Consider the following 45,799-nt stretch of genomic DNA (forward strand, 5'->3'; position numbering starts at 1 on the left):
GGTGTGCGGGGCGCGCGCCAAGATGCGCCGGTACCGTGCGCGGGACGTGAAAGAGACGTGAGCCACAGCGCGGCAACGCACAGGCAGTTCATACGCCACGTACCGGCTCGGTGCGGCAGAATGCACGCAGACGCCGGTTCGGCCGACTGAGCCTCGGCCGAACCGGCGTCACTCTCTTCGCTATGCGGTCGGCCGGCCCATGCCCCGGTACGTCCACCCGGCCTTGCGCCACACCGCCGGGTCGAGCGCGTTGCGCCCGTCGAGGATCAGCCGGACCGCCGCGACCTCCCCGAGCGCCGCCGGGTCCAGCTCACGGAACTCCCGCCACTCGGTGAGGTGCAGCACGACATCGGCGCCCCGTACGGCCGCCAGGGCCGAGTCGGCGTACCCGAGCGTCGGGAACAGCCGGCGGGCGTTCTCCATGCCCTTGGGGTCGTAGACCGTCACCTGGCCGCCCTGGAGATGGATCTGCCCGGCGACGTTCAGCGCGGGCGAGTCCCGTACGTCGTCCGAGTCGGGCTTGAAGGTCGCGCCGAGGACGGCCACCCGCTTGCCCAGGAACGGCCCGCCGCCGAGCTCCTGCCGCGCCAGCTCCACCATCCGCCCGCGCTGGCGCATGTTGATGGAGTCGATCTCGCGCAGGAAGGTCAGCGCCTGGTCGGCGCCGAGCTCACCGGCCCGCGCCATGAAGGCACGGATGTCCTTCGGCAGACACCCGCCCCCGAAGCCGATCCCGGCCCGCAGGAACTTCTTCCCGATCCGGTCGTCGTACCCGATGGCCTCCGCCAGCTTGGCGACATCGCCGCCCGCGGCCTCGCACACCTCCGCCATCGCGTTGATGAAGGAGATCTTCGTGGCGAGGAAGGAGTTCGCGGAGGTCTTCACCAGTTCGGCGGTCGGGAAATCGGTGACGACGAACGGCGAGCCCTCCTTCACCGGGGTGGCGTACACCTTCCGCAGCAGCTTCTCGGCCCGCCCGCTGCGCACGCCCACGACGATCCGGTCGGGATGCAGGGTGTCCTCGACGGCGAACCCCTCCCGCAGGAACTCCGGGTTCCAGGCCAGCTCGGCGTCCGCGCCGACGGGCGCGAGTTCGGCGATCATCGCGGCGAGCCGGTCGGCGGAGCCCACCGGAACCGTGGACTTGCCGACGACCAGGGCGGGCCGCGCCAGATACGGGGCGAGCGATCCGACGGCGGACTCCACGTACGACATGTCGCAGGCGTACTCGCCGTGCTTCTGCGGGGTGTTCACGCACACGAAGTGCACATCGCCGAAGGCGCCCACCTCGGCCCAGTCCTGGGTGAACCTGAGCCGCCCCGTCGACCCCTCGATGCCCGCGACATGACGCCGCAGCAGCTCCTCGAGCCCCGGCTCGTACATCGGCGTCTCGCCGCGCTCCAGCTTCTCGATCTTCTCCTTGACGACGTCGAGCGCGAGCACCTCGAAACCGAGTTCGGCCATGGCCGCGGCGTGCGTGGCGCCGAGGTAGCCGGTGCCGATCACGGTGATTTTGAGGCTCATGAATGCTCCAGAAAGGCGAACGGGGATGCGCTGCCCGAGCATAGTCGGGGCGTGCGTGGCCCCTCACCGGGCAGTTTCTCCCATGCTTCCCCGGTTGTTGCCCAGCTCACGTACCGGTCCCCCGGGCGGGCCTCTAAAATTTGAGTTACTTAACGGTAATTAGCGCGGGTAATCGCAGCGTCTTTGGAGCGTGAGTCACTTGGCCGGATCGGCTGTTTTCGACCTCTACCGCCCGTCCGATGAGCACGACATGCTCCGCGACGCCATCCGCTCACTGGCCGAGGCGAAGATCGCGCCGTACGCCGCCGCCGTGGACGAGGAGGCCAGATTCCCCCAGGAGGCACTGGACGCCCTGGTCGCGAGCGACCTGCACGCGGTGCACGTACCCGAGTCGTACGGCGGCGCGGGCGCCGACGCCCTCGCCACGGTGATCGTCATCGAGGAGGTGGCCCGCGCCTGCGTCTCCTCCTCCCTCATCCCCGCGGTGAACAAACTGGGCTCGCTCCCGGTGATCCTCTCCGGCTCCGAGGACCTGAAGAAGAAGTACCTGACCCCGCTGGCCAAGGGCGACGCGATGTTCTCCTACTGCCTCTCCGAGCCGGACGCGGGCTCGGACGCGGCCGGCATGAAGACCAAGGCCGTCCGCGACGGCGACCACTGGATCCTCAACGGCGTGAAGCGCTGGATCACCAACGCGGGCGTGAGCGAGTACTACACCGTCATGGCGGTCACCGACCCCACCAAGCGCTCCAAGGGAATCTCCGCCTTCGTCGTCGAGAAGTCCGACCCGGGCGTGTCCTTCGGCGCCCCGGAGAAGAAGCTCGGCATCAAGGGCTCCCCGACCCGCGAGGTCTACCTCGACAACGTCCGCATCCCCGCCGACCGCATGATCGGCGAGGAGGGCACCGGCTTCGCCACCGCGATGGCGACCCTGGACCACACCCGCATCACCATCGCCGCCCAGGCCCTCGGCGTCGCCCAGGGCGCCTTCGACTACGCCAAGGGCTACGTCCAGGAGCGCAAGCAGTTCGGCAAGCCGATTGCCGACTTCCAGGGCATCCAGTTCATGCTCGCCGACATGGCCATGAAGATCGAGGCGGCCCGCGCCCTGACGTACCAGGCGGCAGCCGCCTCGGAGCGCGGCGACAAGGACCTCACCTTCCAGGGCGCCGCCGCCAAGTGCTTCGCCTCGGACGTCGCGATGGAGGTCACCACCGACGCGGTCCAGCTCCTCGGCGGCTATGGCTACACCCGCGACTACCCGGTCGAGCGGATGATGCGTGACGCGAAGATCACCCAGATTTATGAAGGCACGAACCAGGTCCAGCGGATCGTCATGGCTCGCAACCTGCCGTAGGACCCGCTCGGCGTCGCCCTCGCCCTCGCCCTCCGCCCGTTCTCCCGGCCGGAGGGCGAGGCGCGTGTGGTGGCAGGCGGGGTCCTGGGCCACGATGGGAGAGTGGGCCAGGACCGGGAGGTTCGTCATGACGCGTGACGGCGGGCTGCTGCTGCGTCTGCGGTGCGTCCTGGACGCACCGGCGCCGGTCGTGTTCCGGGCTCTGACCGAACCGCGGGAGCTCGCCCGATGGTGGGGCCCCGACGGGTTCGGCATCCCGAGCGTGGAGAGCGACCCGAGGCCGGGAGGGACGTACCGCATCGCGATGCAGCCCCCCGAAGGCTCCCTGTTCCACCTGGCGGGGGAGTTCCTCGACGTCGACCCTCCGGAGCTGCTGCGCTACACCTTCCGCTGGGAGGAACCCGACCCCGAGGACCGGGAGACGGTGGTCACGCTGTCGCTGCGCGACCTCGGCGGAGCGTCGACGGAAGTGGTCCTCACCCAGAGGGACTTCCTCACCGAGCGGCGGCGCGCCCTGCACGAGGAGGGCTGGACCCAGGGATTCGGCAAGCTGGAGCAGCTGCTCTCGCCTGCCTGACCGCGGCCGAGGGCCTCAGTCCTCGTACCCCTCCGCGGTCCGTCGCTCCCGGAGTTCCCTGATCTCCCGGCGGCGGGCCAGGCGGTGGGTGCGGCGGATCTGGGCCTCCTGGTGGCGGCGGCGGTCGCGGTCGGTCTCCGGGACGACCGGGGGGACCGCGCGGGGCTTGCCGTCGGCGTCGACGGCGGCGAAGACCAGGTAGGCCGAGCCGACCTGGGTGGCCGGCGCGGACTCGTTCCAGCGTTCGGCGAGGACCCGGACGCCGACCTCCATCGAGGTCCGGCCCGTCCAGTTCACCTGAGCTTTGACATGGACCAGGTCGCCGACCCGGACCGGCTCCAGGAACGCCATCTCGTCCATGGAGGCGGTGACGGCCGGCCCGCCGGAGTGCCGCCCGGCCACGGCGCCCGCCGCGTCGTCGACGAGCTTCATGATCACACCGCCGTGCACCGTGCCCAGAAGGTTGGTGTCGTTGTGGGTCATGATGTGGCTGAGGGTGGTGCGGGACGCGGACGTCGGCTTGCCCGGAATGTCCGGAGTGCTGCCCGAGTCCGCTGCGGTGGCCTGATCTGTCATGTCCTCCACCTTATGCCGAGGGGACAAGCCGGAATTTTGTGTCAGCTTGGCAACAGCGGAGCGCTGATTTTCCGACACCCCTTGTATAGGACACAGCCCGGCCCTGCACACTAAGGCCCATGAACGATTGGCCCGAGGGATGGTCCGGCGCCGACCGCGGCAGCCGGTACGGAAACGGCGGCGCCGGCGACCGGCCGGAGAGCGCGCGCGTCATGCGTCAGGTCCGCCGCGGCCCGGCCGCCCCGCCGAACCAGCCGGGGGTCCCGCCGCAGCCGTCGTATGTGAACGGTCAGGGCTACGGCGACGGCCAGGGCGACTACACCAACGCCCGGCAGGGCGGCTACGACAGCGGCTACAGCTCGGGCCAGGTCTACGGCGGCGGCCCGGCCGACCCCGGCGGCCCCGGCGACGGGTACTCCCGGGGCGGCGCCCGGCCCGCGCCGAACTGGCGCCGCCGCATCAAGTGGACCTCGATCATCGTCGTCACCGTGGTCGTCGTCACCTCCGTCAGCACCTACTTCTGGGCCGACTCCAAGCTGCGCCGCGAGGTCGACCTGTCGAAGGTCATCGACCGGCCCGAGCAGGGCGACGGCACCAACTACCTCATCGTCGGCTCCGACAGCCGCGAGGGCATGTCCGCCGCGGAGAAGAAGGAACTGCACACCGGCTCCGCCGAGGGCAAGCGCACCGACTCGATGATGATCCTGCACGTCGGGTCGAACGGCGACACGCTGATCTCGCTGCCCCGTGACTCGGACGTCGAGATCCCGACGTACGTGGGCTCGGAGTCCGGCAAGACGTACAAGGGCACCGGCCGGCACGTGAAGCTGAACGCCGCGTACGCCGAGGACGGCCCCGAACTGCTCGTACGCACCGTCGAGTACAACACCGGCCTGCACATCGACCACTACGTCGAAATCGGCTTCGCCGGCTTCGCGAGCATCGTGGACGCGGTCGGCGGCGTCGAGATCACCATCGACAAGGCCTTCAAGGACAAGTACTCGGGCGCCGACTTCAAGGCGGGCAAGCAGACGCTGAACGGCGAGGAGGCCCTCGCGTTCGTCCGCACCCGGCACGCGTTCGCCGCCTCCGACCTCCAGCGCACCAAGAACCAGCAGAAGTTCCTGGCCGCCCTGGCCCACCAGGTGGCCACCCCGTCGACGGTCCTCAACCCCTTCAAGTTCTACCCGGTGATGGGCGCGGGCCTGGACTCCCTGATCGTCGACAAGGACATGGGCCTGTACGACCTGGGGTCGATGTTCTTCGCGATGAAGGGCGTCAACGGCGGCGACGGCACCTCGATGAACATGCCCATCTCCGGCTCCAGCGGCGGCAACCTCGTCTGGGACAAGACGAAGGTGAAGCAGCTGGTGAAGGAGCTGAACAACGACGAGAAGGTCACGGTGACGAGTGACTGACCAGCCCGGTCACAGACGCGGACCCGACCGACCCTTCGACGCGGTGCTCTGCGACATCGACAACGTGGTACGCCACTTCGACTCCGCCCACCTGGAGGCGCTGGAGCGCGCCGCCGGGCTGGCGGAGGGCACCACCAAGAAGGTGGCGTTCTCCCCGGAGGTCGACGGCCCCCTGCTGCTCGGGCAGATCACCGAGCAGGAGTGGGTCGCCGCCATCGCCCGGGGGCTCGCCGGGCTGGTGGAGGACGAGGAGACCGCCTGGTCGCTCGGCACCGCGCTGCTGGAGTCGCCCTTCCGCGCCGACGACGAGGTGGTCGCGCTGCTGCGCCGGGCCCGCACCCGGGTGCCGCTGGTCCTCGTCAGCAACGCGACGACCGGCCTGGAGGCCGACCTCGCGGCGATGGGTCTGACCGACCTCGCAGACGAGGTCGTCAGCAGCGCCCGCGTCGGCCTCGCCAAGCCCGACCCGCGGATCCTGGAACTGGCGGCGGCCCGGGCGGGCGTACGGCCCGGGCGGTGCCTGTTCGTGGACGACACCGAGGAGAACGTCGAGGCCGCGGCCGCGCTGGGCATGCTGACCGTCCACTACAGCGAACCGGCCGACCTGGAGCGGGAGTTGGCACCGCTGTTCGGCTAGGGCGAGCAGCGGACCACGAGTGGGGCACCCCGGTCGGGGGTGCCCCTGAGCGGTGTTCAGGCGGGGATCACATCCGCGCGCCCGCCATCGTCCGGCACATCTCGGCGCAGCGGCGACACGCCTCCGCACAGCGCCTCATCTGCGGGTCGTCCGGCATGGACATACACGCCTCCGCGCACATGTCGCAGGCCTTGGCGCACATCGCGCACATCTCGGCCGACATGGGCGAGCGCCGCATCATCATGTCGGCGCACATGCGGGTCATCTCGGAGCAGTCCATGAGCGCGCGCATGATCTGCATCTGGGCCTGGCCGCCCATCTGCATGCAGGAGCTCATGGTCTCCTCGCAGACGGTGTGGCAGGACATGCACGCCTCGACGCAGTCCTGCATCTCCTTGCTCATGGCCGTCATGGTTCCGGGCTGGTTCATGGTCATGGCTCCTCCTGGACGGGGGACGAGGGGCCCGGGGCGGGCCCCGTGCCCTTCCGTCCTACGCCCGCGACGCGCCGCGCGCCAGCCGACGGAAGCAACCGTTCCACCCCGTTCGTCCCTACGCGCACCCCACCTCGTCGCCCCGTACGACCTCTGCCTCCTTGGTGACCGGCTCCTCGCCGCGCACTTTGCGCACCTCGCGGAAGTCGGTGCCGGCGATCACCTTCAGGACCGGGCCGAGGCCCGGGGCGGCGCGCAGTTCGCTGCCGGGCAGGGCCGCCGCCAGGGACCTTGCCGAGCGGTCCCAGCGGGGGTCGTGGACGATGACCGTGCGGAGCACGGAGTGGTCGGGGGAGTCGACCGGGTGGCGCGTCGTCAGGAAGCCCGTGGCCGCCAGGGCGGTGTCCACCCTTCGGCCCAGGCCGATGGTCCGCGTGCCGTTCTCGACCTGGACCCGGATCTGCTGCGGGGGCACCTCCACCCGTACCGCCGTCACCCGGGGGCGCGGGCGGGGAGGGGAGACCGAGGCGAGGGGCTTGTCGTCGCGCAGCGTGCGGAAGACGGCCTCCGACTTCACCGGGTCCCACTTCAGCGTCGAGCCGATGCCCGGGACGACGAAGCCCATGCGGCCGATCGGGACCGTGGTGAACTCGGAGGAGGACGGCGAGAAGGTGCGCATCGCCCGTCCGAGGGCGAGGAGTTCGTCGGTGCCGAAGCCGCGGTCCGCGCGGACCGAGCCCAGCACCGCCCGCGTCACGTCCCGGAACCTCAGCGGGTTCAGCAGGATCCCCGAGGACGTCGCCTGGTCCACCATCGAGGCCAGGAACCGCTGCTGGCGTTTCATCCGGCCCAGGTCGGAGGAGGCGTCGGCGTGCCGGGAGCGGACGTACTGCAGGGCCTTGCCGCCGCGCAGGGTGTGGGTGCCGGCCGGCAGGTTCAGGCCGGTGTAGGTGTCCCTGAGGGGCGTCGTGGTGCAGATCTTGACCCCGCCCAGCACGTCCACCGTCTTCATGAAGCTGGTGAAGTCGACCTCCAGATAGTGGTCGATCTTGACGTGCGTCATGTTCTCGACGGTGCGCACGGTCAGTTGCGGACCGCCCTCCGCGTACGCCGCGTTGAGCTTGAGGGGGTGGCCGCGATGGGCCTTTCCGGTGACCTGGTCGGTGTGCGGGGGAGTGTCGGCGTAGGAGTCGCGCGGCAGGCTGACCACGCTGGCCCGTTCCCGGTCCCCCGAGATGTGCACGATCATGATGGTGTCGGTGCAGTGGCACGGGGCGCCGCCGAGCCGGAACCGGCGCCGTTCGAGCTCCGTGACCTTGTCCCGGCCGTCGGTGCCGACCAGCAGCACGTTCATGCCGTGGCCGGCCCGCGGCCGGTTCTTCATGTCCTTGAAGGGATCGACCCGCGCGATGTCGGCGTCGAGACTGCTGACCACGGAGTGCCCGATCCCGGCGGAGGCCAGGACGACCACCGACAGCGTGGTCGCCGCCCGCATGGCCCAGCGGGGACGTTTCCTCCGTACGGGGCGTACCGGCGGGCGGCGCCGGGTCCGGGGCGGTGTGGTGGGCATACGGGACACCTCCGGGCGACGGCCTGGGGACGGGGGGAGCCGTGAGTACCGTAGGCCCGTACGATCTGTCGCCCGGTGCAGCGGACCCGGCGGGGCGCACCGGTGTCCCCCGTTCGCGGTAACGTGAGCCCCCTATGAACGCGAAGCCCGACGTGCAGCTCCCCGCCGTGTCCGTGATCATGCCCGTCCTCGACGAGGAGCGGCACCTGCGCGGAGCCGTCCAAGCGATCCTCGCGCAGGAATACGCCGGCGAGATGGAGGTCGTGATCGCCCTCGGTCCGTCCACGGACCGTACGGACGAGATCGCGGCCGAACTCGTGGCGGACGATCCGCGTGTGCGCACCGTGCCGAACCCCGCCGGCCGCACGCCGGCCGCCCTCAACGCCGCGATCGGGGCCTCCCGGTACCCGATCGTCGTCCGCGTCGACGGGCACGGCATGCTCTCGCCGAACTACATCGCCACCGCCGTGCGCCTCCTGGAGGAGACCGGTGCGCAGAACGTCGGCGGCATCATGCACGCCGAGGGCGAGAACGCCTGGGAGGACGCCGTCGCCGCGGCCATGACCTCGAAGATCGGGGTCGGCAACGCCGCCTTCCACACGGGCGGCCAGGCCGGGCCCGCCGAGACCGTCTACCTCGGTGTCTTCCGGCGTGAGGCGCTGGAGCGGCAGGGCGGCTACAACGAGGAGTTCATCCGCGCCCAGGACTGGGAGCTCAACTTCCGCATCCGCGAGGCGGGCGGGCTGATCTGGTTCTCGCCGGAGCTGAAGGTGTCGTACCGGCCGCGGCCCACCGTGAAGGCGCTCGCCAAGCAGTACAAGGACTACGGCCGTTGGCGGCACGTGGTCGCCCGCTACCACGAGGGCTCCATCAACCTGCGCTATCTCGCCCCGCCCACCGCGGTGTGCGCGATAGCCGTGGGCCTGGTCGTCGGGGCGGCGCTCACCCCGCTCGGATTCGTGATCCCCGGCGGCTATCTCGCGGCGATCCTCGCCGGGTCGCTGCCGGCCGGCAAGGGGCTGGGGTTGAAGGCGCGGCTGTGGATCCCCGTGGCCCTCGCCACCATGCACATGTCCTGGGGCCTCGGCTTCCTGACCAGCCCGAAGTCGCTGGCGAGGCGGGTCATCGCCTCGCGCCGCCCCGCGGTCCTCAGCTCCCCCGAGAACAGCTCCCGCTGAGGCCCCAGGCGCACCGGACCCGGCTACCAGGTGTAGTTCGGGTCCACGTGCATGCACTGTGTCTCGTCGGCGCCGTTCATCGCCTGTGCCGAGGCGGGTGTCGTGTCGTCGTCCTTCTCCTTGGCCGGCGCCTCGTACTTGGTTCCCGACCGCCAGTCCGCGCCCACCACCAGCGTGACGCCGGAGACGTCGGTGGACTTCTTCACCTGGCTGGTGGGGATGCCGAGCACCTTCGCCACCCGTAGTGCGTCGCCCTTGAGGTCGGCGCTCGGATAGCGGATCACGGTGGTGCTCTCGGCCGTCGCCGCGGAGGTGTCCGCGACGGCCTCGTCGAAGCCCTTGTCCTTCAGCAGCTCGGTGACGGCGGTGGCACGCCCGCGGGCGGCCGCCAGCGCGCTCGTCGAGGTGCCGTTGTGGACCTGTACGGCGATCTTGTCGTCCGCGGCGGCCGGGTCCGTGACCGTCGGCGAGGGGCTCGCGGTGGTGGTGGTCTTCTTCTTGTCCTTGCCGTCCAGGGCGATGTCATCGCGTACCAGCCGGAACAGTTTCGTGGCGTCCTTGGTCGGCACCACCCGGCCGGTCTGGATGGTGTCGTAGGCGTTCGGCATCGTCGTCATGGTGATGCGCGCGGTGGGCACCTTCTGCAGCTCGGTGGCGAGGTCGTACATCTTGGTGATGGTGTCCAGGCCGTCGTCGACGGTGATCGCCTTCGTCGCCGCCTCGGCGAGCTTGCGCAGCTTGTTGGGGTTGGTCAGCTTGGCGTTGGCGCGCAGCTCGCGGACCATCGAGTTCATGTACATGTGCTGCGCCTTGGCGCGGGCGAGGTCGGTGTCGTCCTCGAAGCCGTAGCGGGTGCGCAGCCACTGCAGGGCCTGCTTGCCCTTGATGGAGTGGGTGCCCTCCTCCAGCTTCAGACCGGAGCCCTTGCCGCTGCTGGTGTGCGAGTAGACGTTGGCGTCCACGCAGACCGGTACGCCGCCGATCGCGTCCGCCATCGACACCACACCCGAGAAGTCGATCATCATGAAGTGGTCGATGTGGATGTCGGTGAGCTTCTCCCAGGTGGCCACCGTGCAGCCGGGGCCGCCGCGGCCGAGCGACTCGTTGGTCATCGTCCGGGTGGTCGCCGCGTACGTCTTCTTGGTGTCGGGGTCGGTGCACTTGGGGATGTCGACGAGCGTGTCGCGGGGCATGCTGACGACCGACATGTTCTTTCGGTCCGCGGAGATGTGCAGCAGCATCTGCACGTCCGCGAGCGGGGTGCCGTTGAAGGTGTCCTTGGCGCCGCCGAGCTTCTGGTTCTCCGCGCTGTCCCGGGCGTCCGAGCCGATCAGGAGGATGTTCAGGGCGGTCTGGCCGGCCGCGTTGGCCTGTGTCCTGGCGGCGCGGTCCTTGGCGTCGCCGAGGTTGAGGTCGTCGCTCTTGATGTTGGAGTTGAGGTGTTCGTAGTAGAGGTATCCGGCCCCCGCGCCGCCGAGTATGACCATCGCCAGCACCGTCGCCGACCAGCGCAGCACCCGCCGTCTGCGGCGTTTGCGGTCGGTTCTCCCGCCGGCTCTCGGCCCGTCGCCCTCCTCGGACGCGTCCTGGTCCACCGGGGTCAGTGACATCGTGTCCTCGACCGCCGGCCCCTCACCCCGCACACCGCTTTTCGCCGCCATTCCCCTGCCCCTCCACCGTGCGCCGCCTGACACGGGCCCGTCCCGCGTCAAGTCAGACGCACGACGGGCCCGTAGGGTTACCTACTTGGCGCACTCGACCTTGTCCGCGGTGGACTTCTGGACCGAGTCCGGCACCTTCGTCGCTGCCGTGAGTGAGACGCCCGCGCCCTTGAAGTCCTTGCCCAGCGTCAGCGTCATCGTCGGCAGACCCTGGGCGTTGGTGACGCTCTTCCCCGGCTTCAGTGCGGTGCCGGGCAGCCCCATGATGTCGGCGAGCCTGCGTGCCTGGTCGGCCTGGTCGGGGTCGTACTCGAGAGTCGTCTTGCTCAGTTCAGCCGGCGCGTTGCCCGCGTTCTCGGACTTCGTCACGCCCTCATCATTCTGCAGCCAGTTAAGAGTCTCCTGTGCGCTGCCGGCCGGGGCTCCGCCGTTCATGACCTGTACCCGGACCTCGGAGGCCGTGGACTTGGTGCCCTTCAGCCTGGCGGCGGCCGCGGCAGCGGCCGCGTCCTTGGAGGCCTTCGCCTTCTCCTTCACCTCGGTGAAGGAGACGTCGTCCTTGATGAGCTGGAAGACGGTGGATGCCGTGTTCGGGTTGACGACGACCGTCGCCGCGACCTTCTCCGCCGGGTTGTCGATCACCGGCACGGTGGTGAAGGTCAGGTTCTTCACGTTGAGCTTGCCCAGCTCCAGGCCCAGGTCCTTGAGCTTGCTGATGCTGTCGAGCTTGGAGTCGACGGTCAGCGCCTTGGTGCCCGCCTCGGCCAGCTTGATCATCTTGGTGGGGCTGGAGAGGGTGTCGTTCGACTTCAGCTTGCGCATCAGCGAACTGAGGAACTGCTGCTGCAGCTCGATCCGGCTCAGGTCGCCGCCGAAGCCCACCGAGTGCCGGGTGCGCAGGAACGCCAGTGCCTGCTCGCCCTCGATGGTGTGGGTGCCCTTGGACAGCTTCAGATGCGAGTCCGCGTCGTCGATGTCCTTGGCCAGGCACACCTCGACGCCGCCGACCGCCGTGGTCAGCGTCTTGACCGCGTTGAAGTCGGCCACCATGAAGTTGTCGGCCTGAATGCCGGTCAGCTCGGTGACCGTGCGCACGGTACAGCTCGCCGTACGCTCCTCCTGGCCCAGGCTGGTGTTGAAGCGGACGTTGTCCTCGCCCTTGATGACCTTGGTGGTGCCGTCCTCCTGCGTGGTCGGACAGTCCGGGACGTCCACGATCAGGTCGCGCGGGATGCTCAGCGCGGTCGCGTTCGTCCGGTCCTTGGACACGTGCAGCAGGATCGTGGTGTCCGCGTGGCCGACGCTGTTGGCGTCGCCGTACTTCGTGTTGCCCTCGCCGGTGCGCTTGTCGGTGCCGATCAACAGGATGTTGATCGCCTTGTCCTTGTTGAAGCCACCGGTGCTCGCGCCGTCGTCGGAGACGGAGGTGATGTTGGAGTTGAGGTGCTCGAGGTAGAGGTAGGCCGCGCCGGCCGCCCCCACCAGGACGAAGGCCATCGTCCCGCCGGTCCACAGCAGGATCTTCTTCGCCTTCGACTTCTTCTTCACCGGCCGCCGGCCGCGCCGGGCGGGCGGTTCCTCCGGCACACCCTTGCGGCGGCGGGGTCCCGGTACGCGCTCCGGCGTCTCCTCGGGCGGCCGGCGGTCCGGCGGAGCCGCCGTACGGCCGTGCGCCGCACCCGGGGCTGCGGGAGCCGCCGTACGGGAGGCGGCTCTGCGCGGCCCGGGCACCGCCGACTGCGGAGCGGAAGGAGTCAGTCGCAGTTCGTATTCGCCGGTGTTCGGATTGAGCACCCACTGGTCTGCGGGATCGATGTTGTCCGCCCGCCCACGGCCTTGCGCGTCCACGGTTGTCCGAATCCTCCGTCGGGGCCACGCGGCGCCTTTCCCCCTCAAAAGGCGCTCGGGTCGTCTTCGGTCACTCAGTCTCACTCGGTCACTCAGTGCTCGACCCCAGGACAGACCTCGTGGCCGGGTGCACCGGATCGCTCACACTATCCGCCCAGTTCAACGTGGAGCGACGTCCGTGACAAATTCCACGTCCCTACAACCGGGCAATCCGCCCCATTTCCTGGGACTCGTGTTCACCGCGAGACCGTGACTTGGCAAGCGCTTTACCTGCAGTCGTCCTCGGCGGCGGTGTTCCCGCGGAACGTGGGCGCTGGTGGCGTGGGGGAGGCGGCCCGCACCCCGTACGGTCCGTGATCGCCCGACTCCGCCGGGCTGGAATTCATGGGAAGTTCCTTAGAAACCGTCACAGGATCATCGGTCCGCAGTCGTTCGAAGAGTTCTTCCGCCGCGGGCTCCACCAGTTGGTCGCGATTGGCGTCATAGACATACGACTCCCGTGGAACGGTCAGGAATTGCACACGTTCGGTGGGAATGTCGCGCAGGCCGCGCACGAGTTCGTAGAGTCCGCGCAGACTCGCCAGATCCGGATCGGTGGTGAGGGAGGACGTGGCCGCGTCCAGCACCGGATACAGCTTCACCGGATTCAGCAGGACGTCATTGCTCTGCACCTTGTTGACGAGCGCACCGAGGAACCGCTGCTGCCGCTCCATCCGCTCGGTGTCGCTGCCGTTCCCCAGGGATTTGCGGGCGCGGACGTACCCGAGCGCCTGTTCCCCGTTCAGGGTCACCTTTCCTGCGGGCAGCCGCAGTTTGGCCGCCTTGTCGTCGACGGGCTCCTTCAGGCACACCCGCACCCCGTCCACGGCGTCCACCATGTCCTTGAACCCCGCGAAGTCGACCACGACATGGTGGTCGATCCGCACCCCGGTCAGTTTCTCCACCGTCCGGATCGTGCAGGCCGAACCGCCCGTCTGGAAGGCGTGGTTGAACATCGTGAACATCGGCTCGGTACGCGTCCCGTCCGGCCGCCGGCACCCCGGCACGTGCACCATCAGGTCGCGCGGCAGGGACACGGCGGTGGCGCTGTGCCGTCCCCCCGACAGATGCAGCAGGATCGTCGTGTCCGACCGCTCGGTCCCCGAGTCCGTCCCGTAGGCGGCGTTCTCGTCCCCCGCCCGCGAGTCCGACCCGATCACCAGCACGTTCTGCGCGTCCTTCACCAGCGCGGTGGGCCGCTCCTTCGCGTACCGGGCGAGCTCGGCCGCGGCCGCCTCGTCGGCCGTGATGTTCCCGTCGAGCTTCAGGTACACGACCAATCCGGCCACCCCCGCTCCGACGACCACCAGCGCGACCGCCGCCGCCCCGCCGCGGACCCACCTTCGCCGGCGTCTGCGGACCAGCCCCCGCCCCTCGGCAGAGGCACCCGCCCCCGGTCCGAACACCCGTCCACTGCCCGCGGAGCCCGTCACGTCCGGATCACCTCCCACGCATCCGACGGAGTGCTTCTACGACGATGCCGTGGGGTGGGGCCGGGCGCGGGCGGAACTGGTCCGAACGGGTGAGGGGCCCAAGGTGCCGGGGCGGGGCCGCGGAGGTGCCTCGGGGGCTATCGCCGGTCGAGGTGCTGACCGGCGAGGTGTCGACCGAGGGCGGCCAGGATGTCGTCCACGGCGCCGAAGGTGATCATCGCGGTCGTTCCGCCCGCGATCTCGCCGCGCAGGGGGGAAAGGGCGTCGTACGCCCGGGCGGCGAGTGAGGTGTCCCGGACCAGGAGCGCCGTATGCGCGTTGACGGCCCAGAGCGAGTCGTACAGGTGGTCGGCGGGGGGAGTGGGCACAGCGGCGGCGGCGTGACGGGCCGCCGCCAGGTCGCCTCGGGCGAGGGCGAGGAGCGGCTGCGCCCAGGGACGGTAGGGGCCCCAGTCGAGGCCGGGGTCGGTGGGCGCCGGACGGCCGTGGCGCACCCGGAGCGAGAGGAGCGCGAGCGGGAGGACGCCGGTCTCCATCCCGGGCATGCCGGCGCCGGCGAGGTCGGTGGCCAGGGCGCGGTAGGCGTGAGCGGCCTCGGCGGGGTCGTCCGACCGTTCCGCCAGCCGCATGGTCCGGAAGGCGGCGGTCAGCACATGGACGAGCGGGCTCTCGTGGACGCCGGCGAGCCGCTCGGCCTCCACGACATGGCGGTGCGCGGCCTCGGTGTCGCCCCGGGCCGCGTGGACCTGGATCCCGATCAGGTGGCCGAGGATCTCGAACAGCGGGAGGTCGTGCCGGGTGGACAGCTCGATGAGCTCGACGGCGAGGGCGTCGCGTTCGCCGGTGCGGCCGGGTCGCTGGAAGGACTGTACGAAGCGGGCGTTGAGCGCGAGGACCAGCACGCCCGGGTCGTGCAGGTCCCGGGCGAGCCGTTCGGCCTCGGCCGCCGCCTCGGCGGCCCAGCGGTCCCGGGTTCCGCGGTGCTCGAGACCGATGGTGGCGAGAAGGCGCGCCCGGAGCGCGGGCGGGGCCTGCGGCCCGAGCCGGTGCAGAGTGCGCCGGGTGGTCGCGACCAGGCTCTCGGACCGGGCGGGGTCGTCGGCCCGGGTCCAGATGGTGGGGACGTCGTAAGCCGCGATCACGCGCGCGGTGAGGACGGGGTCCGCGGTCCGTTCCGCTTCCGCGACCGCCGCGGCGCGCTGCTCCTGGGCGAGGACCAGGTTGGTGCCGCCGGTGACCGCGGCGGCCCCGGCGACCGTGCTCATCGAACGCAGCCGGGTGTAGGTGCCCGTCGCCTCCGTGCGGGTCAGCAGGCGCAGCCGGTCCTCGTCCGGGGGCGCGGGCGTGAGGTGCGGAGCGTGCCGGAGGATGTCACGTTCGAGATGGTCGAGGGTGTCCACCGACTCCAGTCCGAACCGGTCCAGCAGCCTGGCCCGCGCACCGCGCAGCGAGGCCAGCGCGTCGACCTGACGGCCGGCCTGGTAGAGGGCGTGGGCCAGCAGAGCCCAGGCATGTTCACGCCACGGGTGCGCGGTCGCGAACGTCTCCAGCTCCGGGACGAGGGGTGCGCCCCGGCCGAGGTCCAGCATCGCCCGGGCGCGGAGTTCGACGGCCTGGCGGTGCAGTTCGGTCAGCCGGGCACGCTCCGCGGTCAGCCAGGCCGAGCCTGCGAGGTCCGCGTACGGCTCGCCCCGCCACCACGAGAGCGCCTCGCCCAGCACACCGGCGACCCGGCCACCGGGTCGGTCGCGCGCGGCCCGGAGGGTGTCCTCGAACCGGTGGGCGTCGACGTGCGTCCGTGGAACCCGCAGGGCGTATCCGGTCCCGACGGTGTCGATGGTGTGCGAGCGGGTGCGCGGGCGACGATCCGGTTCCAGGGCGCGGCGCAGCTCGGCGACGAAGGTCCGGACCGTCCCGGCCGCGGTCGGCGGGGGATCCTCCCAGAGATCACCGACCAGCACCGGCAGCGGGACGGCCCGGCCGCCGGCCGCGACCAGCCTTCCCAGAAGCTCACGGCGGCGCCGGCTGCCCACGGCCACCGGACGGCCCTCGGTGTCCGTGACCCCGACCGGCCCGAGCACCTCGACCATGATCTCCATGCCCTCATTGTCCCCGGCTCAGGGCCGCCGCCGCTGATCCACCGCTGACCGGGCTCCCGCATCCTCCTCTCGTTCACACAGCCACGCGTGAGCCACGGCGGAGCACGCGTACCGAGAGACGGAGACGACACGATGGGCATCACCATTCCCGGCTTCGGGACCAGTTCGATCGAAGTGGCCGACGGCGTCGAACTGCACGCGGCGGTCGGCGGAGCGGGCCCGGCGATCGTGCTGCTCCACGGCTTCCCCCAGACCCACCTGATGTGGCGGCACGTCGCGCCCGTCCTGGCCGAGCACCACACGGTGGTGTGCCCCGATCTCCGCGGCTACGGCGCGAGCGGCAAGCCGGAGGCGGCCGGCGAGGACACCTACTCGAAGCGGACCATGGCCGCGGACGTCGTCGCTCTGGCCGACGCGCTCGGGTTCGGCCGGTTCGCACTGGCCGGGCACGACCGCGGCGCGCACGTCGCCTTCCGGGCCGGCCTGGACCACCCGGACCGGATCAGCCACCTGGGCATCCTGGACATCGTCCCCACCCTGGACACCTGGAACGTCCTGCACGGGGTCGGCGCGGCGGTGGCCTTCCACCTCTATCTGATGGCCCAGCCGCCCGGACTGCCCGAGCGGATGATCGCGGGCAGCGCCGACGCGTTCTTCGGCCACTTCCTCGACGTCTGGTCCACGAGCCCGGACGCGATCCCGGCGGAGGTGCGCGCCGAGTACCTGCGGGCATGCCGGGACGCCGTGCCGTCGATCGTCGCCGACTACCGCGCCACGGCGACCGTCGACATCGGACACGACCAGGCCGACCTTGACGCCGGCAACCGGCTCACCATGCCGGTGACGGTCGTCCAGCAGGACTGGGGCCGGCAGCTGGGGTTCGACGCCGCCGCGATCTGGCGCCCCTGGGCGACCGACCTCGAGCACTTCACCACCCGGGCGGGCCACTTCATGGCCGAGGAAGCTCCGGAGGACATCGCCACCCTGATCCTGGACCTGGTGAAACGGTGACCGCCCCGCGCTACCTGGCCGTGGCCGTCACCCGCTCGCTCTCGATCCGCTTCGCCACGGCCTCCCCGTCCGCCTGCTCCAGATTCCGGCACAACACCACCGAACCCCCACTGGCCAGCGGCGCGTACAACCCCGCGCTCAACCCCTCCCACGTGTCGTACGGCAGCCCCGACAACAACCGCGACCCGGGCCCCGTCAGCCCCAGCCCCGCCGCCTCGGCCCGGGCCATCTCCACCACCTCGGCCCCGGTGTACTCCGCCCCGGCCACGATGAGCGCGGCCGCCTCCGGATCGACCGGCGCGTACGGCACGAAGCGGTCCCCGAAGGAAGGGACTTCCACCGCGTAGTCGGAGTACCCCTCCGGCGGGCCCGGCACGAACCGCCGTCCGAGCGGCGCGAGCGACAGCGCGTACCGCTCGCCGCGGCACGCGAGCCCCGCCTCGAACCCTCCCGGCCCGGCCACCACGAAGTCCGCCCGCCCCGGATCCCCGCCCATGTCCGCGACCACCCCCACCGACGCGCAGGCCAGCAGCCACACCGCCGTCTGCCAGTGCGCGGGCAGCAGCAGCGCGACGCGGTCGCCGGGCTCGGCGGACAGCCCGTCCTGGAGCAGGTTCGAGGTCTTGGCCACCCAGTTGGCGAAGGTGGCCACGGACAATTCGACCCGCTCGCCCGTGGCGTCGTCGTAGAAGGTCACCAGGGGGCGCGCGGGATCCGCGGCGAGCGCGGAACGCAGCAGGTCGGCAGGGGTGCGATCAGTGGCGTTCACCCGCGCAAGCGTACGCGCCGGGGGGCCGCCGCATGTATCACCGCGCCACCGGTTCGGCCGAACCGGGGCCACCGGTTCGGCCGAACACGCCCGACGGCCCGTCAACTCCCCGATGGACAGATATGTATGGCTATGTCCAGGATCGTTCGCATGCGTGGATTGCTTGCTACTTCGATCGGTGTCACCTGTGCGGCCGCCCTGGCCCTTCCACTGACGTCGCCCGCCACGGCGGCGCCGGTGCGACCGGCGCCGTCCGCACAGGCCGGCAACGCCGACACCGGCGGCACCATCGACACCAGAGCCCCTGCCCTTCCCGGCAGCACCCAGTCGCTGCCCCTGACCCCGCTCACCCGTGACCGGTCCCTCGGCTCCGCCGGCCGGGGCCTGTTCCGCCAGGACGTGCACCCCTTCTCCCTCCTCGGAGTCGTCTGGGACGACCCGGACGCGGAGCTGGGCGGCCGTGTCCAGGTCCGCACCCGCCCGTCCGGCGGCGACGCCTGGTCCGGCTGGCAGGACCTGGAGACCCACAACGCCGACCACGGAGCCGACCCCGGCACCGCCGAACGCGACTCGGGCCGGGTCCGCGGCGCCACCGCCCCCCTGTGGGTCGGCGACTCCGACGGCGTCGAGGTCCGTGTCCGCCCCGGCACCCGCAGCCGTCCGGAGGAGACGGGCCGGGGCCTCCGTACCCGCACCGCCGCCCGGCTCCCGGCGGGCCTGCGTCTGGACCTGGTCGACCCCGGCACCCCCGCCCCCGCCCATGTCCCGGCGGGCCCGACGCGCGGCAGGGCGCTGCCGCCGGCGCTCGGCGGCGGACTCCCGTCCGTCACCAAAGCCGTGTCCGCCGCCGCCCCGGCCCCGGCAGCCGTCTCCGCCGCGGCCGCGAACGCGGACCTCGCCCCCCTCGGTGCGCGGGAGATCCCCGCCCTGGACCGGGCGCGCACGGAGCGGGAGCTGTTGTCCCTGCGCCGCGGCGAGTTGACGAGCAGACAGCGCGCGAAGCCGTACATCGGCCCGCGACCGGCCATCGTCACGCGCAAGGGCTGGGGCGCGGACGAGAGCATCCGGGAGGCGGGGTTCCGCTACACGACCACGGTCAAGGCGGCCTTCGTCCATCACACGGCGACGGGCAACAACTACACCTGCGCGCAGGCCCCGTCCGTCATCCGCAGTATCTACCGCTACCACGTCAAGAGCCTGGGCTGGCGGGACATCGGCTACAACTTCCTCGTGGACAAGTGCGGGAACATCTACGAGGGTCGCGCGGGGGGAGTGGCGAACGCGGTGCTGGGCGCTCACACCCTCGGGTTCAACACGAACAGCACGGGGATCGCCGTCCTCGGTACCTTCACCACCGCCAAGCCGAACTCGGCCACGGTGTCGGCCGTCTCACGACTGACCGCGTGGAAGCTTGGTCTGTTCGGGGCGAATCCGAAAGGCAAGACATACCTGAAGTCCGGAGGCGGCAATCTCTACGCAAAGGGGGAGAATGTACGACTGAATGTGATCTCCGGCCATCGGGACGGGTTCGCCACGGAATGCCCGGGAAAGCAGCTCTATGGCAAGCTCGGCTCGGCCCGCTCGGCCGCGGCGCAGTTGCAAGGGCGCTGAGACGGGGCGGAGTTCGGGAGTTCCCGGGGGTCCGTGGAGGCCTCCGGAACGGCCGCGGGCCGACCACCCGCAGCGGTACCGCGCCCGGCACCCGTACGGGTCCGCGTGCGTACCGGCCCGCACCGTCCTGGTCTGCACCCGAACGGCCGGAGACGCATCCAGGTGGGGGCACATTTCATCAGCCGTCGGGGGGACAGTCGCCTCGGGACTGGGACGGAACACCGCACGGCCTGGAAAGCGCCACACGACGGTCTGCATACACTGGCCGGTCGAATGACAGTTCGGCCGGTCCCGGCAGGAAGCAGAGACGAAGGTGACTGAAGCGATCCTCCTGGTCGGCGGCAAGGGAACCCGGTTGCGCCCGCTCACGGTGCACACCCCCAAGCCGATGGTCAGGGCGGCGGGGGTGCCGTTCCTCACGCACCAGCTGGCGCGGGCGAAAGCGGCGGGGGTGGACCACATCGTCCTCGCGACGAGCTATCTGGCGGAGGTGTTCGAACCGCACTTCGGCGACGGCTCGTCGCTGGGCCTGCACATCGAGTACGTGACGGAGGAGGAACCCCTCGGCACGGGCGGCGCGATCCGCAACGTCGCGTCCCGGCTGCACTCGGCGCCCGACGACCCGGTCCTCGTCTTCAACGGCGACATCCTCACCGGCCTGGACATCGGACGACTGGTGGCCACGCACGAGGCGACGGGGGCGGACGTCTCCCTCCACCTCACCAAGGTCACGGACCCCCGCGCGTACGGGCTGGTCCCGACCGACGAGACGGGCAGGGTCCTGGCGTTCCTGGAGAAGCCCCAGACACCCGAGGAGATCGTCACCGACCAGATCAACGCGGGCGCGTACGTCTTCCGCCGCTCGGTCATCGACACGATCCCCGCTGGCCGGCCGGTCTCGGTGGAACGGGAGACGTTCCCCGACCTGCTCTCCGCCGGAGCCCACCTCCAGGGCATGGTGGACTCCACCTACTGGCTGGACCTCGGCACCCCCGCGGCCTTCGTACGAGGCTCTGCGGACCTGGTCCTCGGCCGCGCCCCCTCACCCGCGGTCCCCGGCCGATGCGGCGACCGTCTGATCCTGCCGACGGCGCAGGTCGCGGGGGACGCGAAGCTGACGGGCGGCACGGTGGTGGGCGAGGGCGCGTTCGTCGCCGAGGGCGCGCGGGTCTTCGGCTCCACCATCCTTCCCGGCGCCGTCATCGAACCCGGCGCGGTCATCACCGACTCCCTCATCGGCACCCGAGCCCGCGTCGGCGAACGCTCCGTCCTCACCGGCACCGTCATCGGCGACGGAGCCGTCATCGGCGCCGACAACGAACTGCGCGACGGCATGCGGGTGTGGTGCGACGCGCGCATTCCGGCGGGGGCGGTGCGGTTCTCCTCGGACCAGTAAGCCTGCGTCTGCCGGCGCCGGTCACCGCACTCCAGCCCGTCCGGCCTTCGAGGACGAGGCCTGTTCAGGGGCCGATCGGGAGCCAGAGGGGTGGAGCCCCCTGGCGGGGCCGCAGGGGCAGCGCCCCTGGGGGACGGGCCGGGACGGGTGGGGGCGGCGGGGGCGAAACAACCTCCGCCGTCCCCTCACAACGCCGCGATGTCGCCCCGTCGCATCCGCGGAGCCCGCCGCGGCGGCACCCGCCCGCTCAGCAGGATCAACCGGGCCGCCCGGTGCCGCTGCCCCGCATACGGCTCCAGCAGCTCCAGCATCACGGAGTCGTCCGCGTGGCGATCCCCGGCGAGCGCCCATCCCACGATCCCCGGCAGATGCAGATCCCCCACCGTCACCGCGTCAGCCGCCCCATGGCTGCGCTGCACGACCTCCGCCGACGTCCACGGCCCGATCCCCGGTACGACCTCCAGCCGTGCCCGGGCGGCCTCCGGTGACATCCCCACCGACTGCTCCAGCCGCGCGGCGACCCGCACGGCCCGCAGAATCGTCGAAGCCCGCTTGTTGTCGACCCCGGCCCGATGCCACTCCCACGACGGAACCAGCGCCCACGTACGGGGCCCCGGCATCACCCACAACCGCCCGCCCGCCGCGGGCCCCGGCGCCGGCTCCCCGAACTTCCGTACCAGCAACCGCCAGGCCCGGTAGGCCTCGTCGGTCGTCACCTTCTGCTCCAGCACCGACGGGATCAACGACTCCAGCACCAGCCCGGTCCGCGTCAGCCGGAGCCCCGGCCGCCGATGCCGAGCCATCGCGACCACCCGGTGCCGGGGGGCGAACGCCTCAGGATCGTCCGAAGCGCCGAGCAGTTCGGGCAGCCGCTCGAGCAGCCACTCGGCCCCCGGCCCCCACGCCTCCCCCCGCACAGCACCCTTGCCGGGCACCACCGAGACCCGCAGCGTCCCCGGTCCGGCGGGCGTCAGACTGGCCCGCCACACCGACCCGTCGGGCATCGCCCGGAACGTGGGATCCCCGGGCCCCCGGCGCAACGGCCCGAGCACCAGTCCGAGATCGAGCGGCCCCTCCGTCACCCAGTCCCGCACCAGCCCGGGCTTCGCAGCGGGCCGCGCCGGCCCCGCGGGCACGGGGACATGCCCCCCGCGCACCGTCGTACGCGTGGGCCGGGGAGCGAATCGTCCTGCCACGGGAAGGTCCTGGGAAACGAGCCTGGAGGTCCTACGAGAGTACGAGGGACCCTACACGAACAGATGTACGAGATCCGGTGTCGCTCACCGCACCTCGATGAACCCCTCAACCTCCCGCTCCGCCCGGGCCCGCGGCTCCTCGGCCGCATGCCCCACCGCCACCGCCCCCATCGGATCCCACCCCTCCGGCAGTCCCAGCACCTCCCGCACCACGTCCCGGCAGAACATCGTCGACGACACCCACGCGGACCCCAGCCGCTCCCCGGCCAGCGCGACCAGGAAGTTCTGCACCCCGGCCCCGGCCGCGACGACGAACATCTCCCGCTCGGCCCCGTCCCGCCGCGCGTCCCCGTACGTGTGCGACCCGTCCATCACCAGACACGGCACGACGAGGTACGGCGCCTGCCGCAGCACGTCCCCCCGCCGTATCCGCTTGGCGATCGACTCCTCGGACTTCCCGTCCCGCCGCAGATCCGCGACCCACGCGTCCCGCATCGCGTCCAGCAGTCCGGTCCGCGCGCGGGCCGACTCCAGCAGCACGAACCGCCACGGTGTCGTGTGGTGCGGCGCCGGCGCCGTCACCGCCGCGGCGACCGCCCGCCGTACCGCCCCGGGATCCACCGGCTCGTCGGTGAAGGACCGCATGGTCCGCCGCTGGGTGACCGCCAGCCGCACCGCCTCCGACGTCCCGAGCCGGAACATGTCGTCCCGCGCGCCCCGCACGAGGGCCCGGGCCCCCTCCCCGTCGCCTTCCGCCACCACATGCGGCAGTCCCCGGACGACGGCCACCGGCAGCCCGGCCGCCTTGCCCTTCACCAGGTCACCGGCCGCCGCCAGTTCGTCCGCCGTCGCGACGACCGTCGCGCTCAGCGGATTGCCGTGCGCGTCCGTCCCCCCGCGCAGGTCGTCCAGCACCCGCACGCCCGCGGCGCCGATCGCCACGTCGGTGAGCCCCGCGCGCCAGGGCCGGCCGGAGGTGTCCGTGACGACGACCCCGACGTCGACGCCGAGCGCCTCGCGCAGCCCGTCCCGGATCGCCCGCGCGGAGGCGTCCGGGTCCTCGGGCAGCAGCAGCACCGTCCCCGAAGGGGTGTTGGAGGCGTCGACGCCCGCGGCCGCCATCACCAGCCCCTGCCGGTTCTCGACGATCCGCAGCGCCCCGCGCCGCGCCACGACCCGTACGGTCTCGGCGTCGATCGCGGCCTCCCGGTCGTCCGCCCGGACGCTCCGCCCCTCCGCCTTGGACACGATCTTCGAGGTCACCAGCAGCACGTCCCCGCCGGCGAGCCCCGGCTCGGCGGCGGCGATCAGCTTGGCGAGATCGTCCCCGGCCTGCACCTCGGGCAGCCCGGGGACCGCCCACACGCGGTAACCGGTCCCGATGCTCACGCTCCCCGCACCTCCTCCGCCAGCCTCAGCGCCTCCCGGGCCATCTCCGTGGTCGCTCCGAGATCGCTCATCATCAGCGGTACCGCCCGGCAGCGGATCCCGGCCGCCTCGACCCGCTCCACCGACGCGGCGTCCACGGTGTCCACGAGCCAGCCGTCGAGCAGCCCCGAGCCGTAGTGTTCGGCGACCGCCGCGGCCGTCGACTCCACGCCGACCGCCGCGAGCACCTTGTCCGCCATGCCGCGCACCGGCGCGTCCCCGACGATGGGGGACAGGCCCACGACCGGCACCCCGGCCTCGGCGATCGCCTCGCGGATGCCGGGCACGGCGAGGATCGTGCCCACGGACACCACCGGGTTCGACGGCGGGAAGATCACCACGTCCGCCGCGGCGATCGCCTCGAGCACCCCCGGCGCCGGCTTGGCCTGCTCGGCGCCGACCGGCACGACCGCCTCCGCCGGCACCGAGGCCCGCAGCCGCACCCAGTACTCCTGGAAGTGGACCGCCTTGCGTTCGCCGGAGCCGCTGTCGGGCAGCGTCACCGCGACGTGCGTCTCGACCCGGTCGTCCGTCATGGGGATCAGCCGCACCCCCGGCTGCCAGCGGTCGCAGAGCGCCTCGGTGACCGCGCTGAGCGGGAATCCGGCGCCGATCATCTGCGTCCGCACGATGTGCGTGGCGAAGTCCCGGTCGCCGAGCCCGAACCACTCGGGCCCGACCCCGTACGCCGCCAGCTCCTCCTTCAGATGGAACGTCTCGTCGGCCCGCCCCCAGCCCTGCTCCTCGTTGATGCCGCCGCCGAGCGTGTACATCACGGTGTCGAGGTCCGGGCAGACCTTCAGCCCGAAGAGATGGATGTCGTCGCCGGTGTTGCCGATGACGGTGATGTCCGCGTCCGGCACGGCCCGCTTCAGACCGCGCAGGAAACGGGCACCGCCGATGCCGCCTGCCAGAACCACGATGCGCATGGGAGCCAGTCTCGCAGGCGGCTGTGACACCGCGCCGGGCGGTTGTGGACAACCCCCCGCCTGTGGACGACCCGGCCACCCGTACGAGTGGCACCCCCGCCGCCGGCCCTACGCGCTGACGGTGTCCACCTCGTCGTACGCCGCCGGCGCCGAGCACCGCGGAGCGTGCATCGGCATCTCGGTCAGTCCCGGGAAGTACACGTGCAGGCTCACTGCCGGCTCCAGCGTGTCGTTGACCACCTCGTGCGTGTACCCCGGCGCGAACACCCTCTGCGTGCCCGCCCCCAGCACCCGCTTCCCCCGCTCCGTGCGCTCGGTCAGCTCGCCGTCCAGGACGGTCAGCACACCCGAGGAGCGGCCGTGGTCGTGCAGCCCGCTGCCCTGGCCGGGCACCCAGGACAGCAGCCACACCTCGTAGCCGGGGCCGGTGTGCAGCCGGTGGTACCAGCGGCTCGTCGCGTCGTACTCCACCAGGTGCTCCCACCGGGCGCGGTCGGCCGCGACGGAGCGGGCCAGGCCGACGAACTCGGCCACGGTGGCCGGGTGCTCGCGCGGAGCCTGGAGGAGGTGCGGGACTTCGAGGATGTCGCCGGCGATCTGGAGGTCGCTGTCGCTGTTCATAGGGGTGGGTGTTCCTCGGCGGGAGAGTGGGGGGCGGCTGGGTGTCACATGCCGTCCGCCCGGGTCACGAGCGGAACAGGGGAGCCCTGGTGCGGGCCTGGGGAACAAGCAGCCGAGTCGGCGGTGGACTCAGGTGGAGCAGCCGGAGCGCGCTTGGCTCAACAGCTGGAACAGCAACAACAGCTACAGCGAGCGCGGGCAGCACCGTGGGACCCGGTGGAGCGGGTCGAGGTGAGTGCCGAGTTCGCGAGCATGCCCACTAGGACAGCGGCTCACACCTGCCCGTGTCAACTCGGCGCCCGGTATGCGGGACGCGGTTCACCACATCCGGTGCATCTGCGAGGTGAAAGGTTTGTGCAGGCGATGACCGGGACACATGGCGCACAAGCCGGGTGCGTGAGCCGTTGTGAGCCCGTGATCCGAATGTGATCCGGTTCGCTTCCGCCCTCGGGTCGCAACGGGATCGAACTTCTGGACGTCCTTCCCCGTACAAGCACTGTGCGGGGACGAGCGCCCTCCAGGGCCTCATCTGCCTTGTCAAGGTTTATGGCGATTTGAACACTTACCGCATGGCCTTGGTTCCGCAGAGTGAATAAGGGGCCCAATAGCAGATCTCGGCTTGACTCGCCCGGAGCAGCACACTTGTAATTTCACTCGTGTCGTTCGGCCGACATCGGTAATGGCCATGTCGCCGACATCGGAAAACGGCCACGTACACGGGGACGCGAAAGACAGAGCGAGGGGCGCACATGACCGAGCTGGTGCAGCAACTGCTGGTCGACGACGCGGGTGAGGAACTCGGCTGGCAGGAGCGCGCACTGTGCGCCCAGACCGATCCCGAGTCCTTCTTCCCCGAGAAGGGCGGCTCCACCCGCGAGGCCAAGAAGGTCTGTCTCGCCTGCGAGGTCCGCTCCGAGTGCCTCGAGTACGCCCTCGCCAACGACGAGCGCTTCGGCATCTGGGGCGGCCTCTCCGAGCGGGAGCGCCGCAGGCTGAAGAAGGCGGCCGTCTGAGCGGGACGGACAAGACGCACGAGGTCGTGAACGGCCCGTCGCAGGTGGGTTGTCCACAGGCGGCGGGCCGTCGTCCTGCCCAGCCGATAGTGTGGTCGCTCGTCCGAGACACCCCGCCGTCCCCATACGGCGCAGGCGTCCACCGCAGTCCATCGAACCGGGGCCCGTACCTCGATGTCCGTGCACAGTCACATGGCAGCCCACCAAGGCGGCGCCGCCTCCCCTGAGTTCCCGCGTCACGTCGTCACCGCGGTCCTCGTCTCCCACGACGGTGCCCGCTGGCTGCCCGACGCGCTCGCCGGGCTGCTCGGCCAGGAGCGCCCCGTCCAGTCCGTCATGGCCGCCGACACCGGCAGCTCGGACGACTCCGCGCAGCTGGTCACCGAGACCCTCGGCGACGACCGCGTGCTGCACCTCGCCCGGCGTACCGGTTTCGGCCAGGCCGTCGAGGAGGCGAACCGCACCGCCCCGGTCCTCACCCCCGAGGAACTGCCCTACCTCAAGCGCCCCAGCGGCTGGGACCCCGTCACGCGCACGTGGCGCGACGACGCCTACGACCTGCCGGAGCTCCCGCACGGAGAGCCGATCCAGTGGCTGTGGCTGCTGCACGACGACTGCGCCCCCGAACCCGACGCCCTCGCCGAACTGCTGCGCGTCGTGGACAACGAACTCGAACTGGGCCGTGACGACGTGGCCGTCGTCGGCCCCAAGCTGCGCGGCTGGTACGACCGCCGCCAACTCCTCGAGGTCGGCGTCACCATCGCCTCCTCCGGCCGCCGCTGGACCGGCCTGGACCGCCGCGAACAGGACCAGGGCCAGCACGACCACGTGCGGACCGTGCTGTCCGTGTCCACCGCCGGCATGCTGATCCGCCGCGACGTCTTCGAGGAACTCGGCGGCTTCGACCGCAGACTGCCCCTCATGCGTGACGACGTCGATCTGTGCTGGCGCGCCACCGCCGCCGGCCACCGCGTCCTCATCGCCCCCGAGGCCGTCGTACGACACGCCGAGGCCGCCTCCCGCGAGCGCCGCACCGTCGACTGCGCGGGCCGCACCTCCGCCTCCCCGCACAAGGTCGACAAGGCCGGCGCCGCCTACACCCTCCTCGTCAACAGCCGTACGGCCCTGCTGCCCTGGATCCTGCTGCGCCTGGTCGTCGGCACCCTGCTGCGCACGGTCGCCAACCTCGTCGGCAAGGTCCCCGGCCAGGCCGTCGACGAGATCCGCGGCCTGCTGGGCACCCTGCTGCGGCCCGAGCGGATCGTCGCCGCCCGACGCAGGCGTGGCAAGCCGCAGATCGACAAGGGCGAGCTGCGGCCGCTGTTCCCGCCGCCCGGCGCGACCGTGCGGGCCACCGTCGAACAGGTCGCCGGCAACCTCTTCGGCGCCGACGACCCCGAGACCGCCGGCGGCGCGGGACGCCACGGCGGCGGCATCGAGTCCGGGCCGGGCGGCGACGACGCCGACTTCCTGGAGATCGAGCAGTTCGCCCGCCTCAAGCGCATCGCCCGCAAGCCCGGCCCGGTCCTCTTCATCGCCCTGCTGCTGGTGTCCCTCGTCGCCTGCCGCAACCTCCTGGGCGCCGGCGCGCTCGCCGGCGGCGCCCTGCTGCCCGCTCCCGCCGACGCCGCCGAACTGTGGTCGCGCTACCTCGACGCCTGGCACCCGGTCGGCGCGGGCGGCACCCCCGCCGCCCCGCCCTACCTCGCGATCATCGCGACCTTCGCCACCCTGCTGCTCGGCTCGACCGGCCTCGCCCTCACCGTGCTGCTCGTCTGCTCGGTGCCGCTCGCCGGATTCACCGCCTACTTCGCGTCCCGCCCGCTCGTCGAGTCCCGCCTCCTGCGCGCGTGGGCCGCCGTCGTCTACGCCTTCCTCCCGGCCACCACCGGCGCCCTCGCCGGCGGCCGCGTCGGCACCGCAGTGCTGGCCGTCCTGCTGCCGCTCATCGCGCGCGCGGCAGCCGCCGCCGGCGGCCTGACCAGCGCCTCCGGCGCCCGCGGCAGCTGGCGCGCCACCTGGGCGTACGCCCTGCTGCTGACGATCACCACCGCGTTCACCCCCATCGTCTGGCCCCTCGCGCTCGTCCTCGGCCTCGCCGTCCTCGCCGTGCGCCGCACCGACATCACCGCCTACGGTCTGCGCTTCCTGGCCCAGCTCGGCACCCCCCTGCTGATCCTCGCCCCCTGGTCGCTGACGCTCCTGCCGACCGGTTTCTTCACCCAGGCCGGCCTGGACCACGCCCCGTCCACCGCCTCCGCGGTCGACCTGCTCGCCGCCAGCCCCGGCGGACCCGGCACGGTCGACGGGCTGATGCTCATCGGCATCGTCCTCGCCGCCCTCGCGGCCCTGCTGCGCACCGAGCGTCAGTCCGGAATCTGGACGGCCTGGGCGGTCGCCCTGGTCGCCCTCGTCTTCGCCGTCCTGTCCAACGCCTCCACCTGGGCCGGCCCCGCCACCCTCGTCTACGGCATCGCCCTCCTGGCCGCCGCGGTCATCGGCGCCGACGGCGCACGCGCGCGGGTCGCCGAGCAGAGCTTCGGCTGGCGCCAGCCGGTGGCCGCCCTCATCGCCTTCGCCTCCGCCGCGGGCCCCCTGCTCCTCGCCGCGGGCTGGATGATCGGCGGCGCCGACGGCCCGCTGGAGCGCCGCGACCCCGTGCAGGTTCCCGCGTTCGTCGCCGAGGAGGCCGGCACCCGCGACCAGGCCCGCACCCTCGTCCTCGACAGCGACTCCGCCGCGCGCGTCGACTACATGCTGGTCCGCGGCTCCGGCGCCCGCCTCGGCGACGCCGAACTCGCCGCCGCCGACGGCGAGAACGCCGCGCTCGACAAGGTCGTCGCCAACCTCGTCGCCGGCTCCGGTGCCGACCAGACCGACCAGCTCGGCAAGTTCGCCGTGCGCTACGTCCTCGTCCACAAGGGCGCGCCCCGCGAGATCACCCGTGTCCTGGACGCGACCCCCGGCCTGAGCCGGCTCAGCCAGCAGGACGGCAGCGCCCTGTGGCGGATCGACCAGGAGGTCTCCCGCGCGGCGATCGTCGCCGCCTCCGGCAAGGGCACGGCGACCCCGGTCGCCGCCGGCCCGGTCGACATCCACACCACCATCCCGGCCGGCGCGGACGGCCGGATCCTGCGCCTTGCCGACGCGACCGCCGAGGGCTGGAGCGCCACCCTGGACGGCAGGCCGCTCGCCCGCACCACCGTCGACGGCTGGGCCCAGGGCTTCGAACTCCCCGCTTCCGGCGGGAAGCTGGACGTCACCTACGACGACCCGTTCACCCACACCGCCTGGCTGTGGGCGCAGGGCTTCCTCGCCCTCGTCCTGGTCGTGCTCGCCCTGCCCGGCCGCCGCCGCGACGTCGACGACGACCTCCCCGAGGAGCAGCCGGTCCCCGCCCAGGCCACCGAGGGCGAGGGCCGCCGCGCCCGCCGCCTGCGCGCCCAGGCCGAGGAGTCCGAGGAAGCCGCCGCCCAGGACGACGACTTCCCGCCCCCGCAGCAGCAGGAGCCGGAGCCGGCGCAGGAGACCCCGGCCGCGATCCCGCAGCAGCAGTCCTACGCCGACTGGGACCAGCCGAGCTACGCGGGCGCCGAGTACGGCGGTTACCCGGGGGAGCAGTACCAGGGCGCCCAGCAGTACCAGGCGGGCACCTACGACCAGCAGAACTACGACCAGCAGACCTACGACCCCTACCAGGCCGGCCAGTACGACCCGTACGCCTACGACGGCCAGGGCCGGCAGGCGCCCTACGAGCAGACCTACGGCTACGACCAGGCCTACGGCGACCAGAGCTACGGCGACCAGGGCTACGACCCGGCCAACGACCCGGCGAACGACCCGGCGCAGCACCCCCACGGCACCGGCAGCGAGCGTCCCGACGGGAGCCAGCAGTGAACCGCACCACCCTGTCCCTGATCGCCGGCACGGCCGCGCTGGCCGCCGTCACCGGGTTCGCCACGCTCAACGAGCCCGCCGCCCCCGGCGGCGACGGCACGGCCAAGGCGGCCGCCGTGCTGCCCGTGGAGCGCACGAGCCTGCTCTGCCCGGCGCCCAGCACCTCCGACATCGCCGAGACGACGTACACGTCCTTCACGCCCGTCACGAAGGGCACCGGCAGCGACGGCACCGCCGAACTCACCGCCGCCACCGAGGACACGGGCGAAGACGACGCGAGCAACGGGGACGGGGACAAGAACAAGGACGAGAACAAGAACAAGGACGAGAAGAAGACGGACAAGACGGAGAAGGCCGAAAAGCCCGTCGTGACCCCCAAGGCGCCCGGCACCCCGGCCACCGGGGACACCTCCGGCGGCGACTCGCCCGCCCTCGTGGGCACCGCCGAGGGCAGGTCCGCGCCCGGCTGGACGGTCCAGGAGACCACCGAGGTCGCCGCCGGAACCGGCCGCGGACTGCAGGGCGTCACCTGCACCCCGGCCGACACCGAGTTCTGGTTCCCGGGCGTCAGCACGGCCGCCGACCGCACCGACTACGTCCACCTCACCAACCCGGACGACTCCGCCGCCGTCGCCGACATCGAGCTCTACGGCAAGGACGGCGCCGTAAAGACCACGGTGGGGGAGGGCATCACGGTCCCGCCGAACTCCAGCGAGCCGATCCTGCTGTCCACGCTCACGGACGAGAAGCAGGAGGACCTCACCGTCCACGTCAACGTGCGCAGCGGCCGCGTCGGCGCCTCGGTCCAGGCCCTGGACGACAAACTCGGCGGCGACTGGCTGGCCTCCGCCACCGACCCGTCGAGCAGCCTGGTCATCCCCGGCATCCCCGCGGACGCCACCGCCGTCCGGCTGGTCGCCTTCGCGCCGGGCGACACCGACGCCGACCTGAAGGTCCAACTCGCCTCGCCCACCGGCCCGATCACCCCGGCCGGACACGAGACGCTGCACGTCAAGGCGGGCATGACGGCCGCCGTCGACCTGGGCGACGTCACGCGCGGGGAGGCCGGTTCGCTGGTCCTGACCCCGACCGGGACGTCGACGCCGGTCGTCGCGGCCGTCCGGGTCCTGCGCGGCAAGGGCTCCGGCCAGGAGTCGGCGTTCATCCCGGCGACCGGGCCGGTCGCCGCGCGCGCGTCCGCCGCCGACAACACCGCCAAGGGCTCCACGCTCTCCCTGACCGCGCCGAAGGGCACCGCCAAGGTGAAGGTCACGGCCTCCGCGGGCAGTGAGGGCGGAACGGCCGTGTCCAAGACGTACACGATCAGGTCCGGCACCACTGAGAACGTCGAACTCCCCGTCCCGGAAGGCCTGAAGGGCACGTTCGCCCTGACCGTGGAACCTCTCGGCGCCACCCCGGTCTACGCCGCGCGCACCCTGGCGGCGGACAAGGAGGGCGTCCGGGGCTTCACGATCCAGACCCTCCCGGACGACCGCGGCACGGTCGAGGTCCCGGCCGCGGACGAGGACGTCGCGGTACTGCAGAAGTAGCCCCGCCGGCTCCCGGGGGCGGCGGTCAGTCCTCGCCGTAGCGCGGATCCACCGTCTCCGGGGTCAGCCCCAGCAGTTCCGCCACCTGCTCCACGACGATCTCGTGGACCAGCGCGGCCCGTTCGTCGCGTCCCTTGGTGCGGATCTCCACCGGCCGCCGGTAGACGACCACCCGGGCCCGCCGTCCCTCACGCGAGGGGACCGTCCCGCCGAGCGGCACCGCCTCGTCGTTCCACGGCTCCCCGGCCGCGGCCGGCCGCGGCACCTCGAGGACCACGAAGTCGATGTCGGCCAGCTGCGGCCAGCGCCGCTCCAGCCGCTCCACGGAGTCCTGCACCAGATCGGCGAACGCCTCGGCGCGGCTGGCGGCCAACGGCACCTGAGGGGGCGCGATCGGGCCCCGCATGCCCCGGCCGTGACGATCGCGGCGGCGGGGCCCGGGGCCGGTGGCACGGGGTGGTACGGGGTTGTCCATCACTACTGAAGCGTAGACCCCGCCGCGACCGGGTGCCCGGCCCCGCGCGGCATCCCGGGGCGTCCCGGCCGTCGCGTACCCCATGTCGCGGGATGACCATTCCAGCCAAGGTTGGGCTCGATTCCGTATCTCTCCGAGACCGGGAAACTCATGACAATTGATGCCCTTTGTCCGGGTGGACGGTCGCGGCCTTGATTCCTCCTGCCGTCAAGGACTGGTGTCAGTGCAGGTCAGCGGGGTATGACTGGTGAGGCCCGTGGGGCGTTGCACAACACGACACGGTGGAGTGACCTGGTGGAGAGTCGTCGCGGCCCGCTCAAGAGTGCGGTACCGTCCAACGTCGTGAGCCCTGTACGTCGCTGTTCGCGAACCGCCTGCGGCCGACCCGCCGTCGCGACGCTGACGTACGTCTACGCCGACTCGACCGCGGTCCTCGGCCCGCTCGCCACCTACGCCGAACCCCACTGCTACGACCTGTGCGCCGAGCACTCCGAGCGCCTCACCGCCCCCCGCGGCTGGGAGGTCGTCCGACTGCTCGACGGCTCGGCTCCCGCGCGCCCCAGCGGCGACGATCTGGAAGCGCTTGCCAACGCCGTTCGCGAGGCGGCCCGCCCGCAGGAGCGCGCGGCGCAGGCCGGCGGCGGACGCAGGGCGGACCCGATGGAGGTCGCCCGCCGCGGCCATCTGCGGGTGCTGCGCTCGCCGGACAACTGACACCCGCACGCCTGTCGCAGACGCGCTCATTAGCGCGCACGGCTGCTTCTGCGGGTCCGCCGGGGGGACTCACGGCGGAGGGCGAACCGATCCGGGTAGTTTGTGGCCACTGCACAGGACTTCCAGGAAGGTTTGCCGTGGCTGCTGATCTGTCGCAGATCGTGAAGGCGTACGACGTACGCGGAGTGGTCCCGGACCAGTGGGACGAGTCCCTCGCGGAACTCTTCGGAGCGGCCTTCGCCCAGGTGACCGCCGCCCGGGCGATCGTCGTCGGCCATGACATGCGTCCTTCCTCGCCCGGCCTGAGCGGCGCCTTCGCCCGCGGCGCCGCCGCACTCGGCGTAGACGTCACGGAGATCGGCCTGTGCTCCACGGACCAGCTCTACTACGCCTCGGGCGCCCTGAACCTGCCCGGCGCGATGTTCACCGCCTCCCACAACCCGGCCCGGTACAACGGCATCAAACTGTGCCGCGCCGGCGCCGCCCCCGTCGGCCAGGACACGGGCCTGGCGGAGATCCGCGCCCTGGTGGAGCGCTGGACCGGGACCGGCGCTCCCGAGCCCTCCTCCGTGCCGGGAACCGTCACCCGGACCGACACGTTGAAGGACTACGCGGCGTACCTGCGCTCACTCGTCGACCTGACCTCCATCCGCCCCCTGAAGGTCGTCGTCGACGCGGGCAACGGCATGGGCGGCCACACCGTCCCCACCGTCTTCGACGGCCTCCCCCTGACCGTCGTCCCGATGTACTTCGAACTCGACGGCACCTTCCCCAACCACGAGGCCAACCCCCTCGACCCGGCCAACCTCGTGGACCTGCAGAAACGCGTCCGTGAGGAGTCGGCCGACCTGGGCCTCGCCTTCGACGGCGACGCCGACCGCTGCTTCGTGATCGACGAACGGGGCGAGCCGGTCTCCCCGTCCGCGATCACCGCCCTGGTCGCCGTCCGCGAACTGGCCAGGCACGGCGGCAAGGGCACGATCATCCACAACCTGATCACGTCCTGGACCGTCCCCGAGGTGGTGCGGGAGAACGGCGGCACCGCGGTCCGCACCCGGGTCGGCCACTCCTTCATCAAGGCGGAGATGGCCCGCTCCGGCGCCGTCTTCGGCGGCGAACACTCCGCCCACTACTACTTCAAGGACTTCTGGAACGCCGACACGGGCATGCTGGCGGCCCTCCACGTCCTCGCCGCCCTCGGCGGCCAGGAGAACCCCCTCTCCTCCCTGGTCTCCGCCTACGACCGGTACACGGGGTCCGGCGAGATCAACTCCACGGTCACCGACCAGGCGGCCCGCATCGCGGCGATCAAGGCGGCCTACGGCGACCGACCGGACATCGCCTTCGACGAACTCGACGGCCTCACCGTCACCTCCACCGACTGGTGGTTCAACGTCCGCCCCTCCAACACGGAACCCCTCCTCCGCCTCAACGCGGAAGCCCGGGACGAACCCACCATGGCCAAGATCAGGGACGAGGCACTGTCGATCATCCGGGGCTGAGCCCCCGGGGCGGGGCCGAACTCTCGGGCGGGGTGGGGAACATCGGGGAGCGAACCGGCGGCACCCCACCACCACACCCGCACCAGCGGTACCCTGACCAGGCACATCCGCACACCCCGGCCCAGCCCGTCCGACCCCCGAAAGGACCCCCCATGCCGCTCGAAGCCGGCCTCCTGGAGATCCTCGCCTGCCCGGCCTGCCACGCCCCTCTCAAGGAGCAGGATTCCGAGCTGATCTGCACCGGCCAGGACTGCGGTCTCGCGTACCCCGTCCGCGACGGCATCCCCGTCCTCCTCGTCGACGAGGCCCGCCGCCCCGCCTGACCCGCCCCGCGGAGTCCGGCTCGCGCCCCCCGCGCAGTCCCCGGCCATCCGCCCCGGCCCAGGCCCGCCCCCAGCCCGAACCCGCCCCGCCCCGCCCGGCGATCGGAGACTCCCGCCATGCTCGACGACTCGCTGCTCGACACGCCGGAGGCCCTCGCCGAGGCCGACCACCGTGCCCTCCTGCGCGGCGCGGCCGAAGCCGGCGCCCGCGTCCGCACCGCCGCCCGCCACGCCGCCGAGGCCGGAGTGCACGCCCTCAAACCGGACGGCCGCCCCCGGGCGATCCTCATCGCGGGCCCCGGCGCCGCCGCCACCTGCGTGGCCGACCTCCTCGGCACCCTCGCCGGCGCCGCCTGCCCCGTCACCCGCCTCGCCCCCACCGGCGTCGCCCCCGCCGCGGGCGCCCTGCGCTGGGACCTCCCCGGCTGGGCCGGCTCCGTCGACCTCCTCCTCATCGCCACCCCGGACGGCACCGAGCCCGGCCTCTCCCTCCTCTCCGAGCAGGCCTACCGACGAGGCTGCACCGTCGTCGCCGTGGCCCCCGCCCGTACCCCCCTCAGCGAGGCGGCCGGCGCCACGCACGGCCTGTTCGTACCGCTCGCGACCGCCCCGTACGAACAGGACGAGCAGCCCCCCGTCGCCGCCTCCGCCCCCGGCGTCCTGTGGGCCCTCCTCACCCCGCTCCTCGCGCTCCTCGACCGCATCGCCCTGCTCTCCGCCCCCGCCGAGGCGCTCGAGAAGGTCGCCGACCGTCTCGACCAGGTCGCCGAACGCTGCGGCCCCGCCATCGCGACGTACAGCAACCCGGCGAAGACCCTCGCCGCCGAACTCGCCGACGCCCTCCCGGTGATCTGGACCGAGGGCACCTCGGCGGGCCCCGCGGGCCGCCGCTTCGCCGCCGCCCTCGCCGAACTCGCCGGCCGCCCCGCCCTCGTCGCCGAACTCCCCGAGGCCCTCGCCGAACACAGCGCCCTGCTCGCCGGCCCCCTCGCCGCCAGCGCCGACCCCGACGACTTCTTCCGCGACCGCGTCGAGGAACCCCCCGCCCTGCACGCGCGCGTGGTGCTGCTCCGCGACCGGCCGATCGGCGGCCTCACCGCCGCCCCCAGCGCCCGCGACCTGGCCCTCAGCCACGACACACCGATCAGCGAACTCGAACCGGAGGACGGCGACGAACTCGTCACCCTCGCCGAACTGATCGCCACCACGGATTTCGCCGCCGTTTACCTGGCGCTCGCTTCACAGGCTTGATCCGAGGACCCGGAACCGACGACACAACCAGCCGGTACCACCAGCCGGCCGGACAGACAGGCAGAGAACCGCATGGACCGCCTCGACAACACCATCCGCCCCTACGCCTGGGGTTCCCCCACCGCGATCCCCAACCTGCTCGGCACCGAGCCGACCGGCGAACCACAGGCGGAGATGTGGATGGGTGCCCACGCCGGCGCCCCCTCCCGCACGGAGCGCGGCACACTCGTCGAGGTCATCGGCACCGACCCGCGGAAGGAACTCGGCGCGCCGGCCGTCACCAAGTTCGGCCCCCGCCTCCCCTTCCTCCTCAAACTCCTCGCCGCGGGCGCCCCCCTCTCCCTCCAGGTCCACCCGGACCGCCGACAGGCCGAAGAGGGTTACGAGGACGAAGAGCGCCGCGGCATCCCCGTCGACGCCCCGCACCGCAACTACAAGGACGCCAACCACAAGCCCGAACTCATCTGCGCCCTCACCGAGTTCGACGGCCTGTGCGGCTTCCGCCCCCCGCTCGAGGCCGCCGCCCTCCTGGACGGCCTCGGCGTCGACTCGCTCAAGCCCTACGTCGACCTTCTGCACGCCCGCCCCGAGGAAGCGGCCCTGCGCGAGGTCCTCACCGCCGTCCTCACCGCCGACCCCGAGGAGATGGCCCACACCGTCACGGCCGCCGCAGCCGCCTGCGACCGCCTGGGCGGCGACTACACCCCCTACGCCGGCATCGCCCACCACTACCCCGGCGACCCCGGCGTCATCGCCGCCATGCTCCTCAACCACGTCCGGCTCCAGCCCGGAGAGGCCCTGTTCCTCGGCGCCGGCATCCCGCACGCCTACCTGGACGGCCTCGGCGTCGAGATCATGGCCAACTCCGACAACGTCCTGCGCTGCGGCCTCACTCCCAAGCACGTCGACGTCCCCGAACTCCTGCGCATCGTCCGCTTCGAGGCGAGCGACCCCGGCGTCCTGCGCCCGGAGGCCTCACCCGACGGCGAAGAGGTCTACGACACCCCGATCGACGAGTTCCGCCTGTCCCGGTACGTGCTGCCCGAGGGCGCCTCCGCCCACGACCTCACCCTCCCCACCCCGCAGATCCTGCTCTGCACCGCAGGGAAGGTGACCGCGGGCGAGCACGAACTGGCACCCGGCCAGTCGGTCTTCGTCCCGGCCGGCGACAAGGCGGAGGTGTCCGGAGTGGGCACCCTCTTCCGGGCCACCGTGGTCATCTGAACCGATTGTCGGACCGTCCTTGTGGATACCTGACGAACCGTCCCCGGACCGGGCTGCAAGAATGACCCACCGGCAAAGGACGGGCAAAGGCCTGAACGGCGACGCCGACCAGGACATACGAAGGCGAAGGGACAACGCGAACTCATGAGCGCGTCAGGCGGCACCAGGGCGATCGTGGCGGCACTCGGAGCCAACCTCGCGATCGCGGCATCGAAGTTCGTGGCGTTCGCCTTCAGCGGCTCGTCGTCGATGCTCGCCGAGGGCGTGCACTCCCTCGCCGACTCCGGCAACCAGGCCCTCCTCCTCGTCGGCGGCAAGAAGGCCCAACGCGAAGCCACCCCCCAGCACCCCTTCGGCTACGGCCGCGAGCGCTACATCTACGCCTTCCTCGTCTCCATCGTCCTCTTCTCCGTCGGCGGCATGTTCGCCATCTACGAGGGCTACGAGAAGATCAAGCACCCCCACGAACTGGAACACTGGTACTGGCCGGTCGGCGTCCTCGCCTTCGCGATCATCGCCGAGGGCTTCTCCTTCCGCACCGCGATCAAGGAGTCCAACGAACTCCGCGGCGGCCTCTCCTGGTCCCAGTTCATCCGCCGCGCCAAGGCCCCCGAACTGCCCGTCGTCCTCCTCGAGGACTTCGGCGCGCTCATCGGCCTGATCCTCGCCCTCGGCGGCGTCGGCCTCGCCCTCCTCACCGGCGACGGCATCTGGGACGGCATCGGCACCGTCTGCATCGGCGTCCTCCTCGTCCTCATCGCCCTCGTTCTCGCCGCCGAGACCAAGTCCCTCCTCCTCGGCGAGGCCGCCGGCCTCGAAGACGTCCAGAAGATCGAGGCCGCGATCGTCGACGGCGAAACCGTCACCGGCATCATCCACATGCGCACCCTCCACCTCGGCCCCGAGGAACTCCTCGTCGCCGCCAAGGTCGCCGTCCAGCACGACGACACCGCCACCGAAGTCGCCACCGCCATCAACGCCGCCGAGGCCCGCATCCGCAAGGCCGTCCCCATCGCCCGCGTCATCTACCTCGAACCCGACATCTACAGCGAGGCCGAAGCCGCCAAGGGCCCCGACCCCGAGGCCACCCCCGGCGGCCCCACCCAGCACCCCGCCGGACACTGAGAGCCCCTCCGAAACGGCTGTGCGGGACCGCGCCCCGCACAGGGACGCGGTCCCGTCACTCACCGGATCTCGCTCAGCACATCCAGCACCGCCCTCTCGTCCGGCGCCGCCGTGAGCCGTTCCCGGAACCCGGGATCCATCAGCCTCCGCGACAACAGCGCCAGGATCCGCAGATGTTCATCGCCCGCGGCCGCCTCCGGCACGGCGATCATGAAGACCAGCCTGGCCTTCGTACCGTCCAGCGAGCCCCACTCGACGCCCTCCGCGGACCGTGCGAACCCGACGACTGGGGCGGTCACCGCATCCGTCTTGGCGTGCGGAATCGCGATCTCCTCCCCGAGCCCGGTAGTGCCCTGCTCCTCCCGCCGCAACGCGGTGGCGACCAGCTCGTCCACGTCCGCCACCTTGCCGGACCGGGCGAGCAGCTCCGCCATCTCCCGGACGGCGGCCTCCTTGTCACGGGCGCCGAGGCCGACCCGCACGGTCTGCCCGGTGAGATAGCCGGAGAGGACTCCGCCATCGGCGTCCGTGCCGCCGCCGGTGCCCTCCGGAGCCCCGGCCGGCGCGGCCTCCGCGGCGGGAGCACCCGACGCCACGACCCTCTGCGCCACCACGGCCCCGGCCGCCCCGGCCCCCGCCGCACCGGTGCCGACCCCGACCAGCGCGGGCTCGAGCAGCCCCGTCACACCCGGTCCGGCCACCGGCGCACCCTTGCGCTTGCGGTCACTGACGTCGATCAGCGCGATCGTCGTCACCGCGGTGACCACCGTGCCGATCACCACGGCCACGAAGAACATCGGGACCCCGCTCACCGCACCCAGCACCGCCACGATCGGCCCGCCGTGCGGCACCGCGTCCTCCACCCCGGCGACACCGGCGATCGCACCCGCCGTCGCGCCACCGAGCATGTTGGCCGGAATGACCTGCGCGGGCCGCGCCGCCGCGAACGGGATCGCGCCCTCGGAGATCCCGAAGCACCCCATGAACAGCGAGGCCAGGCCGGTCTCCCGCTCCTGATCGGTGTAGATCTGCTTCCGTACCAGCGTGGCCAGACCCTGCCCCAGCGGCATGACCGGGATCGCGGCCGCGCACATGCCCATGACCGTCTGGTTGCCGGTCGCGATGAGCCCCGCGCCGAAAAGGAACGCCGTCTTGTTGACCGGCCCACCCATGTCGAACGCGATCATGAGCCCCAGAATCGCGCCGAGCAGGATCGCGCTCGTGCCCGTCATCCCCGTGAGCCAACTGGTCAGATGCTCGAACACCCAGGAGATCGGCTTCCCGATGACGTAGATGAAGAACAGCCCCAGCGCCGTGGTCGCCACGATCGGGATCACGATGATCGGCATGATCGGCTGCACGAACTTCGGCACCCTGACCTTCTTGATCCACAGCACCACGTACCCGGCGAGGAACCCGGTCACGATCGCCCCGATGAACCCGGCGCCCGCCTTCGAGTCGTACAGCGACCCCGTGTTGGCGATCCAGCCACCGATCATGCCGGGCACCAGCGCCGGCCGGTCGCCGATGGCATAGGCGATGTAGCCGGACAGGATCGGCACCATCAGCGTGAAGCCGATGACACCGATGTTGTTGATGTCCATCCAGAAGGAGTCCTTCGGGATGACCAGACCGCCGGACGGGTCGGTGTGCCCGCCGAGCGACAGCGAGATCGCGATCAGCAGCCCGCCGACCACCACGAACGGGATCATGTAGCTGACCCCGTTCATCAACGCCTTGTACGTGACACTCCGCTCCTTGCCGCCCGACGACGACGCGGCCGGAGCGGCGCCCCCCGTGTGGACAGGCGCCGACCGCACCCGCTCGATCAACCGCTCAGGGTGGCGAATCCCCTCCGCCACCCCCACGCTCAGAACCCGCTTGCCCACGAAGCGGCTCAGGTCCACGTCCTTGTCCGCGGCGACGATGACACCGTCCGCACTGCTGACATCGTTGTCGTCGAGGACGTTCTCGACCCCGATGGATCCCTGCGTCTCCACCTTCATGTCGATGCCACGGCTCTCGGCGGCCTGCGCGAGCTTCTCCGCGGCCATGTAGGTGTGGGCGATGCCCGTCGGGCACGCGGTCACCGCGAGCAGCTTCAACCTCCGCCGCCCGCCGTCGCCGCCGCCCGTGGAGGGAGGTCCGGCCGGATTGGTCACGTCGATCTCCTAACGTCATTGTCACGCGGACACGCCGTCTCCGACGCCCCCGCAAGATCGATCAGGTGTTCCGATCTCTGCACATCCCCCATCACTTGCCCCAGCCGCCCAACAAGCAAAAGTCTCAGCATGACCTGGTCCGTTGTCGCCTGTTCCACACCTCACGGCGGCCGGTCACCGCCGCCACGCCGCCCGACCAGAACGTCCGACGCCACCCCGACGGCGCACCGGACGACACTCCGTGATCGGCTCGATGTATTCGGAGGCGGACTGGGGCCGCCCCGGCCGACCGGTGTAGCTTGGGACGAAGCCAGACGTCGCTGCTGATGGCGGTCGGGCGGTCCAGATACGGACCGACCGAGGGAGAGAGGGCCTCCGACGGACTGCGCTGCGCGCACGCGGGCATGCCTGTGTCCTCTTCGGGCACCCCTGTGTCCGCCGCCGCGCAGACCAGCCCTGCCCACACCTCGCCCCAACCCCGAGGAGCAGCCCACCATGACGACTGTCGACAACCGACAGGACTTCAAGGTCGCCGACCTCTCCCTGGCCACCTTCGGCCGCAAGGAGATCACCCTCGCCGAGCACGAGATGCCCGGCCTCATGGCCATCCGCAAGGAGTACGCCGAGGCCCAGCCCCTCGCCGGCGCCCGCGTCACCGGCTCCCTGCACATGACCGTGCAGACCGCCGTCCTCATCGAGACCCTGGTCGCCCTCGGCGCCCAGGTCCGCTGGGCCTCCTGCAACATCTTCTCCACCCAGGACCACGCGGCCGCCGCCATCGCCGTCGGCCCGAACGGCACCGTGGACAACCCGCAGGGCGTCCCGGTCTTCGCCTGGAAGGGCGAGACGCTGGAGGAGTACTGGTGGTGCACCGAGCAGGCCCTGACCTGGCCGGACAGCCCCACCGGCGGCCCCAACATGATCCTCGACGACGGCGGTGACGCCACCCTCCTCGTCCACAAGGGCGTCGAGTACGAGAAGGCCGGCAAGGTCCCCTCCGTCGACACCGCCGAGAACGAGGAGCACCGCGTCGTCCTCGAACTCCTCAACCGCACCATCACCGACGGCTCCCAGAAGTGGACCCAGCTCGCCTCGGAGATCCGCGGTGTCACCGAGGAGACCACCACCGGCGTCCACCGCCTCTACGAGATGCAGCGCGACGGCGCTCTCCTCTTCCCGGCGATCAACGTCAACGACGCCGTCACCAAGTCGAAGTTCGACAACAAGTACGGCTGCCGCCACTCCCTCATCGACGGCATCAACCGCGCCACCGACGTCCTCATCGGCGGCAAGACCGCCGTCGTCTTCGGCTACGGCGACGTCGGCAAGGGCTGCGCGGAGTCCCTGCGCGGCCAGGGCGCCCGCGTCATCGTCACCGAGATCGACCCCATCTGCGCCCTCCAGGCCGCGATGGACGGCTACCAGGTCGCGACCCTCGACGACGTCATCGACAAGGCCGACATCTTCATCACCACGACCGGCAACAAGGACATCATCATGGCCTCCGACATGGCCAAGATGAAGCACCAGGCCATCGTCGGCAACATCGGCCACTTCGACAACGAGATCGACATGGCCGGCCTCGCCAAGACCCCCGGCATCGTCAAGGACGAGGTCAAGCCCCAGGTCCACACCTGGACCTTCCCCGACGGCAAGGTCATCATCGTCCTGTCCGAGGGCCGCCTGCTGAACCTGGGCAACGCCACCGGCCACCCGTCGTTCGTGATGTCCAACTCCTTCGCGGACCAGACGCTGGCCCAGATCGAGCTGTTCACCAAGCCCGACGAGTACCCGGTGGGCGTCTACACGTTGCCCAAGCACCTGGACGAGAAGGTCGCCCGCCTCCACCTGGACGCCCTCGGCGTCAAGCTGACGACCCTCCGCCCCGAGCAGGCCGCCTACATCGGCGTCGATGTCGACGGCCCGTACAAGCCGGACCACTACCGCTACTGAGCCTGCGGCGCGCACCCGCGCGCCGCAGCCGCAGTAGCAGTACCTCAGAGACAGGCCCCCGCACCCCCGTGTCGGGGGCCTGCCCCTTCGGCCCTCGGCCGGACCGCCGCGGCGCCCGACCAGCCCGTCAGACCCCAGGACCCCCATGCCCCGCGGCCGCTATTCGCTCCACGATCCGCACGATCACACCCCCCTCGCACACGAACACTTCCAGTGCGCCCCCGGCCCCTCCGGCTGGCGCTATGTCTCCCAGCTGACCACCCCAACGGGCGATCACACCGGCTCCGTCGACCTCACCCTCGACGACCTCGGCCGCCCCCTCCGCCTCGAACTCCACGCGAACAGCTGGCAGGTACGCGGCGCTGCCCTGGACGGCGTCACCTGGGTCCGCACCGACCCCACCGGCACCCACGCCACGGAAGGCAACGCCCCCGCCCACGCCTTCACCGGCACCTCCCCCGCGTTCCTCATCGCCACCACCCGCCTCCTGCGCCTCACCCCCTCCACGCCCGCGACCCGCGTACGCCTCGTCGCCCTCACCGACCCGGTCCTCGCCCCACGCACCGTCGACCAGTCCTGGGCCCTGGTGAAAAGACAAACACACGCCACTGACAACGCCCCCCTGACCGTGGACGAATACCAGGTCACAGCCCTGGACACCGGCGATCGGCACACCGTCCACATCGCCGGCGACGTCGTCCTCGCAGCCCCCGGCATCGAACTCGAAGACCTCGAATCACCCCCGTCGACGTTCACCTGAACCCGACCGGCGCACCCCGCCCAACAGCCCCCGGACAGCCCTACGCCGGCGGCACGAACCCGCTGCCCCGCCCCTCGCCCCGCTCCCGCTCCGACGCCCCCGGCCCGGCCACGGACGACGGGGCGACAGGACCATGAGGAAACGACTGCCCGAGCGAGGGCATCGCCGTAGGACGAGAAGGCCCGGGCGGCCCGTACGGCGCCGGTGGCCCGGACACACCAGCCGTCCCCGCCACAGCGCCCCCGCCGGCCGGACCACTTCCGAAGGCCCGCCGCGCCTCCCGGACCTGCCGCTCCTGCACCACCGCCGCCAGAAACGCGGCCGGGGGCACCCCCGGCGGCACCGGCGCACCCGTCAGCTCCGCGAGGTCACCCGCCAGCCGCGCAGCCATCGCCCACCCCACCTGCGCATCCAGCTGGTTCATCCGCCCCAGGCACTGACGGATCGCCAACCACAGCGCGTCCGGCACCGCCGACAGATCGAGCCCCTGGAACCGTCCCGCCAGCCACGGAGGGGGCGGCACGAAGCCTCCGCCCCCCGCCACGGGCACCCGTTCCCGCACCACCAGAGTCCCGGCGAACACATCCCCCAGCCGCCGCCCCCGCGCCGACACCAGCGAGGCGACACACGCCACCACCCCGAACGTCAGCAGGATCTCCACCACCCCCAGCGCACCCCGCACCAGCGCATGCCGGAACCGGATCGGCCCGCCGTCGTCCCGCACCACACGCAGCCCGCACGCCATCTTCCCCAGGGACCGCCCGTGACTCAGCGTCTCCACCGCGATCGGGCCGCCCACCAGCACCAACAGGAACGTCGCGATGGACACCGCGATCCGCGCCGCCTCGTCCAAGGAAGCCGTCGACAACAGCAGCGCGACACTCACGACGACATAGACGACCAGAACCACGACCAGATCCAGCAACATGGCCAACCCTCTGCTGGGCAGCCTGGCGGGTTGCAGCTCAAGCGCGACCGCCTCACCCGTCACCAGTTCGCTCACGGTCGCCCGCCCCTTCCCTGACCTGCCCCTGCCATCGTCAGTCTGCCAAGCTGAGGGCACATCGCGCCCCAGTACGACAAGCTGACACCCACCACCGGTCGCCGACGAACAGCCGAGGAGCAGGCACACCGATGGACCTCGACGTCTTCGTCTCCGCCCACCGGGCCGAATGGGACCGCCTCGACGCCCTCCTGCGCCGCCACCGCAGACTCACCGGCGCCGAGGCCGACGAACTCGTCACCCTGTACCAGCGCACCGCCACCCACCTCTCCCTGATCCAGTCCAGCGCCCCCGACCCCCAGCTCACCGGACGCCTGAGCCAACTGGTGGCACGCGCGCGCAGTGCCGTCACCGGCACCCGCCGGGCCTCCTGGCGCGATGTCACCCGCTTCCTCACCCAGGGCTTCCCGGCCGCCGTCTACCGCTCGCGCCACTGGTGGGTCCCCACCGCGCTCGTCTCCACCGTCGTCGCCGCCCTCCTGGGATGGTGGATCGGCACCCATCCGGAAGTGCAGGCCTCCATCGCCGCCCCCGACGAACTGCGCGAGCTCACCCGCCCCGGCGGCCGTTACGAGACGTACTACTCGAGCCACCCGGCCGCGGCGTTCGCCGCCCAGGTGTGGACGAACAACGCCCAGGCCGCCGCGATGTGCCTGGTCCTGGGAGTCTTCCTGGGACTGCCGGTGCTCTGGATCCTCTTCCAGAACATGCTCAACCTCGGCGTGGGCGCCGGCCTCATGTCCTCGGTGGGCCGACTGGACACCTTCCTCGGCCTGGTCCTGCCCCACGGCCTGCTCGAACTGACAGCGGTCTTCGTCGCCGCCGGCACCGGACTCCGCCTCGGCTGGACCGTCATCGACCCCGGCCCGCGCTCCCGGCGCACCGCCCTCGCGGAAGAGGGCCGGGCCGCGATCGCCATGGCCATCGGCCTGGCCCTCGTCCTCTTCGTCTCCGGCGCGATCGAAGGCTTCGTCACCCCGTCGGGCCTGCCCACCTGGGCTCGGGTCGCCATCGGCGTGACCGCGGAACTGGCCTTCCTCACGTACGTCCACGTACTCGGCGGAAGGGCCGCGCGAGCCGGTGAGACAGGGGACCTGCAGGCCGCCGAGCGCAGTGCCACGGTGCCGACAGCCGCCTGATGTGCGAACGCACCCGCCGAACTGCTAGTCTCCTCTTCGCCCCACAAGAGCCGTTGACACGGAGTGCGTGGGGAGGTAGATTTGAACAGTTGCCTGGAACTGGATGCAAGCCGGTCGGCAGCGATGAGAACCTATCTATCGGCATCTCGGAACATCGATTCCGCAGAGCCCCCCGATGAATCGGAAAACGAATGGCCGGTCAGACCGGCCTGGAACTTCTGATAAAGTCGGAACCGCCGGAAAGGAAACCGCGAAACAAAAGCGGGAGCCTGGAAAGCACCGAGGAAATCGGATCGGGAAACGGTCTGATAGAGTCGGAAACGCAAGACCGAAGGGAAGCCCGGAGGAAAGCCTGAGAGAGTATCTCGGGTGAGTACAAAGGAAGCTTTCGTTCCTT

At 71.5% G+C, this 45,799-nt stretch carries 37 protein-coding genes (1 of these 37 only partly in view); 21 read left to right on the plus strand and 16 right to left on the minus strand.

What is annotated here, in order from left to right:
• Positions 1 to 61: the 3' end of a CGNR zinc finger domain-containing protein gene (locus ABT057_RS09350; protein ID WP_352341854.1), read on the plus strand. It extends 455 nt beyond the left edge of the window; the window shows 61 of its 516 coding nt (coding positions 456–516); the start codon falls outside the window, past its left edge; its stop codon occupies positions 59 to 61.
• 119 nt (positions 62 to 180) lie between these two features.
• On the opposite strand, the gene ABT057_RS09355 is transcribed toward ABT057_RS09350, so the two are convergent.
• A complete protein-coding gene (locus ABT057_RS09355) occupies positions 181 to 1,524 on the minus strand; it encodes a UDP-glucose dehydrogenase family protein (RefSeq protein ID WP_352341855.1) in 1,344 nt (447 codons plus the stop codon).
• A gap of 199 nt (positions 1,525 to 1,723) precedes the next feature.
• Between ABT057_RS09355 and ABT057_RS09360 the strand changes: the two genes are divergently transcribed.
• Both ABT057_RS09360 and ABT057_RS09365 read left to right on the plus strand, forming a co-directional pair.
• The gene (locus ABT057_RS09360) at positions 1,724 to 2,881 is read left to right on the plus strand and encodes an acyl-CoA dehydrogenase (protein WP_352341903.1); all 1,158 of its coding nucleotides are present in this window, start codon (positions 1,724 to 1,726) and stop codon (positions 2,879 to 2,881) included.
• A 127-nt stretch (positions 2,882 to 3,008) separates the two neighbouring features.
• Complete coding sequence (locus ABT057_RS09365) at positions 3,009 to 3,458, plus strand: SRPBCC family protein (RefSeq protein ID WP_352341856.1); 450 nt, start codon at positions 3,009 to 3,011, stop codon at positions 3,456 to 3,458.
• 15 nt (positions 3,459 to 3,473) lie between these two features.
• Here ABT057_RS09365 and ABT057_RS09370 read toward each other — a convergent pair whose 3' ends face one another.
• Entirely contained in the window at positions 3,474 to 4,034 is a 561-nt protein-coding gene (locus ABT057_RS09370; RefSeq protein ID WP_352341857.1) for an acyl-CoA thioesterase, read from the minus strand.
• A 119-nt stretch (positions 4,035 to 4,153) separates the two neighbouring features.
• On the opposite strand from ABT057_RS09370, the gene ABT057_RS09375 reads away from it, so the two are divergent.
• Positions 4,154 to 5,452, plus strand: coding sequence for an LCP family protein (locus ABT057_RS09375; protein WP_352341858.1), 1,299 nt, complete (start codon positions 4,154 to 4,156; stop codon positions 5,450 to 5,452).
• On the plus strand, positions 5,445 to 6,089 hold the full coding sequence (locus ABT057_RS09380; RefSeq protein ID WP_352341859.1) for an HAD family hydrolase: 645 nt from the start codon (positions 5,445 to 5,447) through the stop codon (positions 6,087 to 6,089). The genes ABT057_RS09375 and ABT057_RS09380 overlap by 8 nt, the downstream gene beginning before the upstream one ends.
• A 67-nt stretch (positions 6,090 to 6,156) precedes the next feature.
• On the opposite strand, the gene ABT057_RS09385 is transcribed toward ABT057_RS09380, so the two are convergent.
• Together ABT057_RS09385 and ABT057_RS09390 are read right to left on the minus strand one after the other, a co-directional pair.
• On the minus strand, positions 6,157 to 6,525 hold the full coding sequence (locus ABT057_RS09385; RefSeq protein ID WP_352341860.1) for a four-helix bundle copper-binding protein: 369 nt from the start codon (positions 6,523 to 6,525) through the stop codon (positions 6,157 to 6,159).
• 115 nt (positions 6,526 to 6,640) lie between these two features.
• A complete protein-coding gene (locus ABT057_RS09390) occupies positions 6,641 to 8,092 on the minus strand; it encodes an LCP family protein (protein ID WP_352341861.1) in 1,452 nt (483 codons plus the stop codon).
• A 134-nt stretch (positions 8,093 to 8,226) separates the two neighbouring features.
• Here ABT057_RS09390 and ABT057_RS09395 point away from each other — a divergent pair, with 134 nt between their 5' ends.
• Positions 8,227 to 9,270, plus strand: coding sequence for a glycosyltransferase family 2 protein (locus ABT057_RS09395; RefSeq protein ID WP_352341862.1), 1,044 nt, complete (start codon positions 8,227 to 8,229; stop codon positions 9,268 to 9,270).
• A 23-nt stretch (positions 9,271 to 9,293) separates the two neighbouring features.
• Here the strand turns inward: ABT057_RS09395 and ABT057_RS09400 are convergent, their stop codons facing one another.
• From ABT057_RS09400 to ABT057_RS09415, 4 genes are all read right to left on the minus strand, one after another.
• Entirely contained in the window at positions 9,294 to 10,931 is a 1,638-nt protein-coding gene (locus tag ABT057_RS09400; protein ID WP_502973836.1) for an LCP family protein, read from the minus strand.
• An 81-nt stretch (positions 10,932 to 11,012) separates the two neighbouring features.
• Positions 11,013 to 12,779 (minus strand): LCP family protein, encoded by a 1,767-nt coding sequence (locus tag ABT057_RS09405; protein ID WP_352341863.1) that lies wholly within the window; start codon positions 12,777 to 12,779, stop codon positions 11,013 to 11,015.
• A gap of 266 nt (positions 12,780 to 13,045) precedes the next feature.
• Positions 13,046 to 14,251 (minus strand): LCP family protein, encoded by a 1,206-nt coding sequence (locus ABT057_RS09410; RefSeq protein WP_352341864.1) that lies wholly within the window; start codon positions 14,249 to 14,251, stop codon positions 13,046 to 13,048.
• Positions 14,252 to 14,388: 137 nt separating this feature from the next.
• Positions 14,389 to 16,350, minus strand: coding sequence for an AfsR/SARP family transcriptional regulator (locus ABT057_RS09415; RefSeq protein ID WP_352341865.1), 1,962 nt, complete (start codon positions 16,348 to 16,350; stop codon positions 14,389 to 14,391).
• Positions 16,351 to 16,482: 132 nt separating this feature from the next.
• Here ABT057_RS09415 and ABT057_RS09420 point away from each other — a divergent pair, with 132 nt between their 5' ends.
• A complete protein-coding gene (locus tag ABT057_RS09420; RefSeq protein ID WP_352341866.1) occupies positions 16,483 to 17,361 on the plus strand; it encodes an alpha/beta fold hydrolase in 879 nt (292 codons plus the stop codon).
• 10 nt (positions 17,362 to 17,371) lie between these two features.
• On the opposite strand, the gene ABT057_RS09425 is transcribed toward ABT057_RS09420, so the two are convergent.
• On the minus strand, positions 17,372 to 18,130 hold the full coding sequence (locus ABT057_RS09425; protein ID WP_352341867.1) for a TIGR03089 family protein: 759 nt from the start codon (positions 18,128 to 18,130) through the stop codon (positions 17,372 to 17,374).
• Between the two features lie 150 nt (positions 18,131 to 18,280).
• Between ABT057_RS09425 and ABT057_RS09430 the strand changes: the two genes are divergently transcribed.
• Together ABT057_RS09430 and manB are read left to right on the plus strand one after the other, a co-directional pair.
• Positions 18,281 to 19,741, plus strand: a complete 1,461-nt coding sequence (locus ABT057_RS09430) for a peptidoglycan recognition protein family protein (RefSeq protein WP_352341868.1) — start codon at positions 18,281 to 18,283, stop codon at positions 19,739 to 19,741.
• A gap of 313 nt (positions 19,742 to 20,054) precedes the next feature.
• The gene (gene manB / locus ABT057_RS09435; RefSeq protein WP_352341869.1) at positions 20,055 to 21,137 is read left to right on the plus strand and encodes a mannose-1-phosphate guanylyltransferase; all 1,083 of its coding nucleotides are present in this window, start codon (positions 20,055 to 20,057) and stop codon (positions 21,135 to 21,137) included.
• 185 nt (positions 21,138 to 21,322) lie between these two features.
• Here the strand turns inward: manB and ABT057_RS09440 are convergent, their stop codons facing one another.
• The 4 genes from ABT057_RS09440 to ABT057_RS09455 all read right to left on the minus strand — a co-directional run bounded on the left by ABT057_RS09440 (position 21,323) and on the right by ABT057_RS09455 (position 25,311).
• Positions 21,323 to 22,333: a DNA-3-methyladenine glycosylase family protein gene (locus ABT057_RS09440; protein ID WP_352341870.1), complete on the minus strand. Its 1,011-nt coding sequence runs from the start codon at positions 22,331 to 22,333 to the stop codon at positions 21,323 to 21,325.
• An 84-nt stretch (positions 22,334 to 22,417) separates the two neighbouring features.
• Positions 22,418 to 23,722 carry a coenzyme F420-0:L-glutamate ligase gene (locus tag ABT057_RS09445; protein WP_352341871.1) on the minus strand — a complete coding sequence of 435 codons (1,305 nt, stop codon included), beginning with the start codon at positions 23,720 to 23,722 and terminating at the stop codon, positions 22,418 to 22,420.
• The gene (gene cofD, locus ABT057_RS09450) at positions 23,719 to 24,690 is read right to left on the minus strand and encodes a 2-phospho-L-lactate transferase (RefSeq protein ID WP_352341872.1); all 972 of its coding nucleotides are present in this window, start codon (positions 24,688 to 24,690) and stop codon (positions 23,719 to 23,721) included. The genes ABT057_RS09445 and cofD overlap by 4 nt, the downstream gene beginning before the upstream one ends.
• 108 nt (positions 24,691 to 24,798) lie before the next feature.
• Positions 24,799 to 25,311 carry a cysteine dioxygenase gene (locus ABT057_RS09455; RefSeq protein WP_352341873.1) on the minus strand — a complete coding sequence of 171 codons (513 nt, stop codon included), beginning with the start codon at positions 25,309 to 25,311 and terminating at the stop codon, positions 24,799 to 24,801.
• Positions 25,312 to 26,060: 749 nt separating this feature from the next.
• Here ABT057_RS09455 and ABT057_RS09460 point away from each other — a divergent pair.
• The 3 genes from ABT057_RS09460 to ABT057_RS09470 all read left to right on the plus strand — a co-directional run bounded on the left by ABT057_RS09460 (position 26,061) and on the right by ABT057_RS09470 (position 31,771).
• Positions 26,061 to 26,324, plus strand: a complete 264-nt coding sequence (locus ABT057_RS09460; protein WP_030792866.1) for a WhiB family transcriptional regulator — start codon at positions 26,061 to 26,063, stop codon at positions 26,322 to 26,324.
• A 174-nt stretch (positions 26,325 to 26,498) separates the two neighbouring features.
• The gene (locus ABT057_RS09465) at positions 26,499 to 30,221 is read left to right on the plus strand and encodes a glycosyltransferase (protein ID WP_502973837.1); all 3,723 of its coding nucleotides are present in this window, start codon (positions 26,499 to 26,501) and stop codon (positions 30,219 to 30,221) included.
• Entirely contained in the window at positions 30,218 to 31,771 is a 1,554-nt protein-coding gene (locus ABT057_RS09470) for a DUF5719 family protein (RefSeq protein WP_352341875.1), read from the plus strand. Before ABT057_RS09465 ends, ABT057_RS09470 begins: the two co-directional genes overlap by 4 nt.
• A gap of 25 nt (positions 31,772 to 31,796) precedes the next feature.
• Here ABT057_RS09470 and ABT057_RS09475 read toward each other — a convergent pair whose 3' ends face one another.
• On the minus strand, positions 31,797 to 32,246 hold the full coding sequence (locus ABT057_RS09475; RefSeq protein ID WP_352341905.1) for a metallopeptidase family protein: 450 nt from the start codon (positions 32,244 to 32,246) through the stop codon (positions 31,797 to 31,799).
• Between the two features lie 294 nt (positions 32,247 to 32,540).
• On the opposite strand from ABT057_RS09475, the gene ABT057_RS09480 reads away from it, so the two are divergent.
• The 6 genes from ABT057_RS09480 (at position 32,541) to ABT057_RS09505 (ending at position 38,385) form a co-directional block, all read left to right on the plus strand.
• Positions 32,541 to 32,960: a DUF3499 domain-containing protein gene (locus tag ABT057_RS09480; protein WP_352341876.1), complete on the plus strand. Its 420-nt coding sequence runs from the start codon at positions 32,541 to 32,543 to the stop codon at positions 32,958 to 32,960.
• A gap of 137 nt (positions 32,961 to 33,097) precedes the next feature.
• Complete coding sequence (locus ABT057_RS09485; protein ID WP_352341877.1) at positions 33,098 to 34,462, plus strand: phosphomannomutase/phosphoglucomutase; 1,365 nt, start codon at positions 33,098 to 33,100, stop codon at positions 34,460 to 34,462.
• A gap of 152 nt (positions 34,463 to 34,614) precedes the next feature.
• Complete coding sequence (locus tag ABT057_RS09490; RefSeq protein WP_109005418.1) at positions 34,615 to 34,785, plus strand: Trm112 family protein; 171 nt, start codon at positions 34,615 to 34,617, stop codon at positions 34,783 to 34,785.
• Between the two features lie 117 nt (positions 34,786 to 34,902).
• Positions 34,903 to 36,036, plus strand: a complete 1,134-nt coding sequence (locus ABT057_RS09495; protein WP_352341878.1) for an SIS domain-containing protein — start codon at positions 34,903 to 34,905, stop codon at positions 36,034 to 36,036.
• 72 nt (positions 36,037 to 36,108) lie between these two features.
• On the plus strand, positions 36,109 to 37,260 hold the full coding sequence (gene manA / locus ABT057_RS09500; RefSeq protein ID WP_352341879.1) for a mannose-6-phosphate isomerase, class I: 1,152 nt from the start codon (positions 36,109 to 36,111) through the stop codon (positions 37,258 to 37,260).
• Between the two features lie 144 nt (positions 37,261 to 37,404).
• On the plus strand, positions 37,405 to 38,385 hold the full coding sequence (locus tag ABT057_RS09505; RefSeq protein ID WP_352341880.1) for a cation diffusion facilitator family transporter: 981 nt from the start codon (positions 37,405 to 37,407) through the stop codon (positions 38,383 to 38,385).
• Positions 38,386 to 38,444: 59 nt separating this feature from the next.
• Here ABT057_RS09505 and ABT057_RS09510 read toward each other — a convergent pair whose 3' ends face one another.
• On the minus strand, positions 38,445 to 40,547 hold the full coding sequence (locus ABT057_RS09510; RefSeq protein WP_352341881.1) for a fructose-specific PTS transporter subunit EIIC: 2,103 nt from the start codon (positions 40,545 to 40,547) through the stop codon (positions 38,445 to 38,447).
• 495 nt (positions 40,548 to 41,042) lie between these two features.
• Here ABT057_RS09510 and ahcY point away from each other — a divergent pair, with 495 nt between their 5' ends.
• Positions 41,043 to 42,500 carry an adenosylhomocysteinase gene (gene ahcY / locus ABT057_RS09515; protein WP_352341882.1) on the plus strand — a complete coding sequence of 486 codons (1,458 nt, stop codon included), beginning with the start codon at positions 41,043 to 41,045 and terminating at the stop codon, positions 42,498 to 42,500.
• Between the two features lie 145 nt (positions 42,501 to 42,645).
• Positions 42,646 to 43,260, plus strand: coding sequence for a hypothetical protein (locus ABT057_RS09520; protein WP_352341883.1), 615 nt, complete (start codon positions 42,646 to 42,648; stop codon positions 43,258 to 43,260).
• Between the two features lie 40 nt (positions 43,261 to 43,300).
• Here the strand turns inward: ABT057_RS09520 and ABT057_RS09525 are convergent, their stop codons facing one another.
• A complete protein-coding gene (locus tag ABT057_RS09525; RefSeq protein ID WP_352341884.1) occupies positions 43,301 to 44,263 on the minus strand; it encodes an RDD family protein in 963 nt (320 codons plus the stop codon).
• 131 nt (positions 44,264 to 44,394) lie between these two features.
• Between ABT057_RS09525 and ABT057_RS09530 the strand changes: the two genes are divergently transcribed.
• Entirely contained in the window at positions 44,395 to 45,402 is a 1,008-nt protein-coding gene (locus ABT057_RS09530) for a stage II sporulation protein M (protein ID WP_352341885.1), read from the plus strand.
• Positions 45,403 to 45,799 lie beyond the last annotated feature (397 nt).

This window comes from Streptomyces sp. NPDC002588 (assembly GCF_040295925.1).
Taxonomy (GTDB): Bacteria; Actinomycetota; Actinomycetes; order Streptomycetales; family Streptomycetaceae; genus Streptomyces.

Bases quoted from the DNA above. Each gene is read 5' to 3' on its own strand.
- ABT057_RS09355 (WP_352341855.1), bottom strand. From the start codon at position 1,524: ATGAGCCTCAAAATCACCGTGATCGGCACCGGCTACCTCGGCGCCACG.
- ABT057_RS09365 (WP_352341856.1), top strand. From the start codon at position 3,009: ATGACGCGTGACGGCGGGCTGCTGCTGCGTCTGCGGTGCGTCCTGGAC.
- ABT057_RS09370 (WP_352341857.1), bottom strand. From the start codon at position 4,034: ATGACAGATCAGGCCACCGCAGCGGACTCGGGCAGCACTCCGGACATT.
- ABT057_RS09375 (WP_352341858.1), top strand. From the start codon at position 4,154: ATGAACGATTGGCCCGAGGGATGGTCCGGCGCCGACCGCGGCAGCCGG.
- ABT057_RS09385 (WP_352341860.1), bottom strand. From the start codon at position 6,525: ATGACCATGAACCAGCCCGGAACCATGACGGCCATGAGCAAGGAGATG.
- ABT057_RS09390 (WP_352341861.1), bottom strand. From the start codon at position 8,092: ATGCCCACCACACCGCCCCGGACCCGGCGCCGCCCGCCGGTACGCCCC.
- ABT057_RS09395 (WP_352341862.1), top strand. From the start codon at position 8,227: ATGAACGCGAAGCCCGACGTGCAGCTCCCCGCCGTGTCCGTGATCATG.
- ABT057_RS09400 (WP_502973836.1), bottom strand. From the start codon at position 10,931: ATGGCGGCGAAAAGCGGTGTGCGGGGTGAGGGGCCGGCGGTCGAGGAC.
- ABT057_RS09415 (WP_352341865.1), bottom strand. From the start codon at position 16,350: ATGGAGATCATGGTCGAGGTGCTCGGGCCGGTCGGGGTCACGGACACC.
- ABT057_RS09420 (WP_352341866.1), top strand. From the start codon at position 16,483: ATGGGCATCACCATTCCCGGCTTCGGGACCAGTTCGATCGAAGTGGCC.
- ABT057_RS09430 (WP_352341868.1), top strand. From the start codon at position 18,281: ATGCGTGGATTGCTTGCTACTTCGATCGGTGTCACCTGTGCGGCCGCC.
- cofD (WP_352341872.1), bottom strand. From the start codon at position 24,690: ATGCGCATCGTGGTTCTGGCAGGCGGCATCGGCGGTGCCCGTTTCCTG.
- ABT057_RS09455 (WP_352341873.1), bottom strand. From the start codon at position 25,311: ATGAACAGCGACAGCGACCTCCAGATCGCCGGCGACATCCTCGAAGTC.
- ABT057_RS09460 (WP_030792866.1), top strand. From the start codon at position 26,061: ATGACCGAGCTGGTGCAGCAACTGCTGGTCGACGACGCGGGTGAGGAA.
- ABT057_RS09465 (WP_502973837.1), top strand. From the start codon at position 26,499: ATGTCCGTGCACAGTCACATGGCAGCCCACCAAGGCGGCGCCGCCTCC.
- ABT057_RS09475 (WP_352341905.1), bottom strand. From the start codon at position 32,246: ATGGACAACCCCGTACCACCCCGTGCCACCGGCCCCGGGCCCCGCCGC.
- ABT057_RS09490 (WP_109005418.1), top strand. From the start codon at position 34,615: ATGCCGCTCGAAGCCGGCCTCCTGGAGATCCTCGCCTGCCCGGCCTGC.
- ABT057_RS09495 (WP_352341878.1), top strand. From the start codon at position 34,903: ATGCTCGACGACTCGCTGCTCGACACGCCGGAGGCCCTCGCCGAGGCC.
- manA (WP_352341879.1), top strand. From the start codon at position 36,109: ATGGACCGCCTCGACAACACCATCCGCCCCTACGCCTGGGGTTCCCCC.
- ABT057_RS09505 (WP_352341880.1), top strand. From the start codon at position 37,405: ATGAGCGCGTCAGGCGGCACCAGGGCGATCGTGGCGGCACTCGGAGCC.
- ahcY (WP_352341882.1), top strand. From the start codon at position 41,043: ATGACGACTGTCGACAACCGACAGGACTTCAAGGTCGCCGACCTCTCC.
- ABT057_RS09520 (WP_352341883.1), top strand. From the start codon at position 42,646: ATGCCCCGCGGCCGCTATTCGCTCCACGATCCGCACGATCACACCCCC.
- ABT057_RS09530 (WP_352341885.1), top strand. From the start codon at position 44,395: ATGGACCTCGACGTCTTCGTCTCCGCCCACCGGGCCGAATGGGACCGC.